We start from the raw sequence: 53,418 nt of genomic DNA on the forward strand, positions 1-53,418 counted from the left end.
GTCAGCCCCTGCTTCGCGCGCAACTCCAGCGAATCACAGCATCGCCGCCGTGGCAAATACTGATCCCTACCAAAAGAATCTCACGCTCTGAGGAGACCGCGAAGCGGTCGTCTAGAAGGACGAGGCGTTCACACGGACGGACGACACGGCCGCCCCTCCCGCTCCGAGATCAGCCTCAGCCACGCCGCCGAATGAAACGCGCTCATCAGGAGATACATCGGCACCATGCCGCCGAGCAGAGATCCCTGCCCGGCGCCGCACAGCATGTCCGCCGGGCCGCCACTGATCACGGCCGTCAGCACGGCCATGACCACGAAGGTCGGCGTGGCCGCCAGAGCCAGCCATCTGGCGAGATGGCGCGCGGCCATCACGCCATCGCCGCTGGCGGGCGCAGTTGCGCTGACGGGACTAGTCACGACCTGCCGCCGCCTCCTGGCGAAACGCCTTCTCGCCGGCGTCCGAGATCTCGACCCATTTCTTGTCCGGTGCGGCGCCTTCGGTGTAGCTGTCGTGCCAGTTCCACCATTTGTAGGTCGGCGTCTGCGGATAGCCCTTCGGGGAGTCCTCCCAGACCTCCTGGCGGCCGAGCGGGGTGATGTCGAGATAGTTCCAGGTGCCGCCCATCTGCTCGTCGCCGCGGCTCTTGACGAAATAGGTGCGGAAGATGCGGTTGCCGTCGCGGTAGAACACGTTGGTGCCGTGCCATTCGTCCACGCCGAAATCGGCATCGAAACTGTCAGTGATGGTCACCCAGGGCATGGTCCAGCCCATCCGCTTCTTCAGCCTGATGATGTCGGCCTGCGGCGCGCGCGAAGCGAACACCAGCGTGGTGTCGCGGGCGTTCAAGTGCGAGACATGAGCGACCTGGTCGGCGACCATGGAGCAGCCGCGGCAGGCATGATCGGGCCAGCCGAACACGCCCGGTTCGAAGAAGGCGCGGTAGACGATCAACTGCCGCCGGCCCTGGAACAGATCAGCCAGACTGACCTTGCCGCCGGGCCCCTCGAACGCATAGGTTTTGGCAACTTCCATCCATGGCATGCGCCGGCGCTCGGCGGCCAGGGCGTCGCGGGCACGGGTATGCGCCTTTTCCTTCACGAGCAGTTGCTGCCGGGCGGCCTCCCAGTCCTGCGGCGACACCACCGGCGGTGTGTGCATGGCGGCCTGTCCGTTGGTTCCTGCTTTTTCTGCTGATGTCATTATGACTCTCCGAAGCTCTTGCTTGATGTCCTGCCAACGATTTCTGGCACCAACCGGTTGCGCGGTGGGAGTAACAAGTGTGGCGGGATTGACATGGAGTCGCTGATCACGGCCGCCGCGCGGGCGCTGGAGGCCGGCGATCCCCTCGGCGCGCTGAACCGCGTGGCGCTGCGCAACGATGCGCCGTCGCTGGCACTGCGCGGCATCGCGATGGCGCAGCTCGGCGATCTCGCCAAGGCCAAGGCGCTGCTGCGCAGCGCTGCGCGCGCCTTCGGTCCACGCGAAGCGGTGGCGCGCGCAAGATGCGTGGTGGCCGAAGCCGAGATCGCCCTCGTCTCGCGCGATTTGGGATGGCCGCCAAATGCGCTCGCGGCCGCGCGGGCGACACTCGAAAGGCACGGCGATCTCGCCAATGCCGCGCATGCCGGTCACATCGAGGCACGACGCCTTCTCCTGCTCGGACGGCTCGACGACGCCGAGCTCACGCTGGCGGGGCTCGGCAGTGCACCGCTCCCGGCCGCCTCCCAGGTCGTCCGCGAGCTCGTGGTCGCCGGCATCGCCATCAGACGGCTCAGAACGACGGATGCGCGCGTGGCGCTCGACCGCGCAGCTCGCGCAGCGCGGCAAGCAGGAATCCCGGCGCTGATGGCCGAGGTCGACAGCGCGACCCTCATCCTCGACACGCCGGCGGCGCGCCTGATCGCCCGCGGCGAGGAGCACCCGTTGTTGCTCGGAGAGGTCGAAAGGCTGGCGAGCTCGACGGCGCTCGTCGTGGACACCTTCCATCATGTCGTGCGCAGGCAAGGCGTTGTCGTGTCGCTCGGCACGCGGCCGGTGCTGTTCGCGCTCGCGCGCCTTCTGGCGCAGGCATGGCCCGCGGATGTCGCGCGAGAGAGGTTGATATCGGGTGCGTTTCAGGCAAGGCACGTCGATGAATCGCACCGCGCGCGATTGCGCGTCGAGATCGGGCGACTCCGCACCCAGCTCGAGCCGTTGGCCGACATCAGCGCGACCAGGCAGGGTTTCGTGCTGGCGCCGCGGAAGACGCGCGACGTCCTCGTGCTGGCGCGGCCCGTGGAGGAGAAGCACGCCGCCGTGCTCGCCTTGCTTACCGACGGCGAGCCGTGGTCGAGCTCCGCCCTCGCCCTTGCGCTTGGGATCAGCCCGCGCACCGTGCAGCGGGCCCTCGATGAGCTGGCGCGGTCGAACAAGATCCAGAGCTTCGGACACGGACGCGCGCGCCGCTGGATGACGCCGCCCGTCCCGGGTTTCCCGACAGGCTTGTTACTCCCCACGCCGCTGCTGAAGACGTAAGGTGGATCACATCACAGGGATCAAGCATATGAAGCGTTCAGCTGCCGAGATCGTCAGGGAATACGGACCCTTTGCCGGCGTCGAGGCCGTGCATGGCGTCACCTATGACGGCACCCATGTCTGGTTCGCATCCGGCGACAAGCTGAATGCGGTCGATCCGTCCAGCGGCAAAATCGCGCGCTCCATCGACGTCGCCGCACATGCTGGGACGGCGTTCGACGGCCGGCACCTGTTCCAGATCGCCGAGGACCGCATTCAGAAGATCGACGCGGCCACCGGCAAGGTGATCTCCACCATCCCCGCGCCCGGCGGCGGTGGCGATTCAGGTTTGGCCTGGGCGGAGGGCTCACTCTGGGTCGGTCAATACCGGGAACGCAAGATCCATCAGATCGATCCGGCCACAGGGAAGGTTCTCCGCACCATCGAGAGCAAGCGCTTCGTCACCGGCGTCACGTGGGTCGACGGCGAGCTCTGGCATGGCACCTGGGAAGGCGAGGACAGCGACATCAGGCGAGTCGACCCTGATACGGGCAAGGTGCTGGAGCAGCTCGACCTGCCCGCAGGGACGATGGTCTCGGGCCTGGAATCCGACGGCGGCGACCGCTTCTACTGCGGCGGCGGAGATCGCGGCAATGTGAGAGCGGTCCGCCGTCCCCGGCGCGGCTAGCGCCGCAATGCGCGGCAACGGCGTCGTCGCTGCCGTTAACACATCCGCCCCAATTCCACCCCATCGGTGCGCTCTAGCGCCCTCCTCGCCCGCCCTGTAAAATCCCCACCTGGGCGGCTTGGGGGATTGATGCGACTGACGTTGAATCTGAAGACTATCCTGATCGCCGTCGCGGTGCTCGCGGCGTCCTTCTTCATCAGCCTGAAGGCGATGGACCTTCTGTCGCCGCGCGCGACGAATTCCGCGCCGCCGGTCGCGCAACTGCCGCCGCTGCCGCCGGCTTCGAAGAATTCGATCGTGATCGCGCCGGTCGCCATCGCGCTGTCGGCGATCCGCGAGCAGGCCGAGAAGGCCGCGCCGCGCAATTTCGCCGGCAAGGCCGACAACCCGATCTCGCAGATCCTGGAGAACGCCGATATCGGCTGGACCGCCGTGCGCGGACCGATGGCGGCCACCGGCGACAAGGACGTGCTGACGATCTCGACGCCGCTCACCGGCAAGCTCAACGTGACCGGCTCGCTGTCCTCGAAAGCCACCGGTGCGCTCGGTGACGCGCTCGGCGGCGTGCTCGGCGGTGATGCGGCGAAACGGATCGGCGCGGTCAACATCAAGAACCTGAATGCCAGCGCCGAGATCAAGGGCAACGTCATCGTCACCTCGCGGCCGAAGCTCGCGGCGAACTGGCATCTCGAGCCCAATCTCGGCGCCCAGGTCAATCTCGGCGACACCAACCTCAATGTCTCCGGCGCCAAGGTCAACGTGCCGGCGCAAGTGAAGCCGCTGATCGACAAGAATGTCGGCGAGCAGATCAACATCGTCTCCGAGCGCATCCGCAATGATCCCTCGCTGCGGGAGAATGCCAGGGTGCAATGGGCCAAGGCCTGCCGCTCGATCCCGCTGCAAGGCTCGGGCGCCTCGGCTTCGTTGCCGCCGCTGTGGCTGGAGATGAAGCCGATCCGCGCCATCGCAGCGCAGCCGCGCGTCGACGCGCAGGCGGTGACGCTGCTGCTCGGCCTCGAAGCCGAGACGCGCGTGACCTCGGCGCAGACCAAGCCGGAGTGCCCGTTCCCCGACAAAATCTCGATCGTGCCGCCGACCGGCACCGGCGTGAACATCGGCGTGCCGATCGACGTGCCCTTCACCGAGATCAACAAGCTGATCGCGGCGCAGATGGTCGGCCACACCTATCCCGAGGACGGCTCGGGCCCGGTCGACGTCACCGTCAAGAGCGTCAACGTGATCCCGTCGGGCGACCGGCTGCTGATCTCTCTCTTGGTGCGCGCCAAGGAAAAGAAGAGCTGGCTCGGTCTCGGCGCGGAGGCGACCGTCCACATCTGGGGCCGGCCGATGCTCGACCAGGCGCAGCAGACGCTGCGGCTCGCCGACATCCAGCTCGCGGTCGAGTCGGAAGCGGCCTTCGGCCTCCTGGGAGCGGCGGCGCGCGCGGTCGTGCCGCAAATGCAGCAGGCGCTGGTGCAGAAGGCAACGCTCGACCTGAAGCCGATCGCCGCCAACGCGCGCGAGAAAATCGCGGCCGCGATCGCCGACTACCAGAAGAGCGAGGACGGCCTCAAGGTCGACGCCAAGATCGACAGCCTGACGCTCGCCGACATCGCCTTCGACTCCAAGACGCTGCGCGTGGTCGCGGAAGCCGGCGGAACGCTCAATGTGTCCGTGACCAAGCTGTCGGGGATGTAGCGCGCCCCGCTCACCGGACCGCACACGTCCCCGTCGCTTGCGCCGCTGGCATTCTCGCCGCAGGATGCTAATCTCGCACGGCACTGTAGGGGACAACGCGAGGACAAACATGGAAGCCGGCATGGTCACAGCCGCGCCGGCGCTGGTGCGCTTTTCAGGCATACAGAAGACCTATGATGGCGAGCACCTCGTGGTGAAGAACCTCGATCTCGACATCAGGAAGGGCGAGTTCATCACCCTGCTCGGCCCGTCGGGCTCGGGCAAGACGACCACGCTGATGATGCTGGCCGGCTTCGAGGTTCCGACCCATGGCGAGATCTACCTCGCGGACCGGCCGATCAAGAACGTGCCGCCGCACAGGCGCGACATCGGCATGGTGTTCCAGAACTACGCCCTGTTTCCGCACCTGACGATCGCGGAGAATATCGCCTTCCCGCTATCCGTTCGCAAAACGAACAAGGCGGACGTGCAGGAGCGCGTCAGCGCGGCGCTGCGCATGATCAAGATGGAAACTTTTGCGCACCGGCGGCCGGGGCAGCTGTCCGGCGGTCAGCAGCAGCGCGTGGCGCTGGCCCGCGCGCTGGTCTTCAATCCACAACTCGTGCTGATGGACGAGCCCCTGGGCGCCCTGGACAAGCGCCTGCGGGAGCAGATGCAGCTGGAGATCAAGCAGTTGCACGAGACGATGGGCATCACGATCGTCTACGTCACCCACGACCAGAGTGAAGCGCTCACCATGTCGGACCGCATCGCCGTGTTCAACGACGGCATCGTGCAGCAGATCGACAGGCCCGACGCGCTGTATGAGCATCCGGTGAACAGTTTCGTCGCCCACTTCATCGGCGAGAACAATGTGCTGGCCGGTACCGTAGAGACCATCGACAAGGACTTTTGCCGCGTCGTGCTGGCCGGTGGCGGCGCCGTGACCGCACGGGCAGTCAATGTCTCGGGCGCGGGCGCATCGACCTCGCTGTCGGTGCGGCCGGAGCGTGTCGCGATTGTCCCGGAAGGCACCTCCAGCGAAGGCCCCAACCGGCTGCCGGCCAGGGTGCAGAACACCATCTATCTCGGCGACCACGCGCTGGCCGTGCTCGAGGTCGCGGGGAACGCCGAGTTCATGGTCAAGCTTCAGCCGGGGGCGCATCACAGTCTCACACCTGGCGAAGACGTGTTCATCTCATTCCGGCCCGAAGATTGCCTCGCCCTCGATCCGGTCTGATCCGAACCTGCAACGATCAACCTCTACGCACCCCAGATGAAGAAGGAACAAGGACCATGCTGAAGCGCAAGATTGGCAAGATCGCTCTGGGTTTCGCCGCGGCACTGAGCGCCAGCGCTGCGCTGGCTACGGTCGCAGAAGCGCGTGACCTCACCGTCGTGTCGTGGGGCGGCGCATATCAGGACGCCCAGAAGAAGGTGTATTTCGAGCCGTTCAAGAAGGCGTCCGGCGCTGCGATGAACGACGAATCCTGGGACGGCGGCGTCGGCGTGCTGCGCGCCAAGGTGCAGGGAGGCGCCGCGACCTGGGACGTCGTCCAGGTCGAGAGCGACGAACTCGCGGTCGGCTGCGAGGAAGGCCTGTTCGAGAAGCTGGATTATTCCAGGATCGGCGGCGAGGCCGCCTATATCCCGCCGTCGGTCAATCCCTGCGGCGTCGGCGCCATCCTCTACGATTTCGTTCTCGGCTACGACAAGGACAAGCTGAAGCAGGCCCCGAGCGGCTGGGCCGACTTCTTCGACACCAAGAAGATTCCCGGCAAGCGCGCCTTGCGCCAGGGCCCGAAGACCACGCTGGAGATCGCCCTCATGGCCGACGGCGTCGCGCCGAAGGACGTCTACAAGGTGCTGGCGACCGACGAAGGCGTCGAGCGCGCATTCAAGAAGCTCGACACCATCAAGGGCGACATCGTGTGGTGGAAGGCCGGCGCCCAGCCGCCGCAATTGCTTGCCTCCGGCGAGGTGGCGATGACCTCGGTCTACAATGGCCGCATCGACACCGCGAACAAGAACGAGAAGAAGAACTTCGGCATGGTGTGGGACGGCGCGCTCTTCACCCTCGACAGCTGGGTCATCCTGAAGGGGAGCCCGAACAAGGACGCGGCCTACAAATTCCTCGACTTCGTCGGCAAGGCGGAGAACCAGTCAAAACTGTCGGAGAACATCGCCTATGGCACCTCGAACAAGGACGCCGCCGGCCGGCTCGCGCCCGCCGTTCTGAAGGATCTGCCGACGGCGCCTGACAACATCAAGAACGCGGTCGAGATCAACGTGGCCTTCTGGCTCGAAAACATCGATCGCCTGACCGAGCGCTTCAACAAATGGGCCGCGAAGTAGCAAGCGACAGCACCGGCGTGCGACGCGCGTTGAGAGCCATTTCGTTGTGGCCATCCTTCGAGACGCCCGCTTCTGGCGGGCTCCTCAGGATGAGGACGGAGTGTGCGGCAACCACGTTACAGGCGCCGCTGTCGATTAGCCTCATCCTGAGGAGACCGCGAAGCGGGCGTCTCGAAGGACGAGGCGCTTGCTCAGGCCTCTCGTCAAAGAGGCTTACGCCATGACAACCGCATCCCCGACCGGCGCCAATGCGCAGGCCGAGGTGCCGCTCAAGCGCCGATTGAGGCGTGCGGAGCGGACGCGCCAGGTCAAGGCATTGGCGCTGGTAGCACCGCTTCTCGTCTTCCTGCTCTTCACCTTCGCCGGGCCCATCGCCGGCATGCTCTGGCGCGCGGTCGATGACAGGGAGGTGCGCCAGGTTCTGCCGCAAACCATCGCTGCTCTCGCCAATTGGGACGGCAAGGAATTGCCGGACGAGAAGGCCTACGCGGCACTGGCAAGCGATATCCTGGCGGCGCGCGCCGCCGGCACCATTGCGATTGCGGCCAAGCGGCTCAACTACGCGCTGAACGGTTTCCGCACCATCCTGACCAGCACGGCACGCAATCTGAAGGCGGCGCCGGAGCAGCGGACGGCCAGGGAGACGCTGGGCAAGATCAATCCAGCCTGGCGCGAACGCGCCACCTGGACGACGATCAAGAACGCCAGCGGCCCGATGACCGGCTTCTACCTTCTCGCCGCGCTCGACCTTGTCAGGAACGCGGACGGCGCGATCGTCGCGGCACCACCGGATCAGGCCATCTACCGCGAGATTTTCGCCCGCACCTTCCTCATCAGCCTCGGTGTCACGGCACTCTGCCTGATCCTCGGTTTTCCGGTCGCCTATCTGCTGGCGACACTGCCGCCGGGCCGGTCGAACCTGCTGATGATCTTCGTCCTGCTGCCGTTCTGGACGTCGCTTCTGGTCCGCACCTGCGCCTGGATTGTCCTGTTGCAGAGCAAAGGCGTCGTCAACGACAGCTTGCACTGGCTCGGCATCATCGACGAGCCGTTGCGCCTGATCTACAACCGCTTCGGTGTCTGCGTGGCCATGACCCACGTGCTCCTGCCGTTCATGATCTTGCCGCTGTACAGCAGCATGAAGGCGATCTCGCCCGCTTACATGCGCGCCGCCGCCTCGCTCGGCGCGCCACCCCTCACCGCTTTCCTGCGGATCTACCTGCCGCAGACCCTGCCCGGCATCGGCGCCGGAAGCCTGCTCGTCTTCATCCTGGCGCTCGGCTACTACATCACACCGGCGCTCGTCGGCGGCGCCGCCGACCAGATGATCAGCTACTTCATCGCGCTCTACACGACCGAGACGGCCAATTGGGGCCTTGCTTCGGCGCTGGGAGCGGTGCTGCTGCTGGCCACGCTTCTGCTCGCCCTCGTCTACGGCAAGCTGGTGCAGGGCCAGCAGGTCACGGGAGGGATGAAGAATTGAGCGACAATTCCTCCCTCCGCACGCCCAGCCAGCGCATCGCGTGGACCGCAACCATCGCCATCTCGACGCTGGTGTTCATCTTCCTGATCGCGCCCATCCTTGCGATCATGCCGCTGTCCTTCAGCTCGGGCTCGTACCTGACCTATCCGCTGCCGGGCCTCTCCTTGCGCTGGTACGACGACTTCATCAATTCGCCGCGCTGGATGAATTCGCTGAAGAACAGCATGATCATCGGCGTCGCCTCGACGCTGCTGTCGATGGTGCTCGGCACGCTGGCCGCGCTGGGGCTGGCGCAGTGGAAGAGCCGGTTCAAACCGCTCGTGCTGGCTTTCGTGCTGTCGCCGGTCGTCGTGCCCGGTGTCATCACTGCGGTGGGTCTGTATTTCTTCTTCGCGCCGATCGGACTGACCGGCAGCTATCTCGGCCTGATCCTGGCCCACACCGCGCTGGCGACCCCCTTCGTGGTGATCACGGTCGGCGCGACGCTGCAAAGCTTCGACACCAATCTGGCACGCGCCGCCGCCTCGCTCGGCGCCTCGCCGCTTCAAGCGTTCCGCCGCGTGATCCTGCCGCTGATCCTGCCCGGCCTCGCCTCGGGTGCGCTGTTCGCCTTCGCGACCAGCTTCGACGAGGTGATCATCGTCCTGTTCATGGCAGGTCCCGAGCAGCGCACCCTGCCGCGCGAGATGTTCAGCGGAATCCGCGAGAACATCAGCCCGACCATCACGGCAGCGGCGGTCATCCTGACGACGGTCTCGGTCGTCCTCCTCGCCACGCTGGAAGCCTTGCGCCGGCGCAACGAACGGCTCAAGGCCGGCGGGGCCTGAGAGGCCCTCACTGTCATTCCGGGGCGCGCGTAGCGCGAGCCCGGAATCCATCAGGCCGCAGCGACGGCGGATGAATGGATTCTCAGATGCGCAATTGCGCATCGTAGCTCGCGCCCAAGAGGGCACGCCCCGGAATGACGAGAGACCCCCTACTTATTTCGCAACCCTCCCCGTGCATCCCGGGCTTAGCTGCCGCGACCGATAGAAGCTAGAACAGTCCCCGCAACAACGCCCGAACAACAACACACAGGGAGAAACAACATGCAAAAACTCATCGCCGCCGTCGTGGCCGGTCTCGCGCTCGCCGCGACGCCCGGCGCCGCGCAGGCACAATTTTCCGACGATGTCGTCAAGATCGGCGTGCTCACGGACATGTCGAGCCTCTATGCGGACGCGACCGGCAAGGGTTCGCTCGCCGCCGTCGAGATGGCGGTCGCCGATTACGGCGCCAAGGTGGCGGGCAAGCCGGTCCAGGTGGTCGCCGCCGATCACCAGAACAAGCCCGACGTCGGCGTCAACATCGCCCGCAACTGGTACGACAACGACAAGGTCGACGCGATCTTCGACGTGCCGACCTCGTCGGTGGCGCTGCCGATCTCGGCGCTGACGCGCGAGAAGAACAGGATCAACATCAATTCCGGCGGCGGCTCCTCCGACATCACGGGCCCCGCCTGCTCGCCCAACACGGTGCACTGGACCTACGACACCTATGCGCTGTCGAACGTCGCCGGCAGGGCGATGGTCAAGCGCGGCGAGGATACCTGGTTCTTCGTCACCGCCGACTACGCCTTCGGCATGGCGCTGCAGCGCGACGCCGCCAACGTGGTCAAGGAAAGCGGCGGCAAGGTGCTCGGCGAGGTCCGCCATCCCCTCAACTCGTCGGACTTCTCCTCGTTCCTGCTGCAGGCCCAGGCCTCCAAGGCCAAGGTGGTCGCGCTGGCCAATGCCGGCGGCGACACCACCAACGCGCTGAAGCAGGCGGCCGAGTTTGGCCTGACCCAGGGCGGCCAGAAGATGATCGCGCTCCTGCAGGAGATCACCGACACGCACTCGCTCGGCATCAAGGCGACGCAGGGCCTGATCGTCACCGATGCGTTCTACTGGGACATGAACGAGGAGACGCGCGCCTTCTCCAAGCGCTTCAACGAGAAGGTCGGCCGCATGCCGACCATGATCCAGGCCGGCCTCTATTCGGCGACCATGCACTATCTGAAGGCGATCGAGGCCATCAAGACCGACGAGGCCCCGATGGTGATGGAGCAGATGCGCAAGATGCCGGTCAACGACTTCTTTGCGAAGAACGGCAAGATCCGCATCGACGGCCGCATGGTGCACGACATGTATCTGTTCGAAGTGAAGAAGCCCGAGGATTCCAAGGGCGAGTGGGACCTCTACAAGCTGATCGCCACCGTGCCCGGCGATGAAGCGTTCCGTCCGCTCGACAAGGGCGGCTGCCCGCTGGCGACGCATTGAGAGTCTTCTCCCTCTCCCCGCTTGCGCCGCTTGCGGGGAGAGGGAGCCCCGCTCAAGCCATAGCGTCGCAAACGAAGAAGAATGGCGGATAGCTCGCCCGCAGCGCATCCTTCGAGACGCCCGCCGATGGCAGGCCCTCAGGATGAGGGCGGAGTGCGCGGCAGCAATTTCAACAGGGCCAATGCTGCTCAGCCTCATCCTGAGGAGACCGCGAAGCGGGCGTCTCGAAGGACGAGGCGCTTGCTCAGGCCGCCACCAAGACGCCACCTGCGACAGCCCCGCCGATCAAGGGGAGAGCTGAAAGAAAAACGACACGACAGCACGCCCGGTGAAAACCAGGCGCGCTTCGTTCAGCCGACTAGAAGTCCACTACTCCGAGTACTTGAACTCGGGCATGTTCTTCAGCTCGTCCTTGCTCGCATTGAACACGGCGTGGTCCGGATACCACTTCGACGCGGACGATGTCGTGGTCGCCGCAGGCTTGTCGGTGCCGGTCGCAGCGCCCGTCGTCGTGGTCGAGGCCGGCCGACCGGGCGGGCTGGTGGCCGCTGTGCCGCTGTAGGCGACGGCCTCATTGACGAACTTCAACTTCTCGTACGGCACGGCGACCAGATGCTCGCCCATGCCGAGGAAGCCGCCGACGCCGATCACGGCGATCTTGATGGCGCCGCTCTTGTCCATCAGGAGATCGTTGATCGAGCCGATGTTCTCGTTGGCTTCGTTGTAGATCTTCAGGCCCGACATCTTCGAGGCGCGCCACTCGCCCGAGGCGGTCGTGGTTGTCGCGGTGGCGGCAGCCGGGGCCTTGTCGGTGGTGGCGGTTGGCGATTGCGCAACCGCGATGGTCGCAAGTAGTGCGGTGCCGGCGAGGCCGGCGACGATAGATTTCGTCAGCATGTTGTCCTCTCCTTCAACAAAAACTCGTGTGGAGAAAACAGCGCTGTTCACGTGCAGTTCCGTGCGCGCGGCAATTTCGTCGCGCGATGCGCGCAGCCCTGCGAAGCTTGTTCCGGGGCCACCCAGGAACATATTGCGGTGCACGGTTCCCCGCCGGCGATCGAGCGCCCTGGGTGAAGCACGATCGCGGCGGGGACCGCGCCGACCCGCGTCGCGCGAGGTCAGCTCTTGTAGTCGATCAGGAGCGCGGAGAAATTCGAGCTGCTCGATGAGCTGCCGTTGGCGCCGTAGGACGAGCTCGACGATTGCGACTGCTGCAGCGCCTGCAGGAACTGCTGGAGGATCTCGGCCGTGGTCTGGTCCGTCGAGCTGCTGCTCGTCGAGTCCGTCGACGATGCATCCGAAGAGCTGTCTTCCGGCGGCGGTCCGCCGGCATCGCCGGGACCGTTCGCGAAGGCGGACTGAAACACGTTCTTCAGCTCCTCGGCCTGGTCCGAGGTCAGCGTCCCGTTCGACACTTCGCTGGAAATGAGATCGTCGATCTTCGACTGCATGTCCTCCTTGGAGGGACGCGTGCCGCTCGACTGGTCGCTCGACCGGCTCTGCTGGAGCGCGGTGTCGATGTCGGTCAGCGCCGTCGAGAGCACGGACTGGTCCGATGACGAGATCGTGCCGGCGGAAACTTCCGATTGCAATTCCTGCTGCAGCCGCTGCAAGGGCGACTGGTAGCTGCCGGCGGATGCCGCCGAAATCGAAGTCATGATGGCTCCGTGGGTCTTGCGGGGTTTCTTTGCGTGACCGCGCCACGGTATGGTTAACCGCCTTAACGAGACCTTGCCGCTTCCCTGCCCGGGCGTGTCCCCGTGTTGCGAGAAAGGCCGCGGAAACAATCTGAAACAAAAATCTTCGCCATTTGGCCCGAATCTTGGACAAACAAAGCGCATGGCCATTTCCAATCCCAACATCCTGGTCGTCGAGGACGACCGCGAAACCCGGACGTTGATTGCGAAGTACCTGCGCAACAACGCCTGCAACGTCACCGCCGTGAGCGACGGCCGCGAGATGTCGCGCGCCATGGCCGATCACCGCGTCGACCTCATCATCCTCGACGTCATGCTGCCGGGCGAGGACGGTCTCAGCCTGTGCCGCAAGGTGCGCTCCGAGGCGCAGACGCCGATCATCATGCTGACCGCGCGCGGCGAGGACGTCGACCGCATCGTCGGCCTCGAGATGGGCGCGGACGACTATCTGCCGAAACCCTTCAACCCGCGCGAGCTGCTCGCCCGCATCAACGCGGTGCTGCGCCGCCAGGCCGCAGCGCAGGCGGCAAGCTCGATCGAGGGCGCGAGCACGCTCGCCTTCGAAGGCTGGCGCATCGATCTGCGCCTGCGCGAGCTGCGCAATCCCGAAGGTGCGCGCGTCGCGGTGACCAGTGCCGAATTCGATCTGCTCCGCACCTTCTGCGAGCGACCCGGCCGCGTGCTGTCGCGCGACAGCCTGCTCGACCTCACGCAAGGGCGCAACACCGGCTCGTTCGAGCGCTCCATCGACGTGCTGGTCAGCCGCATCCGCCGCAAGATCGAGCCCAATCCGGCCGATCCCACCATCATCAAGACGGTGCGCTCCGGCGGCTATCTGTTCACGCCGAGAACTGAACTAGCAAGCACTGAACTAGCAAGCACTGCAGCGGTCGCGCCATCCCTGAGCAGCTGAGGGAACGGCCGTCATGACGCCGTTCCGCTTCTTCCACCTCAAGAGCATCGGCGGACAGATCGCCGCGCTGGTGGTGGCCTCGATCGTCGCGCTGCATCTGATCCTCACCGTGAGCTTCCTGGTGAGCCGGCCGGATCGCGCCGATCCGCCGCCCGACAGCGCGCATCAGCTCGCGGACGCAGCCCTGCTGCTCAATGGCGCGGAGGCGAGCGAGCGGCCGCGAATCCTCGCCGATATCGCCCGTGCGTTTCCAAAGGCCGGGATCGAGCTGCTCGCGCCCGGCACGGTTGCCGCCGGCGGCGGCAGCGAGGGCCAGCAGTTGCACAATGTGCGCCGGCATCTCGGCCATCAGTACAAGGTGCTCGCGCTTGCGCCGCAGGGCGGCCTGCACCGGATCGCGGTCGAGCTGCCCGACGGCACCATGGTCGCCGGCCGCGTCGAGCCGTCGCCGCACGGACCGCGGTTCTGGGGCGGGCCGTGGATGATGACGCTGCTGTTCGTGCTGATCAGCGTCACCACGCTCGGTCTCTGGGCCGCCTACGCGCTGGCTGCGCCGCTGTCCTCCTTCGCCAGGGCAGCCGAGAATTTCAGCCTGGACGGCGAGGCCGAGCCGCTGCCCGAGCGCGGGCCGGAAGAGATCCGCTCGGTGGCGCGCGCGCTCAACCGCATGCATGAGCGGATCGCGCGGCTGATGTCGGATCGCACCCGGATGCTGGCCGCGATCAGCCATGACCTGCGCACGCCGATCACGCGGCTGCGCCTGCGCGCCGCGTTCATCGAGGACGAGGGCAACCGCAAGCGCATGCTGATGGATCTCGACCAGATGCGCTCGATGCTGGAATCGGTGCTGTCGCTCTTGCGCAACGACCGCAAGATCGAGGCCGTGACCCTGGTCGATATCGCCAGCACGCTGCAGCTCGTCGCCGACCAGTTCGGCGACATGGGCCACGTCGTGCACTATGAGGGGCCGGTATCGGCGACCGCCGCCGCGCGGCCCGACGATCTGCATCGCGGCGTCACCAATCTGGTCGAGAACGCGGTGCGCTTCGGCGCCGAGGTCACGATCCGCCTCGACATATCAGGCAGCAGGCTCGTCATCGACGTCGAGGATGATGGCCCCGGCATTTCGGATGCGCGCAAGCAGGAGATGCTGGAGCCGTTCGTGCGCGGCGACGACGCGCGCACCATGGACGAGTCCATCGGCTTCGGCCTCGGCCTGTCGATCGCGCGCGCGATCGCGATCGCCCATGGCGGCGAGCTGTCGCTGCACGACCGCGACCCGCACGGCCTGATCGTGCGGATGCAATTGCCGGTGTGGCAGGAGCCGCGGCTCGCGGCTTAGCGCATGATCCGGTTTTCCGGAGAGATCATGCGCCCTTAAGCCAGCAATTCAGGCGGCGAGCGGCGGATGCTCGATCGCGTGCTTATCGAAGATCGCGACCGCCTCGAAGCGGTAGCCGCAGGCCTGGCACTTCCAGAGATAGGAAACGCGACCTTCGCCCGGCTCGATCCAGTCCGGGAACGGGATCGGTGTGCCACATTGTGCACAAGGGTTCTGCCTGGGGATGTCGTCGATGTCTGCTGGGGTCATGGACGTCCTCCCGAGTGCTGGTTTTGATCAGCGATTTTGGGCGAATGCGCGAATGGACAGACCCGCTGTCGCGTGAGGCGCTCCACCAGCCCTAAACTTAACTTAGGTTTAAGTCGTAAAAGCGACGGGCCGGCGAAAATCGCCGCTGGTGACATTTCGCCACATCATCGCCGTGTTCCCACGGCCTAACGCGCGAGGGTGCAGGTCCGTTCTGCCGAGGAATATTTCGATGAAAATTTTGCGTATTGCCGTGCTCGCTGCGGCGGGGCTGATGATGACGCAGGCGGCGAATGCCGGCGAAGCCGAATATGCCGAGATGGTCGCGATGCATGCCCGCGCCAATGGCGTGCCGGAGGCGCTGGTGCATCGCGTCATCATGCGCGAAAGCCGCTATCAGCCCGGCCTCGTCGGCCATGGCGGCACCATCGGGCTGATGCAGATCAAGCTCGCGACCGCCCGCGGGGTCGGCTACACCGGCGATGCCGCCGGCCTGCGCGATCCCAACACCAATCTCACCTATGCGGTGAAGTACCTCGCCGGCGCCTATCGCGCCGCCAATGGCGACCACGCGCGAGCTGTGCGTTATTTCGCGGGCGGCTATTACTACGTTGCAAAGCGGCAGCGGCAGGAGGCCATGCAGGTCGCCAGTGCGGGCGAGACCTGGCTGGAGCCGAACGGAAATCCGCAGCCGATGTTTGGCACGCCGCATAAGAAGCTGGCGCTAGGCGTCCGCAACGCGCGGGCGCAGGTTCCACACTAATCACACGTCATTCCGGGGCAGTCCGCAGGACTGAACTGCGGTGCGCAATTGCGCACCTGAGAATCTCGAGATTCCGGGTTCGATCCTGCGGATCGCCCCCGGAATGACTGCCCTGTGGCTGACGCGTTGACCACCCCGCCCCACTGGCATACATTAGACGCGTTCCGAGGGGTGCTCCGAGGAGGAGCTGAGATACCGCTAAATGGGCAATTCGGCCCAGGACCGCGGTGACCCTTTGAACCTGATCCGGGTCATGCCGGCGAAGGGACAGGGATGTTGCAGACCACCAAGCGACCGGATTCACCGGTATCCATCATCGGCGCAGGCATTGCCGGCGCCTGGCAAGCCCTGCTGTTCGCGCAGGCCGGCCACACCGTGACGCTACACGAGCGCGGTGACGCCGGAATGACCGATTCCACCAGCCACTGGGCCGGCGGCATGCTCGCGCCCTATTGCGAGGCCGAGGTCGCCGAACCCATCATCTCCAGGCTGGGCCTGCGCTCGCTCGACATCTGGCGGCGCGAGCTGCCCGACACCCCCTTCAACGGCTCCCTCGTCGTCGCCCATCCGCGCGAACGCAACGATTTCGAGCGCTTTGCCCGCATGACCGAAGGCCATCGCCGGCTCGATGCAGCAAGCTTGGCCGAGCTCGAGCCGTCGCTGGAAGGCCGTTTCCGCGATGCGCTGTTCTTCCCGACCGAGGGCCATGTCGAGCCGCGCCGCGTGCTGCCGAAGCTGCACGAGCGCATCCTTGCTGCCGGCGGCACCATCAAGTTCGACAGCGACGTCACCGCGAAGGATCTCGCAAACCTTCATCCGAAAGGCATCGTGATCGACTGCCGCGGCCTCGGCGCACGCGACGAACAGCCGGAACTGCGCGGCGTCAAGGGCGAGATGATCCTGATCGAGACCAGCGAGGTGCAGCTGTCGCGCCCGGTGCGGCTGATCCATCCGCGCTGGCCGCTCTACGTGATCCCGCGCGAACAGAACCTGTTCATGCTGGGTGCGACCTCGATCGAGGCCGAGGACAGCGGCGTCAGCGTCCGCTCGGCGCTGGAGCTCCTGGGCGCCGCTTACACGGTGCACCCCGCCTTCGGCGAAGCCCGCATCCTCGAATTCGGCTCGGGCCTGCGTCCCGCTTATCCCGACAATTTGCCGCGCATCGGCATCCGCGGCGAGACCATTGCCGTCAACGGCCTCTACCGCCACGGCTTCCTGATCGCGCCGGCACTCGCCGAGCTGACGCTTGCCTATGTCCAGCGCGGCCAGATCGACAACGAGGTGATGCAATGCGCGTGATCGTCAACGGCGAGCAACGCGAGGTGAGTTCTGCAAGCGTCGACGCGCTGCTCTCCGAGCTCGACTATGAGGGCACCCATTTCGCCATCGCGCTCAACTACGACGTCGTGCCGAAAAGTCGCTGGGCCGAGACGAGCTTGAAGGCCGGCGACGAGATCGAGATCATCACGCCGCGGCAGGGAGGGTGATGGAGATGGTTCTTCATTTGTCGCGCTGGCGCGCGCCCAACACTCCGCTGTCATCGCCCGGCTTGACCGGGCGATCCAGTACGCCGCAGCTGCTCGGCTCCAGCCGCGCCGCCGCGGCGTACTGGATCCCCGCTTTCGCGGGGATGACAGCATCCACTAAGGAGACACCTCCCACATGGTGAGCTTCTACGGCAAGACCTTCCCCTCCCGCCTGCTCATCGGCAGCGCGCTCTATCCCTCGCCGGCGATCATGCAGGAGGCGATCCGCGCCTCCGGCTCGAACATCGTCACGGTGTCGCTGCGCCGCGAATCCGCCGGCGGCAAGACCGGGGACGCGTTCTGGAATCTGATCCGCGAGCTCGACGTCACCGTGCTGCCGAACACCGCCGGCTGCCGCACCGTGCGCGAGGCGGTGACGACCGCCAAGCTCGCGCGCGAGCTGTTCGGCACGAGCTGGATCAAGCTCGAAGTCATCGCCGACAACGACACGCTGCAGCCCGACGTCGTTGGCCTGGTTGAGGCCGCCGCCATCCTGATCAAGGACGGTTTTGAAGTGTTCCCCTATTGCACCGAGGATCTCTCGGTCGCGAACCGCCTGGTCGACGCCGGCTGCAAGGTGGTGATGCCGTGGGCGGCCCCCATCGGCAGCGCCAAGGGCATCACCAACCGCGATGCGCTGAAGCTGTTGCGCGAGCGCCTGCCCGACATCACGCTGGTGGTCGACGCCGGCATCGGCGCGCCCTCCCACGCGGCGCAGGCGCTCGAGCTCGGCTATGACGCCGTGCTGCTCAACACCGCCATCGCCAAGGCCGCCGATCCCGTCGCGATGGCCAACGCCTTCCGCCTCGGCTGTGATGCCGGCCGCACCGCCTACGAGGCCGGGCTGATGAACGCCCGCGACTTCGCCTCCCCCTCCACCCCTGTCGTTGGGACCCCGTTCTGGCATGCCGTATCCTGATCGCTTCTATCCCGTCGTCGACAGCCTCAAATGGGTCGAGCGACTGACCAAGCTCGGCGTCGGCAGCATCCAGCTGCGCGCAAAGGAGCTCAACGACGCCGACGCGCTGCAGATCGTCAGCGACGCGCTGGCGATCACCAAAGGCACGCAGGCCAAGCTGGTCGTGAACGACTATTGGCGCGCCGCGATCGTCGCTGGCGCGAAATATCTGCATCTCGGCCAGGAGGATCTGGCCGATGCCGACCTCAAGGCGATCCGCGAGGCGGGCCTGCTGCTCGGCATCTCCACCCATGACGACGCCGAGCTCGCGACCGCTCTCGCCGCAAAGCCGGACTACGTCGCGCTGGGCCCGATCTTCTTCACCACGCTGAAGTCGATGCGCTTCGAGCCGCAGGGCATTCCAAAGATCACGGAATGGAAGCAGCGCATCGGCACCATCCCGCTGGTCGCGATCGGCGGCATCAAGTTCGAGCACGCCGCGGAGATTTTCGCGGCAGGCGCGGATTCCATCGCTGTCGTCAGCGACGTCACCCAGAACGCCGACCCCGATGCCCGCGTGCGGCAGTGGCTCGGCGAGTCGAAGGAGGCGGCGTGATGCATGTCCCGCTCTTACCCCACCGTCATTGCGAGGAGCCCTTGCGACGAAGCAATCCAGACTGTCTCCGCAGAGAGATTCTGGATTGCTTCGCTGCGTTCGCAATGACGGAGCCACACTCTTCATCCCGTCACCCTGAGGTGGCCGCTTCTTCAGCGGCCCTCGAAGGGCGACGGCCCGGCTCGTTCATCCTTCGAGGCTCGCCCAGCGGTGCACTGCACCGCACGGCGAGCACCTTCAGCGACGAGCGCTTCGCGCTCGCGCGGAGATGACGAGAACGAACACCGCAAACACGAATTAACCGGAGGATCCCATGAACATCCGCTCCAACCCCGAAAAAACCGTCCCCGCCGTCACCACCGGCCCGCTGCCCTCCTCGCGAAAAATCTTCGCCTCGCCCGACGCCGCGCCCGATCTGCGCGTGCCGCTGCGCGAGATCATCCTCTCCGAAGGCGCGGGCGAGCCGAACCTGCCGGTGTACGACACCTCCGGCCCCTATACCGACCCATCCGTCACCATCGACGTCAACGCCGGCCTTGCCCGCAACCGCAAGCAATGGGTGCTGGAGCGCGGCGGCGTCGAGGAATATGAGGGCCGGCAGATCAAGCCGGAGGACAATGGCAGCGTCTCCACCGACAAGGCCGCGCGCGCGTTCAGCGCCTATCACAAGCCTCTGCGCGGCCTCGACGGCCACAAGATCACCCAGCTCGAATTCGCCCGCGCCGGCATCGTCACCAAGGAGATGATCTACGTCGCCGCCCGCGAAAATCTCGGCCGAAAGGCACAGCTCGAGCGCGCGGAAGCCGCCCTCGCCGACGGCGAGAGCTTTGGCGCCTCGGTGCCCGCCTTCATCACGCCGGAGTTCGTGCGCGACGAGATCGCGCGCGGCCGCGCCATCATCCCCTCCAACATCAACCACTCCGAGCTCGAGCCGATGATCATCGGCCGCAACTTCCTGACCAAGATCAACGCCAATATCGGCAACTCGGCGGTGACCTCGTCGGTCGAGGAAGAGGTCGAGAAGATGGTGTGGGCGATCCGCTGGGGCGCCGACACCGTGATGGACCTCTCGACGGGCCGCAACATCCACACCACGCGCGAATGGATTTTGCGCAACTCGCCGGTGCCGATCGGCACCGTGCCGATCTACCAGGCGCTGGAGAAGTGCAACGGCGATCCGGTGGCGCTGACCTGGGAGCTCTACAAGGACACGCTGATCGAGCAGTGCGAGCAGGGCGTCGACTACTTCACCATCCACGCCGGCGTGCGCCTGCAATACATCCACCTCACCGCCAACCGCGTCACCGGCATCGTCAGCCGCGGCGGCTCGATCATGGCGAAGTGGTGCCTCGCGCATCACAAGGAGAGCTTCCTCTACACGCATTTCGACGAGATCTGCGACCTCATGCGCAAGTATGACGTCTCGTTCTCGCTCGGCGACGGCCTGCGTCCGGGCTCGATCGCCGACGCCAACGACCGCGCGCAGTTCGCGGAGCTCGAGACGCTCGGCGAGCTGACGAAGATTGCGTGGGACAAGGGCTGCCAGGTCATGATCGAAGGCCCCGGCCACGTGCCGATGCACAAGATCAAGATCAACATGGACAAGCAGCTCAAGGAGTGCGGCGAGGCGCCGTTCTACACGCTTGGACCGCTGACCACCGACATCGCGCCGGGCTATGACCACATCACCTCGGGCATTGGCGCTGCCATGATCGGCTGGTTCGGCTGCGCCATGCTCTGCTACGTCACGCCGAAGGAGCATCTCGGCCTGCCCGATCGCAACGACGTCAAGACCGGCGTCATCACCTACAAGATCGCCGCCCACGCCGCCGACCTCGCCAAGGGCCACCCCGCCGCGCAACTGCGCGACGACGCGCTCTCCCGCGCCCGGTTCGAATTCCGCTGGACCGACCAGTTCAACCTCGGCCTCGATCCGGACACGGCAAAGAGCTTCCACGACGAGACCCTGCCGAAGGAAGCCCACAAGGTCGCCCATTTCTGCTCGATGTGCGGCCCGAAATTCTGCTCGATGAAGATCACGCAGGACGTGCGGGACTACGCCGCGACGCTGAACGATCCGAACAGCGTGGGGATGTCTATCAGCGGCACGGCCGAGGACGGGATGGCCAGGATGAGCGCGAAGTTCAAGGAGATGGGGAGCAGCGTTTATCTGGATGCGGAGAAGGTGAAGGAGAGCAATCGGGTGTTGTGAGCATTCTCGCCCATCGCATTAAGCCTAGGAGAGCCGAGCGAGTTGCTCGGCTCTTCTAAATGTGTCTCATTACCGCGTGTAGGCGGCGCAGTTCACGGGCATGGAACAATCAGGTTTCGAAACTTAGCCCAGCCGTAGATGAACTCCTTAAGTTCGCGAACTCGGCTGGTCGGAGGATCGCTTTTCCCGGAACGAACGGCCAGCGTTGCTTCGCTGTTAAATAGGAGGCGGTTCGCAATCCCAAGATAGTCGGAGTATTGTCGGTCAGGCTCGCTATAGCCCGGATTGAGCCATTGGACATAGATCCAGAAGTCTTTGTCTTCCACATACTTGATGGTGTCGAACACGGCGTCCGTGTATTGCATCGAGCAAAGAATGATCCGGGCCTGCTGACCGTCTAGTACGTCGCCGGCATATTGTTGACGCTCTTCGTTCGAGCCACTGATGAGAAAGACCTCGACGCATTCTCCTTGCCGCAGTTCCAACATGCGCGGGTGCTTTCCGGTATGCACCGTGGCCCCGAACAGATCATTCCAAGTGCGGCTTTTGCCCGAGTTGCGATGCCCGAGCACACTTACGAAAAGTCGATCCGCCATAAATTACCCCCATCAATTTTTGATGCAATTTTGGATATATATTGCAATACTCCGCAACCGACAACGTTCTTACAAGTCGCAAGTGAAGCTGGCATGCGCCCAGCAAGCGTAGCCCGGATGAGCGAAGTGACATCCGGGATTGACAGTTGTCCCGCATGTCGCTGGCGCTCATGCGGGCTACAATTCTGCGGACACTAGATTTGCCTACCCCCCTCCATCGCCTCCCCGACCAGCTCTGTCCCAATCTCCGCCTCGTCTTCGTCGGCACCGCCGCCTCGACGCGCTCGGCTGAGCTCGGGCACTACTACGCCCATCCCGGCAATCGCTTCTGGCGCGCGATCCATGAGGCCGGGATCACGCCGCGGCGCTATCAGCCGGGCGAGTTCGCGGCGCTGATTGAGCTCGGGATCGGCTTCACCGATCTCTCCAAGACGGGCGCGGGGATGGATCACCAGATCGCGGCGGAGACGATCGACGTGCCGGGGTTCAGGGCGAAGATCGAGACGTACCGGCCGCGGACAATTGCGTTCACGAGTAAGAAGGCGGCGAGCCTGTTTTACGGCAGGCCGTCGCGCGGGATTGCGCTGGGGCGGCAGGCGCGGGATGGGACTTGGCCGGAGATATTCGTGCTGCCTTCACCGTCAGGTGCTGCGTCGGGGAGTTGGACGCTGGAGCCGTGGCGGGAGTTGGCGGCGTGGATCGCTGCGTAGGGTGGGTTGGCGACAGCGCTCCAAGCTCAGCCGTCGTCCTGGCGAAAGCCAGGACCCATTACCCCAGGGAAAAGTTTGGCGAAGACTGGTGGTCCGGTACTTCAATCGTCTGCAACCGATAGATTCCGCGGTATGGGTCCTGGCTTTCGCCAGGACGACACCGGTGGAGTGGCTGGCAGCTCGTAGCCCGGATGAGCGAAGCGATATCCGGGGCCGCCAGTTGACCCGCATGTCGCTTCGCTCATGCGGGCTACAGGCCCTACGAAGTCGTTGTCGGAATCCGCACCCGCCGTTCGTCCTCTGGACACAACCCGCGACCATCCCGGAGCCTCCCCATGCCTCCCACCATCACCGCCTTCGAAAACTCCCCCGACCGCGGCCGCGGGCAGGCGCGCGACATGCGCGTGCGCTGGGCGCTGGAGGAGGTCGGCCAGCCCTATGACGTTCGCCTCGTCTCGTTCGCGGCGATGAAGCAGCCGGCGCATCTTGCGCTCAATCCGTTCGGGCAGATTCCGACCTATGAGGACGGCGACCTCGCTTTGTTCGAAACCGGCGCGATCGTGCTTCACATCGCCGAGCGCCATGGCGGACTGCTGCCGACGGACGCGAATGCGAGAAGCCGCGCGATCGCGTGGATGTTTGCCGCACTGAACACGATGGAGCCGCCGATCGTCGAGCTCGGCATGGCCATGCTGTTCGAGCGCGACAAAAGCTGGTACGCGGAGCGGCTGCCGATGCTGCAGGATCGCGTCCGCACCAGGCTCGGCGAATTGTCCCGCCGCCTTGGCGGCGCCGACTGGCTCGATGGCGCGTTCAGCGCCGGCGATCTCATGATGGTGACGGTGCTGCGCCGGCTGAACACATCCGGCCTGCTGGACGAATACCCTGACGTCGCCGCCTATGTCGCCCGCGGCGAAGCGCGGCCGGCGTTCAGGCGTGCGTTCGATGCGCAGTTGGCGGTGTTTCAGGCGGCCTCGCGTTCGTAGATTCCGTAGCCCGGATGAGCGAAGCGACATCCGGGGCCGCTGTTCCCGCATGTCGCTTCGCTCATGCGGGCTACGAGGCCATCATTGCCTCCGCCACCGCGCCCCTGCATGCTGCCTCCGCCACCCCGGAGGAGCCGCCCCATGCTGACCCTCTACTCCTACCCACAACTCTTCGGCGTCGCCGACAACAACGGCTACGGTCTCAAGGTCTACGCCTTCCTCAAGCTCGCGGGCGTGCCGTTCGTGCACGAGCACATCTTCGATGCCTCCGCCGCGCCGCGCGGGCAGCTGCCTTATGTCGTCGACGACGGCGAGACCATCGGCGACAGCGAGACCATCATCGCGCATGCGATTGCGAAATATCGCCTGACCATCGATGCGGCGCTGTCAGCCGGGCAGCGCCGCACCAATCATCTCGTCACGCGCATGCTGGACGATCTCTACTGGGTGATGTCGTACTCACGCTGGAAGGACGAGCGCTTCTATCCGGCGTTCCGCGACGGTTTTATCGCGCAGCATCCTCAAGTGAGCGCCGAAGGGTTCGAGAAGGCGAAGGCGTACAACGCGCAGCGCTATCATTACCAGGGCATCGGCCGCTACACGCCCGAAGGGGCCTACGCACGGGGGCTCGCCGATCTGCAGGTGCTGGCCGAGATCGTTCCGGCCGCAGGCTTCGTCCATGGCGCGGCGCCGACCAGTATCGATGCCGGCATCTACGGTTTTGTCGCCAACATCTATTACTTCCCGATCCCGACGCCGCTGAAGGCGTTCGTCGATGCGCACGAAAACCTCGTCGCGCATTGCGGGCGGATTCATGCGATGGTGAGTGGAAGGTAGCTCTTTCCGTCATTGCGAGCGTAGCGAAGCAATCCAGAATCTTCCCGCGACAACGGTCTGGATTGCTTCGTCGCAAGTGCTCCTCGCAATGACGATGTGGAGGCACCTTCCCCTACCGCATCGTGATCGCGAGGCCGCTGAGATCCGCATTCGCCATCAGGCCGACCTGCGTGCCGGTCAGCTCCAGCACCGCGCCCTTCTGGTTGGTGAGCACGATGGCGCGGGCGCCGCGGCCAACCGCGAGGCCCGCACCGGCGGCGCCATAGACGCCGGCGACGTCGGAGGGACGGTTGATGTTGGAGACGCGGCCGCGCAGCACGGTCTTGGATCCCCCGAACACGAGGCCGTAGTCGAGCCCGCCGGTGGAGAGCGCATAGGAGCGGCCGTGGAAGTTCAGCACGCCGCTCCCGCCCGAGCCGCCGATGATCCAGCCCGCCTTGTAGATCGTTAGCACCACGGTGCCGCCGTCGGCCCGTGCGGCGGTCGAGAGGCCGGCGAGCGTGGCAATGGCGACCAGCGCGGCGCGGAACATGGATGCGATCTTCATGGAACGTCTCCGAGGGCTATTTTTCAGGGAGGGAAACGAATCAGACGCGGTCAATCTATCCGATCGATCGCGGCGGCAACATGATGGGGGGCCGCGAGGCGCGAGATGTAACAACGCATTCAACTGTCATCGCCCGGCTTGACCGGGCGATCCAGTACTCCGAGACGGCAGTGAGATTCGGAAAGGCCGCGGCGTACTGGATGCCCCGGTCAAGCCGGGGCATGACGGCGGAGTTTGGGGCCGCGGCACGGGCCGATCGCATCATCCCATTCTGCCCCTGTTTTGCCCGACGGAGCAAGCGATTCATTCGGCCTTCCCGAAATCAAAAAAAGCCCAATGATTTCGGTTCGATTTCTACTGTGCATGGGGTTGTTTTCGCATTTTTGTTTTTGCCCCTCTCCCAATGCCGATTGCAACTCCCCCGCATCCCGCTACGCTCATGCTCCCGACACGCCCTGAGAGGTGATGCCATGCCGATCCAGCATTTCGCGGCCCCGCCGCACGTCAAGGCGCCGCCGCTGTCCTTTGCGACGCGCGTCGGCGAGTTGCTGTTCGTCTCGGGCATTCCCGGCTTCGACACCCATGGCGCGCTGCCCGACGGCTTCGAGGCGCAGTTCGCCAATGTCGTCGTCAACATCCGCCGCGTGCTGGACGAAGCCGGGGCGACCTTCCGCGACCTCGCCAAGGTCAACGTGCTCCTGACCCGCGCCTCGGACGTTGCCGCCATGAACGCGCTCTATGCCGGCGCCTTCGGCCCGCCGCCCTACCCCGCGCGCACCACATGCGTGGTGCACGCGCTGCCCGATCCGAAGATGCTGATAGAAATCGAGGCGGTCGCCTCGCTTGCGAAGTGAGCACGTGTGGCTTGCCGGGCACGCAGGCAAACCAAGTGCCCTGCAGCGCCTGACATGTCCGTGAAACGGCACCTCCCCGGCTTGCCAAGGACCGGCTTTTACCGCACGAATTTTCGGATCACACTTCCTCACAAGGAGATATTTCATGCGTCGCGTTCTCGCCCTCTGTGCCGTTGCCGGCATCGCTAGTTCCGTCTTCGCCGTGCCCGCCTCGGCGGCAGTCGGCTATTACGTGATCCGCTGGGACAACACCGGCATCTGCCAGGTCTGGAACGAGGACCTGAAGTACAAGCCGTTCCAGTGGGGCGTGTCGACCTACAAGGTCGTCAGCAAGCCGCTCCCGACCTTCCAGGCAGCTTCCGACGTTCAGATCAAGATGCGCGCCGAGCGCCGCTGCACGCTCTAGGCTTGACGCGACAGATCGGATTCAAAGGGCGGGTTGCACGAAGCGATCCGCCCTTGCTCTTTTTGGCGGATCCGCTGGCAGGACACCGGCTTCTGCCAGATCTGGGACGAGAGCATCCCGACCGCGCCGTGGCCGGCCGGCTATCACCGCGCCAGCGCGACCGTGCCGACCTTCCTCGATGCGCTCGTGATGAAAGACAATGCGCTGAAGGCCGGCCACTGCAGCTGGTAAGATTCGATCGGCGGACGACAAGGGCCGGGCAAGGATGCGATGCTAGCATCCTTGCCCGTTCGCGTTTCCATACGGTTCCTGCGGGATCAATCGATGCGCACGCTCACCACGACGGCAGCCATCTTCGCCTTGGCGCTCGCGTTCGTCTCTGCCCGATCGTGTCAGGGGAAGCCGCACCCTATCCGAGTTGCGTGAACAAGGGCTGAGGCGATCGGCGCAGCTTCCGTAGCCCGGATGAGCGAAGCGACATCCGGGACCTCCGCCCATCCAAAGTCAGTCTCCCTCTGCTCGCTCTCCGAAAGCATCTCCACTTCCGCCGGCGTCGCCCGCCCAATCCTCCGGGAACACTCCCAACCGGACGTACCGGTGAAATGACGAATGCGCCCAATCGCGGACGCTTCGAACGTAACCATGCTTGACCGGATTGAAGTGAACGTAATCGACATGACGAGCGAAATCATCTTCGTCACGAATCGTGTGTTCCCAGTAGCGCCGCTGCCATAACGCCAGTTCTCCATTGGAATGACGTGCCAGATTGACACCGGCCTGAAGCAGTGCACTGCTGAAGTGGCCTTTGATCCGGCGCCACCGTCCCGCGAAGTCAGCATCATCCAGCGAGAGTTTCATGACGACATGCAGATGATCCGGAAGGATCACGATCGCATCGATCTCGAACGGGCGCTCCTTCCGAACAACCCTAAAGGCATCACGCAGGACGTCGACGTTCTCAATCAGGAGGCTCGACCGGCGGTCGAAAAGCGTCACCGTGAAAAAATAGGTGCCGCCCGGAAGAAAATTTCTTCGGTAGAGAACCATCGGCTAGACCTGTCCCGGATGTCGCTTCGCTCATCCGGGCTACAGGATAGCACATGTGTCGCTCCCTACGCGTCCTTGTGCGCGCCGGGATGGATCAGGACGTCGCGCGCGGCGGCGAGGTCGATGAAGGCTTGCGCGGTGCCGCCGTGGTCGGGATGCATGCCCTTGGCGGCGCGGCGGTAGGCCTGGTTGATGTCGTCGCAGGTGAGCTGCACCGCGAGCGGCAGGCCCAGCATCTTGCGGGCGCGATCCTCGCTGGAAAGCTTCTTCGGCATTGCGTTGCGGCGGCCGAAGCGCGGCGCGGCGAGATCATGAACGACATCGAGCACCACACCGAGGCGGCGCTGGGCCGCCAGCGTGACGCTGTGATCGTCATTGACCACGGCCTGGCGCAGTACCGGAAGCGCCTGCTCGGCGGCCTGCCGCAGCGTGGCATCCGTGCTCATCCGCACGATCTCGGCCACGACCCGGCCGGCCTCGGCCCAGTCGGCCGGCTGTGCCGACCGCAGGCGTTCGAGACCGAGTTTCCAGGATTCAAGCCGTTCCATCATGCGCGCAACGTTTAGCAATCGGGATCAGTATGCCAAGGCCGCCGTTTCCGACCCCTTAATTTCGAGTTAGCCTTTCATGAAACTTCGAAAAGAAATCGGGAGGAAATTGTCATGGCATTGCTCGCAAACCACATCGCCGTCGTCACGGGCGCCGGTTCCGGCATCGGCCGGGCGATCGCGGCCGGCTATGCCCGCGAGGGCGCGCAAGTGGTGTTGCTCGACGTCAACGCCGACACGATCGCGGAGGCGGCCCAGGAGATCCGAAAATCGGGCGGCAAGGCCGAGAGCTTCGCGCTCGACGTGACCAGACGTGATGATTGCTTTGCACTCGCAAAACAGGTCGCGGGCAAGGTCGGGCAGGTCTCGATCCTCGTCAACAATGCCGGCATCACCCGCCGCAACGCCTTCACCGCGGACACCGAGACAGTCGCGAAGGACTGGAACGACATCATCTCGCTCAACCTCAACGGCGTCTTCAACATGACGCAGGCCTTCCTCGCGCCCTTGCGCGCGAGCAAAGGCCGCATCGTCAATATCGGCTCGATCCAGTCCTTCGTGCATCTGCGCACGCCGAGCTCGGCGGCGTATACGACCTCGAAACACGGCGTGCTCGGCTTCACCAAGGCGCTCGCGGTCGAGCTCGGCAAGGAAGGCGTGCGCGTCAATGCGATCGGGCCGGGCTTCATCGAGACCAACATCAACGTCCATGTCCGCGCGACGAATCCGGCGCTGGTGCAGGCCTTCGTCGATCACACCCCGCTGGCGCGCACCGGCAAGCCCGAGGACATCGTGGGCCCCGCGATCTTCCTCGCCTCGGATATGTCGGCCTACGTCACCGGAACGATCGTGATGGTGGACGGCGGGTATCGCACGGTGTGAGGGGGCGCTCTCACGACCTTCTCAGTGTCATCGTCCGCGCAGGCGGACGATCCAGTATTCCAGATCGGTTGTGGGGTACGGAGAGGCCGCGGCGTACTGGATGCCCCGCCTTCGCGGGGCATGACAGCGGAGAGTGCGGCGGCGGGCACGGCGCTGTGTTTGTCGCGCGAGATAGGTCCGCATCACCATGCATCTTCTGCCAATCGCGGCCGCTTCGCGGCATTCCTGAGGTCAATTGGTTGCGATCGCCCGCAATTAACCTTTCATTAACCAAACCCGCCCACCGTGGTTCTACGGCCTGGGGGTCGTTTGTTCTCGATCCGCTTCCAGCGAAGGAAGCGGGCGTTGATCGGGGTGTGTTGATGACCACTGTTCATGTCGCGGCGCCGCAGGACGCACAATTCCTCGCTCCGAACCAGATCGTTCCACTGCTGATCGGCGCAACCGTCGACGAGGTCGAGCGCGAGCTCGTGCTCCAGACGCTCGCGCGCTGCGACGGCAACCGCACACGCGCATCGCGCGTGCTCGGCCTGTCGGTACGCACGCTGCGCAACAAGATCAGGCTCTATGCCGCCTCCGGCATCGAGGTGCCGACCTGTCAGGAGTAGTGCGCAACTGCGTGCGGACGATCAGTCCGCCTGCGTGGCCGTGCCGCCAGACAAGCGGCGCAGCCCGCGCCGCGCACACATGCCGACCAGCATCACAAGTGCGATGACAGCAACCGCCGCCGTCATCAGCTCGATGGCGCGAAGGACGAAAGCCGTCATGACAGCCCATGCCGGCTGCGGCTCCTCGGCGAAGGCAATCGGCACGATGTCAGGCACGAGCAGCTGGGCGATGACGATGGCCGCGGCAAGGATCGCGGCGGACAGGCAAAAGATTTTCCATGCTGCGCGCATCGATCGCTCCTCGCGATGATCATGGCCCTGCGCAGCTCAATGGCACGGCGCCTCGCCCCCTCGATTGATGTTGATCAAGCGCAGCATGATGCGCGGGCGGAATTGCTGCTGTCGTCAAACGCCGCTAAGTAGCTTGCTTCCGGTCAAGGGAGCAGTGGCGTGGCAGACGATCAGGGACGGCAGGGACCTCCGGGTCCGCGTGGGCGGCAGGGCGAACCGGGACGGCCGGGACCGCAGGGTCATCCGGGCAAGCGGGGCCCCGACGGCGCACGCGGCAAGCCGGGGCCGCAGGGCAAGCCCGGGCCGGTCGGAAAGGCAGGCCCCCAGGGCAAGGCCGGGCCGCAAGGCAAGCCGGGCGAGGCCGGCCCGCGTGGCACTGCCGGAGCGCAAGGACCGGTCGGACCGCAGGGGCCGGCGGGACCGCAAGGCCCGCGTGGCGAGCAAGGTCCGCCCGGCCAGTTGCCGTCGATCGAACAGGTGCTGCCGTGGCTCGACCAGCTCTTCGACGCCTGGGACGAGCGCCGCCGCCAGCGCGAGCGTGAAGCCGCCGAGCGCGCGGCGATCGAGGCTGCCGTTCAGGAGGCCGGTGAGCCAATCGCCGATGACGAGAGCGACGACGGCGAAGCCGACGATCACAAGAAAAAGAAGAAAAAGAAGAAGCACGGCAACAAGAACTGACGGCGTGCTCGCGCCCGGACGCAGCAATCAAGATGGCCGGGAGGAATCATCCCGGCGCGGCAGCATGCCCATGCGCTCGAACTGCCAGCGCATGGCGCGGTACCAGAGATAGCCGACCGCTGCGCCGCACAGGGCCAGGATCACGACGCTCGCGCTCGAGAACGAGCCGCTCCACCACATCATCCACGCGGTCCATAGCAGCGTGAAGATGATGGCACCTGCTTTCAGGGGAAGAAGGGGGCGGCTCATGGTCGTGCTCCGGGCTGTCAAAACCCCGGCAGGCATCATTGCAAGTCGAGGCGCCCCATACCGTGAGCCAGGTCACGGAAGAGATCCCTGGAGCCTCTAGCCGAACCGCAACCGCGAACGCTCCTTCGCCTTCTCCGCCTCGACCTCGCGGTCGCGCGCGGGAGCATGGGTGTGCAGCGAGGTCAGTAGCTTTCGCGCGGCGACCGAGACCTCTGCCACGGCGCGATCGAAGGCGGCCTCATTGGCCTGCGACGGCTTGTTGAAACCGGACAGCTTTCGCACGAACTGGAGCGCACTGGCGTGGATCTCGTCCTCCGTCGCCGGCGGCTCGAAGTTGAACAGCGTCTTGATGTTGCGGCACATGCGGTCTCTCTCTCTCTCTCTCTCTCTCTCTCTCTCTCTCTCTCTCTCTCTCTCTCTCTCTCTCTCTCCCGGGGTTTCCATAAGGACGATCGGCGGAGGCGAAATCCTACATACATCCTTCCCTGCACTTCTGCTAAGTTCCGCCCAACGCGGCCGACGACCATGAGCCGCTCGGGGAGAGAGACATGAAGGCTTCTTGCGCAGCATTGGCGGGCGTTCTGCTGTCCGTTTCGACGTGGGCGATGGCTGCCGATTATCCCGCGCCTAGGCAAGGCGACTGGATCGCCAGGGAGTTCAAGTTCCACACCGGCGAAACCATGCCGGAGCTGAAGCTGCACTACACCACAATCGGCGAGCCAACCGGCCAGCCCGTGCTGGTGCTGCATGGAACGGGCGGCTCGGGCGCGAGCATGCTGTCGCCCTCCTTTGCCGGCGAGTTGTTCGGCGCCGGGCAGTCACTCGACGCGACCAAGTACTACATCATCCTTCCCGACAGCATCGGCCATGGCAAATCGTCAAAGCCGTCCGACGGCATGAAGACGAGCTTCCCGAAATACGATTACGACGACATGGTCGAGGCGCAGTATCGCCTGGTGACGGAAGGCCTCGGCATCAAGCATCTGCGGCTCGTCATCGGCAATTCGATGGGCGGCATGCACACCTGGCTGTGGGGCGAGAAATATCCGAAGGCGATGGACGCGCTGATTCCGATGGCCTCGCAGCCGACCGAGATGGCATCGCGCAACTGGATGCTGCGGCGGATCATGCTCGACACCATCCGCAACGATCCCGACTACAACGGCGGCAACTACACCACCCAACCGCACATGATGAAATACGCCATCACGGCCTACGGTATCGCCAGCATCGGCGGCACGTTGGCCTATCAATCGCAGGCGCCGACGGCAGCGAAGGCCGACAAGATCGTCGACGAACGGCTCGCCGCACCGATCACGGCGGATACCAACGACTTCGTCTATCAGTGGGAATCCTCGCACGACTACAATGCGAGCGAAAAGCTGGAGGCGATCGAAGCCTCGCTGCTGCTGATCAATTCCGCCGACGACGAGCGCAACCCGCCCGAGACCGGCATCACGGACGCTGCGACGAAGCGCATCAAGAACGGCCGCCTCTACCTGATCCCCGCCAGCACCGAGACGCGCGGCCACGGCACCACCAGCAATGCAAAGTTCTACAGCGAGCAAATCAGGCAAGTGCTGCAAACCGCGCCGCAACGGACGATGTAGGACAGCGTAAATCCTCATATCGCAATGCATCATATGCGGCGCATCAGTGCCGCATATTATTTGAGCATGCAATGCGCCGGCAGCTCGGGCTTAATCGCGTCAACGATACGAATCGATGCGCGCGACAGTCGCGCGCCAATGAACGATGCGCGAGGAGGAGGATCGCATGCACAGGCTCGCACTGTGCGTCTGGCTGGCCGCGCTGACGAGCGCCGCGTTCGCGTTCGACAACGGGCAATATGATCACGTCCCGCCCGACATCCGCGCCTGGTTCAAGAGCGTGATCGCGCCGAACGGCGTGCCCTGCTGCGACATTTCCGACGGCCATCGCACCGAATACGACGTGCGCGGCAGCACCTATTGGGTGCCGATCGAGGGGCAGTGGATGGCGGTGCCCGAGCGCGCCATCATCCGCGATCGCGGCAATCCGGTCGGTCAGGCCGTGGTCTGGTACGTCCACCATCGTGGCACCATCATCATCAGCTGCTTCGTGCCCGCCGATGCAGTGTAGCGCGTCGTGGTGGATTTCATTGGCTGGAGGCAACTCGATCGGGTAGCTTGACGCCGAACTGATGCGGAGGCACCCGTTGACCGATCTTTGCGCCGAAGACCTCGCCACCATCTATGCCAAGCCGACCCCGCGCGTGATCGCGAAGGCACGGCCCGCAATCGATGTGCATGCGAAGAAGTTCATCGAGATGTCGCCGTTCTGCGTGCTCGCAACGTCGGGCGCCGACGGGAGCGTCGACGCCTCACCGCGCGGCGGCGGCATCGGCTTCGTCCGCGTCGCCGGTCCCAACCAGTTGCTGATGCCCGATCGCTCCGGCAACAATCGGATCGACAGTTTTCGCAACGTCGTCGAAGGCTCGGGTTTCGTGCACCTGTTGTTCTTCGTCCCCGGCATCGACGAGACGCTGCGCGTCGGCGGACGCGGCACGCTGTCGGCCGATCCGGACCTGCTCGCCTCCATGGTGGAATTCGGCAAGCCGCCGCGCGCGGTGCTGAACGTTGCGGTAAGCGAAGTCTATTTCCACTGCGGCAAGGCGCTGATGCGCTCGAAGCTGTGGTCGGCGGACAAGGTGCAGCGCTCGGTGATGCCGAGCATCACCGAGGTCATTCACGAGCAGACCGGTCTGGGCGAGCCGGAGAGCCAGGCGATGACGGAAGAGCGCTACAAGGCGCAGCTGTAGACGCGGCGCGTTCGGTGTCGTCCCGGACAAGCGCAGATTCCGATAACGCGTAGCGTCGCCGGGAGCGGACTCCGCAGCAATAGTCTTGCGAAGATTCGGAGTGACCAGCTCGCGCAGTAACGCAATTCGGTGGTTATGGGTCCCGGCATTCGCCGGGACAACACGGAGTGGCAGCGCTAGCGTACTCGCTTAATGCCCCTCGCCCTCGAGCCCGCCGACGTGCTTCTGGGTGTAGAGCTCGAGGCCGATGCGGCCGATCAGGTCGAGCTGGGTCTCGAGGAAGTCGATGTGATGCTCCTCGTCGCTCATCAGCTTCTCGAACAGGTCACGCGTGACGTAGTCCTTGACGCTGTGGCAGTAGGTGGCCGCTTCCTGATAGAGCGCCCGCGCGCTCATCTCGGCGGCGAGATCGCACTCGATGATCTCCTTGACGTTCTGGCCGATGCGCAGCGGATCGAGCACCTGCATGTTCGGGAAGCCGTCGAAGAACAGGATGCGCGCGGTCAGCTTGTCGGCGTGCTCCATCTCCTCGATGGACTCCTTGCGCCAGACCTTGGCCATGTCGAGGAGGCCCCAATTGTCGAGGAAGCGGTAGTGCAGCCAATACTGGTTGATCGCAGTCAGCTCGTGACGCAGTGCCTTGTTGAGATAGTCGATGACTTTTGGGTCACCCTGCATGGTTCACTCCAGCTGTTGCAGTCCAAATCGGTCCTAAACTAAGTTTAGAACGCTTCTAAATCACTTTACAATTGGGGGCAACCGGCTACGGGAACGCAGCCGGGGAAAAGCTCAGCCGGGGTTGCGGAAGTTTTCAGCAGGCCGCGAGGGCGAAATCGGCGAGCTCGGCGGTCTCGTCGTTGGCGGCCACGGTGTGGGTATGCGGACAGCCGGCACAGCAGGATTTGGCGCAGGGCCCAAGTGCTTCGTCGATGATGGTCTTGATCGTCCGCGCGCAGCGACCGCATTCGGCGCTGCAGCCGAGGCATCCATAGACCTGCTTGGCATGACGCACGGCGTCGTCGGACTCGGCGACGGCAGCGCGGATATCGTTATCGCTCAGCACGTTACAGGAACAGACGATCATGGAAGCGGCAGGCCCTTCGGTGATGCGCCATCATCGATATTTAAGGGGCCGGCCGGATGCAAAGGGAAAAACCGGTATTTGAAGCTATTCCAAACTGGCCCGGGTACAGCCTAGAACGGCTCTAAAATAGGGTATTGCGGTGGATCAAGGTTGCGCGCCTAGTCGCCGCCACCGCCTCCCCCACCGTCACCGCCGCCCCCGCAATCTCCGCCGCTGCTTCCGCCGTCACTGCTGGAGCAGCTGCCACCGTCGGTCGGGCTGCCCGAACTGTCGTTGGAAAACCAGCTGCCCAGCGAGAAGCCGTCGCTGGTCCCCGAATAGCTGTCGCCCCCATCGCCATCACCGCCTGCCCCTGCGCGCGAGCGCCGCTGGCCACGGTTCTGGAGGTGGGTGATCCAGCCGTAGCCGATCGCAAAGACGACCCCGGCAGCAATCAATGCATTGATCATCGCGTTGCCCATCATCGTCTCCCTGGCGGAGGCTGCGGTCCATACCAATTGGTCGCCCCCGGCAAAGGTGCCGTTCATTGATCATTCAAACGAAGTATGGAACTCTATTCCCAAAGAGTTCCCGCGTGCTTATGCGAAAGGTCCAACCGATGAAGAAGTCGCTCCTGGCAGCCGTTGCCATCGCCACTGTGGCCCTGACGGTCGGAACGCCGGCCCATGCCCAGCGCGGCGTCGCAGCCGGCGTGGCGGCGGGCATCATCGGCGGCGCCATCGTCGGCGGCGCGCTGGCATCTCCGTATTATTACGGACCAGGCCCGGGCTACTATGAACCGGGCTACTACCCGCCGCGCTACTACGCGCCGGGCCCGGGTTATGTTGCCGACGACTATTACGGCGGCTGCGTCTGGCAGAAGCAGCGCTTCTGGGACGGCTACGCCTGGCGCGTCCGCCGCGTCCGGGTTTGCGGCTGAGACCCGCCGGAGCCGGCGCGTTTGCAGCGCTTGCCTGGACCGGTTCACTACGGATATGCCATTCATCTTGGGGCCTGAAAAAGACCGCTTTTTCTCGTCACAGCTCCGTGTGCGTTTACCGTGGATTGACCATTTGCGCGCTTCCTAGCTGCAAGGCCAATTCCATCAGAGTGTGCGTGAACCTTTGAACCCCGGGCGCCTCTAACAAGAGGAACCCATCTCCCAGGAGAGCCAAGAGCATGAAGAAGACTTTAGTTGCCGCCCTCACGGTCGCGACGGTCGCCGGTTCGCTGGTGACCGCTGCTCCGTCCGCGAAGGCCCATGACGGCGTCGGCGCCGGCATCGCAGCCGGCCTGATCGGCGGCGCCATCGTCGGCGGCGCCATCGCGTCGAGCCGCCCCGCCTATGGCGGTCCCGTTTACGTCGCCGAGCCCCCGCCGCCCGCGCCCTGCTACTGGCGTCGTGAGCGCTATTGGGACGGCTACGGCTGGGTCAGCCGCCCGGTTCGCGTCTGCTACTGATCTGATCGCGCGGCGCTTCTGAGCGCCACGATCGAAGCCCGGCCGAGAGCATCGGCCGGGCTTTTTCTTTTGGCCTCGCGCTATCGCGCCGCCTGGATCGAACGCAGTACCTCTTCACTCGGCCAGCAATCGACCTTGAGGCCTGCCGACTTCTGATAGGCGCCCAGCGCGGCGCGCGTCTGCATGCCGGCCTTGCCGTCGATCTTGTCCTTGTAGAGCCCGACGCGCGTCAGCCCGCGCTGCATGGTCTCGACGTCCCTGGTGCGCAATTGCTTCGAGGCCGACCAGGGCGTTGCAAACGACAGCGGGCTCGTCATGCGATCGCTGAGATGGCCGACGAACAGCACGTAGAGGTCGGAGAAATTGTATTCCTTGATGACGAAATAGTTCTTCGTCGTGAGGAATGACGGACCATAGATGCCTTCGGGCTGAAGCAGCGAGGCCGGCTGCGCCTGCTCGGCCGCGCTGAGCCTCGCGCCGCGCACCGGTACAAAGCCTTCGCGCAGCCATTGACCGATCGGCTTCGTCACCTCCGGCACACCGGTGGTGCAATCGACCTTCGCCGGCGCCTGCACCTCGTAAGCCCAGCGCACGCCGCTCTGCCAGCCCTTGTTGACGAGCTGCTGCGCGGCGGAGGCCAGCGCATCCGGCACCGAATGCCAGATGTCGATGCGGCCATCGCCGTCGAAGTCGACGCCGTGCTTGTAATATTCGGATGGCAGGAATTGCGTGAGACCGGTCGCTCCGGCCCAGGACGAGCGCATGTCCTTGCGCGTCACCACGCCTTCGCCGAGGATTTTCAGCGAGAGGATGAACTCGTTGCGATAGGTGTCCTTGCGCCGTCCGACATAGGCCTGCGTCGCGAGCACACGAACCAGATCATAGGGCAGCGTGTAGCGGCCGTAGTCGGTCTCGCGTCCCCAGATCGCCAGCATGACGGTCGCGGGCACGCCGGAGCTCTTCTCGATCTCGGTCAGCGCCGGCCGATATCTTTGCAGCAACCGCTGCCCCTCGCCCGCAAGGCGCGCGATCGAGGCGTCCTTGACGTAGTCGGCAGGCACCTGCACGAACTCGGCCTGCGACGGCGCACCGGTCGCGGGCCGTCCCGGCAGGATCAGATCGGGCAGCTTGTAGTCGGGCTCGAGCCCGCGCGTCTGCTCGTCGAACGTGGAGCGTGACACGCCGGCCGCCTGCGCCTCCGGCCAGAGCGAGGCGATGAACTGCGTGAAGGCCGCATCGGCGGCGCGAGCGGGCGACCAGCCGCAGGTGATGACGATCACCGCAGCGATGAGCGCCCGCCGCATCATGCCGCCATCACCGCGTCAGCTTCTTGTACTTCACGCGGTGCGGGATGATGCTGTCCTGGCCGAGCCGGCGCATCTTGTCCTTCTCGTAGTCCTGGAAGTTGCCCTCGAACCATTCGACATGGCTGTCGCCCTCGAAGGAGAGGATGTGGGTTGCGATGCGGTCGAGGAACCAGCGATCGTGGCTGATGATGACGGCGCAGCCGGCAAAGTCCTCCAGCGCCTCTTCCAGCGCGCGCAGCGTATCGACGTCGAGGTCGTTGGTCGGTTCGTCGAGCAGCAGCACGTTGGCGCCGGACTTCAGCATCTTGGCGAGATGCACGCGGTTGCGTTCACCGCCGGAGAGCGCGCCGACCTTCTTCTGCTGGTCGGCGCCCTTGAAGTTGAACGACGAGCAATAGCCGCGCGAGTTGACCTCCTTCTTGCCGAGCAGGATCAGCTCGTTGCCGCCGGAGATCTCCTCCCACACGGTCTTCTTGCCGTCGAGCGCGTCGCGCGACTGGTCGACATAGCCGAGATGCACGGTCTCGCCGACCGTGATCGTGCCTGAGTCCGGCTTCTCCTGGCCCGTGATCATCCTGAACAACGTGGTCTTGCCAGCGCCGTTGGGGCCGATCACGCCGACGATGCCGCCGGGCGGCAGCTTGAAAGTGAGGTTGTCGATCAGCAGGCGATCGCCAAAGCCTTTGCTGAGGCCTTCGAAATCGACCACGTTGGCGCCGAGCCGCTCGGCAACGGGAATGATGATCTGTGCGGCCTGAGTCTGCTTCTCGCTCGCTTTCTTGAGCAGCTCCTCATAGCGCTGGTAGCGCGCTTTGGACTTGGCCTGGCGCGCCTTCGGCGAGGACGCAACCCATTCCTGCTCGCGGGCGAGCGTCTTCTGGTGCGCGGCGTCCTCGCGGCCTTCCTGCTCGAGGCGCTTCTGCTTCTGCACTAGCCAGGACGAGTAGTTGCCCTCATAGGGGATGCCGCGGCCGCGATCGAGCTCGAGGATCCAGCCGGTGACGTTGTCGAGGAAGTAGCGGTCGTGGGTGACGATCAGGATCGCACCGGGATAGTTGCGCAGATGCCCTTCCAGCCACGACACGGATTCGGCGTCGAGATGGTTGGTCGGCTCGTCCAGCAGCAGCAGTTCGGGCTGGTCGAGCAGCAGCCGGCACAGCGCCACGCGGCGGCGTTCACCGCCCGAGAGTTTTGTCACATCGGCATCGTCGGGCGGACAGCGCAGCGCGTCCATGGCTTGGTCGACCTTGCTGTCGAGATCCCAGAGGCCCTGGGCCTCGATCTCGTCCTGCAGCTTGGTCATCTCGTCGGCGGTCTCGTCCGAATAGTTGACCGCGAGCTCGTTGTAGCGGTCGAGGATCGCCTTCTGCTTGGCGACGCCCTGCATGACATTCTCGCGCACGGACAGCGCAGGATCCAGGTGGGGCTCCTGCTCGAGATAGCCGACGCGGGCGCCCTCGGCGACCCAGGCCTCGCCGGTATATTCCTTGTCGAGCCCGGCCATGATCTTGAGCAGGGTCGACTTACCCGAGCCGTTGACGCCGAGCACGCCGATCTTGGCGTCCGGGTAGAACGACAAATGGATGTTATCGAGCACCTTCCGGGTCGGATAGCTCTTGGTCAGGCCCTGCATGAAATAGATGAACTGGCGCGCCATCGGTCCCGTGAAACCTTCGATTTGAGGAAATTTGCTTGCCGCCGATGTAACGATCCCGCCCCCAAAGGGCAACGTTTTCCCTCCGTTCACCACGGATGAATACGGGACGGACACCATCCGGACGCAGATCCGGACAATTGAAACCATTTTTTAATAAAGCAGGCCAAAGCTCGGTTTCGCGCGGAAACAGCGCCGCCCGTCAGAACGAACGGGGAGCACAGCGAGGCCGCATCATGGCTCTGATCGAGACCAATTCTCTTCCTGTTCCGGCAGGAGCCGGGCACGTCTCCGGGTTCGTCTCGGAGATCAAGGCCTTCTGGAAGCGCTTCTTCACCACCGCCTTCAATCCCTACCGGCCCGAACTGCACTACATGCGCGGCCCCGGCCCCGCCTGGCGCGCCAAGCATGGCCTGGATGCGCCGATCCGGCTGAAGCCCCGCGACCTCTGAGCGACGACCTCCTATCGGATTTTTGAAGACGCAGGCTGCTTGCGCGCGAGGCTGATTGCGCGCAACCATGGCCCGGTTCCGACGATGGCGCCTCCCGCCCAGCGCCGTCACCTCTCGCCATGGATCAATGCTGATGAGCCGGCTGCGCTGCGCAATTCTCGACGACTATTTCAACCTCGCCCTCGACGTCGCCGATTGGCCGAAATTGTCCGACCGCGTCGACGTCACCGTGTTCAGCCATCCCTTCGCCTCGCAGCAGGCCGCGGCGGGCGCGCTGGCCGACTTCGAGATCATCTGCGCGATGCGCGAGCGCACGGCGTTTCCCAAGAGCCTGTTCGATTGCTTGCCGAAGCTGAAGCTGCTGCTCACCTCCGGCATGCGCAACGCCTCGATCGACATGGAGGCGGCAAAGGCGAAGGGCATTGCGATCGGCGGCACGCAATATTCGCGCGATCCCACGGCACCACTCACCATGGGGCTGATCCTGGAGCTGACCCGCGGCATCGGCCGCGAGAACGCGCGCATGCATGCGGGCGAACCGTGGCAGACCTTTGCCGGTGTCGAGATCGAGGGGATGACGCTCGGCATCATCGGGCTCGGCAAGCTCGGCAGCAAGATGGCGAGCATTGCGAAGGCGTTCGGCATGAACGTGATCGCCTGGAGTCCCAACCTCACGCCTGAGAAGTGCGCGGCGGCCGGCGTCGGCTATGCCAGCAAGGAGGAGTTGTTCGCCAAGGCCGATATCGTCACCATCCATGTGGTGCTGAGCGAGCGCTCGCGTGGCCTCGTCGGCCGCGCCGATCTCGCACGGATGAAGCCGACGGCTTTCCTCGTCAACACCGCGCGCGGGCCGATCGTGGACGAGCAGGCTCTACTCGAGGCGTTGCAGCAGAAGAAGATCGCGGGCGCTGGCTTAGATGTGTTCTCGGTCGAGCCGCTGCCGGTCGACCATCCCTTCCGCAAGCTCGACAATCTCGTGCTGACACCGCATCTCGGCTACGCGACCAAGGACGGGTTGCGCATCCATTACGGCCAGATGGTCGAGGCGATCGACGCCTTCACTGAGGGTAGCGAGCTGCCGCGCAAGCTGGCCTGAAACGAAAAGGGCGTGCCGACGGCACGCCCTTTTTGCAATCTGGGTATCGGCGAAGCTCTTAGCGAACGGTGACCGGCGCGGGCAGCGGCGGCACGACCGTCGGCTGCGTGCCGGCGACCGGGCCGGCCTGGGCGGACATCGGAGCCGGCGCTGGCGCTGCGGATGCGGTCGCCGTTCCCGGCGCCGGGCCGCCCGGCATCACCACCACGCGGGTGCCGACCTTGACCCGGTCGAACAGGTCCGAGACGTCCTCGTTCAGCATGCCGATACAGCCGGAGGAGACGAACTTGCCGATCGTCGAAGGCTGGTTGGTGCCGTGGATGCGGTAGACGGTCGAGCCGAGATACATCGCGCGGGCACCGAGCGGATTGCCGGGACCGCCGGCCATGAAGCGCGGCAGATAGGGCTGGCGCTCGATCATCTCGGTCGGCGGATGCCAATCCGGCCACTCCGCCTTGCGGGTGATCTTCTGCACACCGGTCCAGGTGAAGCCGTCGCGGCCGACGCGGACGCCGTAGCGGATCGCGCGGCCGTTACCGAGGACGTAATAGAGGTAAGTGTTGGGCGTATCGACCACGAGGGTGCCGGCCGGCTCCTTGGTCTGGAACGAGACTTCCTGGCGGCGCAGGTTCGGCGGCAGCTGTGCCGGCGCAGCATCGGGCTGCTCCTCGGGCGGCAGCGAGGCAATCGTCATCGGCCGGCCATCGGCGCCGACAGGCGGTTGGGCAGCCTGGACCGTTCCGGTCGCGGCGGGACCACCGACCGCTTCCGGCGGACGCAAGCCGTCATTGGCAGGCGCCTGCTGGCCCGGACGATTGGCGTAGATCACCGGCGGCGGGCCGGCGGGGCGCCCATAGCGGGGATCGTCGGGCGACATCACGGGGCCCTGCGGCGGAGCCGCCGAATAGACCGGCGGGGCGCCAGCCGGACGGCCATAACGGGGATCATCCGGCGACATCACCGGCCCCTGCGGCGGAGCGGCGGAGTACACCGGCGGGCCGGCCGGGCGGCCGTAACGCGGATCATCGACCGGGCCGGGCGGCGGCAGCGAAGCCTGCGGCACCGCGTCGTCTTCGTCATCCAGCGCGTCGAAACTCGGCGTGCGGTCGCCGGGCCGATATTCGGCCGGCGCGCCATAGCTCGGCGCCTGCTGGACCGGATAGCTCTGAGCCTGTGCGAGCGAGGTTCCCGCCGCAGCGACTGTTGCGGCAGCGCATATCGTCAGAAAATGTTTGATCATCATCGCTCTTGTATAGACCCCGGGCCCGTCCAGACCGTTAACGGCCAGATGACCGAAGATAGCGGCACATTCAAGACATATCAGGCCGATTTGCGCTGGATTTGCCGATTTGTGATCCGCAAAACGACCGTTGCCCCGTTGCATCACGGGGCGGAAATCGCATTGCACCCTTAATTGCCGGAGCTTCGGCCCCGATTTTAGCGGAACGGGTCGGAATCGTTGCGGTATGTTCGAATCAGCCTGATTCGCCACCGCTTTGAGCTCCGACCCCCGCGTGGCGAACGCGGCAAGCAGTACCGTCACCGCGTTCAGATGGCTCTTGGGTCCCGGCCACCACCCGCCGGGGCGGAAATTCGTAACCCGTCCGATGCTTCCCGGCTTTCGCTTCCTGTTTGCCGCGATCCTGCTGTCAACCTCCATCCTGGTGTTCGGCCTAGGGGCCGCCGCGCTGCTGCGGGCGACCCATGAGCAGTATGTCAGCAACCCCTCCTGGCGGAACGGCCCGCAGGAGCAGGTGTTCGCGCAAGCCCCCGAGCCGGCCCAACCGGTGCTCGCGGCCTTGCGCGCGGAGCCGGAGCCGGCCGAGCCCGCGCCGACGCTGCGCGACCAGGTGCCGACCATCGGATTGCCGGCCCAGGAGCCTGAGCAGACGGCCCCGGTAGCAAGCGAGGCCGACGCGGCGCCGCAGGTCGCCGCATCAGCGGCTGATACCCCGGCCGCCGAGCCGGCCAGGGACGAGACCACGGCGGAAGCCGCAGCCCCCGCCGCGACAGACACACTCACTGCCGCCGACACCACGGCGCCGCTTCCCGAGGCGAAGCCTGCCGCGACCGCCAGCGCGCCGGCACCGGCTGATCCCAGTGTCGCCCTGGCCTCCTCAGCGCTCGACGTCGCCTCGGCCAAGCTGGCCGCACTGAACGATCCCGCGACCACGGCCTCGAAGGATCCGCCGGCGAAGGCCAAGTCTGACGTGAAGACCGACGCCAGCAAGCCGGACAGCAAGGCGACCAAGCGCGCGGCGAAGAAGCGGCACCGCGTGGTGCGGCGCCCGCCGCCTCAGCAGTTGCAGCAGCAGCTCGATCCGTTCGGGCAGCCGCAACAGACGTTTGCGACGACCGCGAGGACGCGCTGATCTTCACCTCTCCCCGCTTGCGGGGAGAGGTCGGATCGCTCTTGCGATCCGGGTGAGGGGGTACAGGTCTCGCGGCAGTCTCACGCGGGGAGAGAGGCCCCTCACCCCAACCCTCTCCCCGTAAGAACGGGGCGAGGGAGTGGACCGCCGCTGCGGCGACGAGGTTACGCCGGCCCGGTCGCGATCGGCGGGCCTTTTTCCTGGCCCCATTCCGACCAGGAGCCGTCATACAGCGCGGTGTCGGTGACGCCGAGGCGATAGAGCGCGAGCGTGAGCACGCCTGCGGACACACCGGAGCCGCAGCTCGTCACGATCGGCGCATCCAGCCTGACGCCGGCGCCGGTGAAGGCGGCGCGGAGATCATCGAGCGGCTTCATCTCGCCGGACGCAGCATCGAACAGCTGATTGTAGGGCACGTTGCGGGCGCCCGGGATGTGGCCGGAGCGAATGCCCGCGCGCGGCTCGGGCGCGCGGCCCTCGAAACGATCGGCGGCGCGCGCATCGATCACCTGCTCGGCGCGGCTCTCCACGTTGGCAATGAGCTGCTGAATGCTGCGCACGCGTTTTGAATCGTAGCTCGCCTTGAAGGTTTGCGGCTTTGGCTTCACCTCGCCGCTCTCGATCGCGCGGCCTTCGGCGCGCCACTTCTTCAGGCCGCCATTGAGGATGCGCACATTGCTATGGCCGAAGGCCAGGAACATCCACCACGCGCGCGGCGCGGCGACCCAGCCGCCGGCATCGTAGATCACGACGGTGTCGCTGTTTCCGATGCCGAGATTGCCGATGTCGCGGCCGAACTGCTCGGCGGTCGGATACATGTGCGGCAGCGGGTTGGAATGATCCGACACCGCATCGACGTCGAAGAACACAGCACCGGGCAGATGCGCGGCAAGGTAGTCGTCCTTCGGCAGCGGCAGCACGCCCGGCAGCTTGAAGCTGGCGTCGAGTATCTTGACGTTGGCGTCGCCCATGTGAGCGGCGAGCCATTCGGTGGAGACGAGGGGGTCGGTGGTCATGCGTTATTCCTTGTGATCATTCCGGGGCGTGCGCAGCACGAGCGAGGTTGAAGCCGTGCGCGACAAACTCCGCTGTCATCGCCCGGCTTGATCGGGCGATCCAGTATTCCAGAGGCGGGTGTGATTGAGCCGAGAGGCTGCGGCGTACTGGATTCCCCGCCTTCGCGGGGAATGACAGCGGAGATTGGCGCGACAGCGCGGCACTTCTTAGCCCTTCTTCTTCGGCTCCCACTGCTCGGTCGGCCCGCCCGCATCGCGCCAGGCGGCGTAGCCGCCGGCGATGTGGGCGACGGGCTTGAGACCCATGTCCTGCGCGGTCTTGGCGGCGAGCGCGGAGCGCAAGCCGCCTGCGCAGTGGAACACGAACTTCTTGTCCTCCTGGAAGATCGGTTTTGCATATGGGCTCTGCGGATCGATCCAGAATTCGAGCATGCCGCGGGTGCAGGCGAACGCGCCGGGGATGCGGCCGTCGCGCTCGATCTCGCGGGGATCGCGGATGTCGACGATGACGACATCGCCGTTCTTGGAGATCTCGATGGCATCCTTGGCGGTGAGCGTCTCGATCTCGGCATTGGCCTCGTCGATCAGCGCCTTGATGCCGCGGGTGATGGTCTGGGGCATTTTGTATCTCCCTCTTCTCGTCATTCCGGGGCGCGCGTAGCGCGAGCCCGGAATCCATTTCTCTACACGCGCTGCGGCCCGATGGATTCCGGGCTCGATGCTTCGCATCGCCCCGGAATGACGGCGGGAGCTAGTGCGTCAATTCCTTCATCGCACCCTCGAGCCCTTCGATCGTGATCGGGTACATGCGGTTCGCAAAAATGCGTTTGATGATGGTGGTGGATTCCGAATAGTCCCAGTGCTTCTGAGCGACCGGATTGAGCCACACCGCGTGCGGATAGGTGCGGATGATGCGGTCGAGCCAGACCGAGCCGGGCTCCTCGTTGACGTGCTCGACCGAGCCGCCGGGCACCATGATCTCGTAAGGCGACATCGAGGCGTCGCCGACGAACACGACCTTGTAGTCGTGCGGGTATTTGTGCAGCACGTCCCAGGTCGGCGTGCGGTCGGTGAAGCGGCGCTTGTTCTGCTTCCACACGCCTTCATAGAGGCAGTTGTGGAAGTAGAAATACTCCATGTGCTTGAACTCGCTCTTCGCCGCCGAGAACAGCTCCTCGACCTGCTCGATATGCGCATCCATCGAGCCGCCGATGTCGAAGAACACCAGCAGCTTCACCGCGTTGCGCCGCTCGGGGCGCATGTGCACGTCGAGATAGCCGTGATTGGCGGTCTCGCGAATGGTGGTGTCGAGATCGAGCTCGTCGGGCGCGCCGGTGCGGGCGAACTTGCGCAGGCGCCGCAGCGCCACCTTGATGTTGCGGATGCCGAGCTCGACATTGCCGTCGAGATCCTTGAACTCGCGCTTGTCCCACACCTTCACGGCGCGGTTGTTGCGGTTCTTCTCCTGGCCGATGCGCACGCCCTCGGGATTGTAGCCGTGGGCGCCGAACGGCGAGGTGCCGGCGGTGCCGATCCACTTCGAGCCGCCCTGGTGGCGGCCCTTCTGCTCCTCGAGGCGCTTCTTCAAGGTCTCCATGAGCTTGTCCCAGCCCATGGCCTCGATCTGCTTCTTCTCTTCTTCCGTCAGGTACTTTTCGGCGAGCTTCTTCAGCCACTCCTCGGGGATCTCCGCCTTCTCCATGGCATCGAGCAGGCTCTCCAGCCCCTTGAACACCGTGCCGAAGACGCGGTCGAACTTGTCGAGGTTGCGCTCGTCCTTCACCAGGGAAGCGCGCGACAGGTAGTAGAAATTCTCGACCGTATAGTCCGCAAGGTCAGCGTCGAGCGCCTCCATCAGCGTGAGGTATTCGCGCAGCGTCACGGGGACCTGCGCGTCGCGCAGAGAGGTGAAGAATTGCAGGAACATGGGTGACAGATTGCCCGTCAGGTGGCGAACGTCAAGGGGCGGAGACGATCGCTCTGCGCTGGACCGGGAGGGTTTTTGCTCTAGAATTGACCGCCTCAAGGGGTTGTTTTGGGGACGTTTGCAATGGGAATTCTCGCAGCGCTCATCATCGGCGCGATCGCAGGCTGGCTCGCGGGCAAGATTGTCCACGGGGCGGGATTTGGGCTGGTCGGCAACATCGTGGTCGGCATCATCGGCGCGCTGGTGGCGAGCTGGGTGCTGCCACAGCTGCATATCGGGCTTGCCACCGGCACGTTAGGTGCCATCGTCGACGCCACCATCGGCGCGGTGATTGTGCTGGTCATCCTTTCGCTGATAAAACGGGTCTGAAAGCCTGACCGAACCAGGAACGGCCGCCGCGAGCGGCCGTTCGCTTGTCGTGACCGAGGCCATGATACTGGCAATGCCTCGCGACGACGACCAACAAGGACGCGCAATGAAATTTACCGGCACCAAGGACTATGTTGCGACCGACGATCTCAAGGTTGCCGTCAACGCCTCGATCGTGCTCGAGCGCCCGCTCCTGGTGAAGGGCGAGCCCGGCACCGGCAAGACGGTGCTGGCCGAGGAAGTGGCCAAGGCGTTGAACGCACCGCTTCTGACCTGGCACATCAAGTCCACCACCAAGGCGCAGCAGGGCCTCTACGAATACGACGCGGTGTCGCGCCTGCGCGACAGCCAGCTCGGCGATGCCAGGGTGTCGGACATCAAGAACTACATCAAGCGCGGCAAGCTGTGGGAAGCCTTCACCGCCGAGCAGCGCCCGGTGCTGCTGATCGACGAGATCGACAAGGCCGACATCGAATTCCCCAACGATTTGCTGCTCGAGCTCGACCGCATGGAATTCCATGTCTACGAGACCGGCGAGACGATCAAGGCCCAGCAGCGCCCGATCATGATGATCACCTCCAACAACGAGAAGGAGCTGCCGGACGCTTTTCTCCGCCGCTGCTTCTTCCACTATATCAAGTTCCCCGACGCCGACACGATGGGCCGCATCGTCGACGTCCACTTCCCCGGCATCAAGAAGCGCCTGGTCGAGGAGGCACTGCGCATCTTCTTCGAGGTGCGCGAGGTCCCGGGGCTGAAGAAGAAGCCGTCCACCTCGGAGCTTTTGGACTGGCTCAAGCTGCTGCTCAACGAGGACATGAGCGTCGAGCAACTGCGGGAACGCGACCCGCGCAAACTGATCCCGCCGCTGCACGGCGCGCTGCTGAAGAACGAGCAGGACGTGCATCTGTTCGAGCGGCTGGCGTTTTTGAGCCGAAGGGAAGTGTAAGCGCGAGTTCGCCTGTGATAGCTCGGCTGCATCCCCACCACCGGTGTCATGCCCCGGCTTGACCGGGGCATCCAGTACGCCGCAGCTTCTCGGCTCAATCACAACCGCCTCTGGAATACTGGATCGCCCGCCTTCGCGGGCGATGACAGCGAGTGCGTAGCCGCAGACGCACCTTCGCAATCTCGCGGCTCATCTCGCCCGAGCTTTGCTTCATTCCGTCGCCCCAAGAAAGAGGGCGCAGGGAAGGCCGGGTGCCAGCGGCACCCGCGGTCTGCTGTGCGCGTGTAGCGCAGAGAAACCGCACAACAGCATACAGGTGAAGCCCAACACACGGCCTTCCCTGCGCGATGGTCGGACAGCTTATGCCGTGCTCTCCCGGGAGCCGAATTCCCTCTGGCCTCCCTCGCCCCGCGAATTGACGATGCCGTCTACCCGGTTGGGCTCGCGCGCATCTTCGCGAAAGGCTTGACCGTAGCAACGACGGCCAGGACCACACGGTTTTGCCGTACGCAGCTCATCCGGCTTCGCCAAGAGGCTTCGCCGGACTTCAGCGCCGCTCGTCCGCACGAAGCCTCGGGCTCACAGGGACTACCCGCCCTGCCCGCGCCTCTCGCGCACGACGCTGCCGCGTCCACCGCAACCCGGCCCGCGTTTCGAACGACTCGCGAACCGCCCCTCTTCGTCGGGCCGGGCTGTTTCGACTTATGCAGCAATTCCGAATTTCGGTAAAGTGGAATATTTTCGCGGGAGGGGGTTGACGGGGTACGAGGTGTTTTGCCCGACGGGATAGACGGGCAACACTTCATGAGCCGCTCGCTAAGGCAGAGCTTGTAGGATTGGTAGAGCGCAGCGAAACCCATCTTGCTTCAGCGAGCGCTGCACGATGATGGGTTTCGCTGCGCTCTACCTATCCTGCGGACTATCGCGTCAACTCCGTTCTCCAAAGTCACCACCGCTCTCAAACTTTGAGAGATCACCAGCCCAATCTACCGGATAAACGCCAAGCTCCACATGACGATGGAACGACGACGGAGCCCAATCGAGCACTCGTTTGACGAGGCCGTGCTTCACGGGATTGATGTGCACATAGTCGATATGTCGGGCATAATCGTCCGCATCCCGAATCGTGTGCTCCCAATAACGGCGCTGCCAGATGCCGCGCTCCCCTCTGGCGGCGCGGCTAGGTGAAACCATCTCGTCAGGTGCAAGGTTGCGGGAGAAGGCCGATTTGATCTGCCGCCAGCGTGTCGCGAAATCGGCATCGCCATCCGGCATCGTCCAGACCGTGTGAAGATGCTCCGGCAGCACCACGATCGCGTCGATCGTGAAAGGATGCCGCTTGCGTGTTTCGCGAAATGCTGCGCGCAAGGGGTCGATATGCGCCGTCAGCAACGACAGGCTTCGGTCCGCCAGATTGACGGTAAAGAAGAAACTTCCACCTGGAATGAAGTTGCGGCGATAGGAGGTCATGCCGCATCATAACACAACCCTGGATAGAATTTATAGTTCTTGTAGGATGGGTAGAGCGCAGCGAAACCCATCTTGGTTCAGCGAGCGCTGCACGATGATGGGTTTCGCTTCGCTCTACCCATCCTACGAAGTTCACCTCACGCCACCGCGGCATCCGGAATGCGCGCGGCTTCCATCGGCTGCTTGCCGCGGATGAGATCCGAGGCGCGGTCGGCGATCATCATCGTTGACGCATTCAAATTCGCCGAGATCATGCGCGGCATGACCGAGGCGTCGATGACGCGGAGGCCTTCGAGGCCGTGGACGCGGAGCTGGTCGTCGACCACCGCCCAGGTGCTATCGGCGGGGCCCATGCGGCAGGTGCAGCCGGGATGGAAGGTGGTGGTGCCGCGCTCGGTGGCGGCGTGCAAAAATTCGTCGTCGGTGTTGACGTTGGGGCCGGGGAAATCCTCGTAGGCGTAATAGGGCGACAGCGGCGCACTCTTCAGAAGCCGCCGCGCGAGCTTCATGCCGCCGACGATGACGCGGCGGTCGAGCTCGGCGTCGAGATAGTTGGTCTGGATGATCGGCGGCGCGAACGGATCGCTCGAGCGGATGCGGACATAGCCGCGGCTCTCGGGCCGCTGCTGCCAGGAGGCGACGGTCATGCCGGGCTCGTCCTCGAGCTGGCCCTGCACGCCTTCCTTGTAGGAGGCCGGCGTGAAGGTGAGCTGCAGATCGGAGCTCTCCGCGCTCTCGCCGGAGTGCCAGAAGCAATAGACCATGGTCGGCGACAGCGACAGCAGGCCTTTGCGTGCGGTGGCCCATTTCAAGGCCTCGACCCAGAGATGCCAGCCGCGGCGGAGCTCGTTGATGGTCTTGATGTCTTTGACGCGCGCCACCGTGCGCGGGGCGTAATGGTCCTGAAGGCCCTCGCCGACTGGCAGCGCGTGGCGCACCGCAATGCCGTGCTGCTGCAACAGATCGGGCGAACCGATGCCGGAGAGCTGCAACAGCTGCGGCGAGTTATAGGTGCCGCCGGAGAGGATCACCTCCTTGTTGGCGCGCACTTCGACAGGCTGGCCGCCGCGGCCGCCCTTGGTGTAGCGCACGCCAACCGCGCGCTTGCCCTCGAAGATGATCTCGGTCGCGTGCGCATGCGTGTGCACATGCACGTTCGGCCGCTTCATCGCGGGCTTGAGGAACGCGGTCGAGCCGGAGACGCGCAGGCCCTTGTCGATGGTGCGCTGGCAGTAGGAGACGCCTTCCTGGGTCTTGCCGTTGTAATCGGGATTGCGAGGAATGCCGAGCGAGACCGCGCCTTCCATGAAGGCCTCGCAGAGCGGATCGCGCCAGTCCATCGTCGTGACGATGAGCTTGCCGTCGCGGCCGCGATAGGTGTCCTCGCCCTCGCCGACCCGCTTCTCCAGCCGCCGGAAGTACGGCAGCACGTCGGCATAGCCCCAGCCGCGATTGCCCATCTGCGCCCAGGTGTCGAAGTCCATGCGCTGGCCGCGGTTGTAGATGTGGCCGTTGATCGAGGACGAGCCGCCGAGTGTCTTGCCGCGCGGCGCGTAGATGCTGCGGCCGCCGGTGTAAGGGCCGGGCTCCTGCTGGTAGGCCCAGTTGATGCTCTTCATGTGGAAGGTCTTGATGAACCCCGCCGGCAGATGGATGTACGGGTGCCAGTCGGACGGGCCCGCCTCGAGCACGCAGACGCTGATATCAGGATCTTCACTGAGCCGGCTGGCGAGCACGCAACCGGCGGAGCCCGCACCGACGATCACATAATCAAATCTATCCATGGTCCCTCGGCCGCCCCTAGCGCGGCTTGTCGTTGAGTTGAAATTCCAGATGCGCCTGCACCGTCGGCCATTCGGCGGCGGTAATGCTGTAGACAACAGTATCGCGCAACGTGCCGTTCGGCGCGATTTGATGGCTGCGCAAAATGCCGTCTTGCTTGGCCCCGAGGCGCTCAATGGCGCGGCGGCTCTGGTGGTTGAAGAAATGCGTGCGGAACTCGACCGCGATGCAGTTCAGCGTCTCGAAGGCGTGCCGGAGCAGGAGCAGCTTGCACTGCGTGTTGAGCGGGCCGCGCTGCGCGCTCTTGCCGTACCAGGTCGAGCCGATCTCGACGCGGCGATTGGCGGCATCGATGTTCATGTAGGTGGTCATGCCGACGATGTTGCCGCCGGCGTCGAACACGGTGAAGGGCAGCATCGAGCCCGCAGCCTGCAGGCCGAGGCGGCGGTCGATCTCCTTGCCCATGTTCTCCGGCAGCGGAATCGCGGTGTACCAGAGTTTTGACAGCTCGCCGTCCTTGACGGCCTCGACCAACCCCTCGCGATGCTGATGCGACAGCGGCTCGAGACGGGCGTGCTGTCCACGCAGGGTGATGGGATCAGGCCAGGGCATATCTCACTCCATAATGACTGCCGTCGTTCCGGGGCGCGACGAAGTTGCGAGCCCGGAATCCATTCAACCACAAACTCTGAGGCCCGATGGATTCCGGGCCTGCGTGCTGGCGCACGCATCCCGGAATGACGACGGATGTAACGGCACAGATACATTCACTTGTTCAAAAAGTTCAACGGCAAACCGCCGCGCGGCCAGTCCATGGCAATCAGCTCGCCCTTGCCCGACAGCGTAATGTAGGCGGTCTTCAGCTCGGGGCCGCCGAAGGCGATGTTGGTGGTGACGCGGTCGCCGGTCGGGACCTGCTCGACCAGGGTGCCATCGGGCGCGATCACCGAGATGCAGCCGGAGACGAGGGTGGCGACGCAGACATTGCCATTCGCCTCCACCGCGAGCGAGTCGAACATCTGGTAGCCGCCGAGGCCGCAGATCGGCTTGCCGCGCTCGCCGCGATAGATCGCGTCGCGCGGCTTCAGCGTGCCGGGCGCGGAGAGCTCATAGGCCCAGAGGCGGCCGGTCGGCGTCTCCGCGATGTAGACGGTGCTCTCGTCCGGCGACAGCCCGATGCCGTTGGCCGGCAGCACGCCGTGTACGATTTCGACGAGCTCGGTCATGCCGGGCTTGAGGTAGTACATGCCGCCGACGTCCATCTCGCGCGCGCGGCGCTTGCCGAGATCGGAGAACCAGAGGCCGCCCTGCCTGTCGAACACGAGATCATTCGGCCCGCGCAGATCGTGCTCGCCGCATTTCGTGACGACGGTCTCGACCTTGCCGGATTGCAGGTCGATGCGCTGGATCGAGCCGCCGAGATAATCGTCCGGCTGCGGGCCGGGCATGATCATGTTGCGGGTCGGGATCCAGGAGAAGCCGCCATTGTTGCAGATGTAGATCTTGCCGTCGGGCCCGAGCGCGGCGCCATTCGGGCCACCCGGAATTTTCGCGACGATCTCCTTGCGGCCGTCAGGGTGGACGCGGGTCAGACGCTGGCCGCGGATCTCCACCAGCACCACCGAACCATCCGGCATCACGACCGGCCCTTCGGGAAATTCAAGGTCGGTGGCGAGAACGCGGACGTTGGGCGTGGCAGTGGACATTGGGGACCCTCCCGGCTGCTTGTTATGGCTTGCACGGGATGTCCGGCACGGGCCCCACACGCAAGATTTGCCTGCGGTTATGACAAAGTCACCCGGGCTTGCCAAGCAAGCGGGACGGTATGCCAGCCTTGCGCTGCAAAGCGCGATGAGGGTCATCGCGCCTTGCGTTATTTTTTCAGCATGATCTTTTCGGAAAACCGCTTCGCACTTTTCCGGATCATGCTACTCCCGCACTGGCACCCAGATCTCGAAGCCGCCATTGCCAGTGGCCGGATCAAATTTCTCGTCATAGCGCTCGAAATTCGGCGCGTCCGCGGCCTTCAGCCCCGAGGCGGGCAGCCACTGATTCCAGATCGTATTCACCGTGCGGCGGATCGAGGCGACGTGCTCGGAATGCGTGAACACCGCATAGCGCTGCTCGGGGATGCGGATGCGACCGAAGCGGCGCGGCAGGTCCGAGAAGTCGGCGACCTCGACGCCGGCGATGTAATCGAAATTGCCGGCATCATCGCCGTTGCAGCAGACGCCATAGGCGACGCGACCGACCCGCGCCGGAATATCGGCGACCTCCTGATGGAAGCGGTGCCACAGGCTCGGAATGATGGCGCCATTGTCGCAGGAGATGCGTTCGGTGGGACCGGCGACGAGGAAGGCCTTCGCGGCTTCGAAACGCGGTGCAGCAAGGTTGTTGGATAGGGTGGAGTCCATGAGGATCGGCTCCTGTAGCTTGAGTTGGCCGGTGCTGGTCGCGGCCCGCACTGCTTCGGGCGTGGTGCCGAACTGCTCGCGGAACGCGCGGGTGAATGCCTCGTGCGAGCCGTAGTCCGCCTCCAGCGCGATGCTGAGGATGTCCGGCGCGCCGTTCGCCAGGCCGCGCGCGGCCTCCGTCAGCCGCCGCGCACGCACGTAGCGCATCGCCGGCAGGCCGGTGGCTGCGGCAAACGCCCGCACCAGGTGGAACCGCGACACGCCTGATACCGCGGCGATCTCGTCGAGCGTCATCGGCTCGGCCAGATGGCTCTCGATGTACCAGAGCGCGCGCTGGGCTGGGTTCATGAGTTGCGACTCTCGTTCGAGGCAAGGTGATGATGCGCCCCGCCGCGGCAGCCCGCTTGATCGGGATTGCTCTCGTGCCCTGGGCGCTGCCTTCGTAGGGTGGATTAGCCGAAGGCGTAATCCACCAACTTTCTCCCGCATTCGCTGAAGCATGGTGGGTTTCGCCCAGCGGACCGCACTTCGCGCAGCCGCGGGGCTAACCCGCCCTACTTGTCCTTCGCGTCCTTTGGCGGCGGCGCGTCCTGCTTCTTCTTCAGATCCTCGGCCGTCTTCGCCTGCGCGGCCTGGAGATCACTGATCGTCTTCTGCAGGCCGGCGACGCCTGTCTTCAGCGTGTCGATCTGGCGACCCGCCGCATCCAGCTTCTGCTGGTGGTCGAGGTTGAGCTTGGTGATCGTCTTCTGGAGGAAGTCGACATTGCTCTGGAGACAGCTGGTGCGGCGCTCCATGGTCTTCTCGACGGTGCAGATCTCGATGCCCGGCACGTCCT

63 protein-coding genes and 1 riboswitch (1 of these 64 only partly in view) are annotated in these 53,418 nt (G+C 64.8%); of the genes, 35 read left to right on the forward strand and 28 right to left on the reverse strand.

From position 1 onward, the window contains the following. Window positions 1–128: 128 nt before the first annotated feature. A complete protein-coding gene (locus tag GGD63_RS19255; RefSeq protein WP_183244749.1) occupies window positions 129–416 on the reverse strand; it encodes a hypothetical protein in 288 nt (95 codons plus the stop codon). Beyond that, a complete protein-coding gene (locus tag GGD63_RS19260) occupies window positions 409–1,203 on the reverse strand; it encodes a DUF899 domain-containing protein (protein ID WP_409334082.1) in 795 nt (264 codons plus the stop codon). The genes GGD63_RS19255 and GGD63_RS19260 overlap by 8 nt, the downstream gene beginning before the upstream one ends. Before the next feature lie 90 nt (window positions 1,204–1,293). Here GGD63_RS19260 and GGD63_RS19265 point away from each other — a divergent pair, with 90 nt between their 5' ends. The 8 genes from GGD63_RS19265 (at window position 1,294) to GGD63_RS19300 (ending at window position 10,996) form a co-directional block, all read left to right on the forward strand. Then, window positions 1,294–2,514 (forward strand): helix-turn-helix domain-containing protein, encoded by a 1,221-nt coding sequence (locus GGD63_RS19265; RefSeq protein ID WP_183244751.1) that lies wholly within the window; start codon window positions 1,294–1,296, stop codon window positions 2,512–2,514. 28 nt (window positions 2,515–2,542) lie between these two features. Next, entirely contained in the window at window positions 2,543–3,181 is a 639-nt protein-coding gene (locus tag GGD63_RS19270; protein WP_183244752.1) for a PQQ-binding-like beta-propeller repeat protein, read from the forward strand. Between the two features lie 129 nt (window positions 3,182–3,310). Next, window positions 3,311–4,879 carry a DUF4403 family protein gene (locus GGD63_RS19275; RefSeq protein WP_183244753.1) on the forward strand — a complete coding sequence of 523 codons (1,569 nt, stop codon included), beginning with the start codon at window positions 3,311–3,313 and terminating at the stop codon, window positions 4,877–4,879. A gap of 109 nt (window positions 4,880–4,988) precedes the next feature. Continuing rightward, window positions 4,989–6,098 (forward strand): ABC transporter ATP-binding protein, encoded by a 1,110-nt coding sequence (locus GGD63_RS19280; protein WP_183244754.1) that lies wholly within the window; start codon window positions 4,989–4,991, stop codon window positions 6,096–6,098. A gap of 56 nt (window positions 6,099–6,154) precedes the next feature. Then, entirely contained in the window at window positions 6,155–7,213 is a 1,059-nt protein-coding gene (locus tag GGD63_RS19285) for an ABC transporter substrate-binding protein (protein WP_183244755.1), read from the forward strand. Between the two features lie 220 nt (window positions 7,214–7,433). Beyond that, entirely contained in the window at window positions 7,434–8,696 is a 1,263-nt protein-coding gene (locus GGD63_RS19290) for an ABC transporter permease (RefSeq protein ID WP_183244756.1), read from the forward strand. Then, on the forward strand, window positions 8,693–9,523 hold the full coding sequence (locus GGD63_RS19295) for an ABC transporter permease (protein ID WP_183244757.1): 831 nt from the start codon (window positions 8,693–8,695) through the stop codon (window positions 9,521–9,523). Before GGD63_RS19290 ends, GGD63_RS19295 begins: the two co-directional genes overlap by 4 nt. 261 nt (window positions 9,524–9,784) lie before the next feature. Next, window positions 9,785–10,996, forward strand: coding sequence for an ABC transporter substrate-binding protein (locus GGD63_RS19300; RefSeq protein ID WP_183244758.1), 1,212 nt, complete (start codon window positions 9,785–9,787; stop codon window positions 10,994–10,996). A gap of 369 nt (window positions 10,997–11,365) precedes the next feature. On the opposite strand, the gene GGD63_RS19305 is transcribed toward GGD63_RS19300, so the two are convergent. Together GGD63_RS19305 and GGD63_RS19310 are read right to left on the reverse strand one after the other, a co-directional pair. Continuing rightward, the gene (locus tag GGD63_RS19305; protein WP_183244759.1) at window positions 11,366–11,893 is read right to left on the reverse strand and encodes a PRC-barrel domain-containing protein; all 528 of its coding nucleotides are present in this window, start codon (window positions 11,891–11,893) and stop codon (window positions 11,366–11,368) included. 221 nt (window positions 11,894–12,114) lie between these two features. After that, entirely contained in the window at window positions 12,115–12,654 is a 540-nt protein-coding gene (locus GGD63_RS19310; RefSeq protein WP_183244760.1) for a hypothetical protein, read from the reverse strand. 181 nt (window positions 12,655–12,835) lie between these two features. Here GGD63_RS19310 and GGD63_RS19315 point away from each other — a divergent pair, with 181 nt between their 5' ends. Continuing rightward, window positions 12,836–13,606, forward strand: a complete 771-nt coding sequence (locus GGD63_RS19315) for a response regulator (protein ID WP_183244761.1) — start codon at window positions 12,836–12,838, stop codon at window positions 13,604–13,606. Between the two features lie 13 nt (window positions 13,607–13,619). Further along, window positions 13,620–14,948 (forward strand): ATP-binding protein, encoded by a 1,329-nt coding sequence (locus GGD63_RS19320; RefSeq protein WP_183244762.1) that lies wholly within the window; start codon window positions 13,620–13,622, stop codon window positions 14,946–14,948. A 48-nt stretch (window positions 14,949–14,996) separates the two neighbouring features. On the opposite strand, the gene GGD63_RS19325 is transcribed toward GGD63_RS19320, so the two are convergent. Then, complete coding sequence (locus GGD63_RS19325; protein ID WP_183244763.1) at window positions 14,997–15,197, reverse strand: hypothetical protein; 201 nt, start codon at window positions 15,195–15,197, stop codon at window positions 14,997–14,999. A gap of 229 nt (window positions 15,198–15,426) precedes the next feature. Here GGD63_RS19325 and GGD63_RS19330 point away from each other — a divergent pair, with 229 nt between their 5' ends. From GGD63_RS19330 to thiS, 3 genes are all read left to right on the forward strand, one after another. Next, window positions 15,427–15,957 carry a lytic transglycosylase domain-containing protein gene (locus GGD63_RS19330; protein WP_183244764.1) on the forward strand — a complete coding sequence of 177 codons (531 nt, stop codon included), beginning with the start codon at window positions 15,427–15,429 and terminating at the stop codon, window positions 15,955–15,957. A 157-nt stretch (window positions 15,958–16,114) separates the two neighbouring features. Continuing rightward, a riboswitch (TPP riboswitch) is annotated at window positions 16,115–16,243 on the forward strand. Beyond that, the gene (locus GGD63_RS19335; protein WP_183244765.1) at window positions 16,231–17,256 is read left to right on the forward strand and encodes an FAD-dependent oxidoreductase; all 1,026 of its coding nucleotides are present in this window, start codon (window positions 16,231–16,233) and stop codon (window positions 17,254–17,256) included. It overlaps the preceding riboswitch by 13 nt. Then, window positions 17,247–17,444, forward strand: a complete 198-nt coding sequence (gene thiS, locus GGD63_RS19340) for a sulfur carrier protein ThiS (protein WP_015684205.1) — start codon at window positions 17,247–17,249, stop codon at window positions 17,442–17,444. The genes GGD63_RS19335 and thiS overlap by 10 nt, the downstream gene beginning before the upstream one ends. Window positions 17,445–17,457: 13 nt before the next feature. Here thiS and GGD63_RS19345 read toward each other — a convergent pair whose 3' ends face one another. Then, window positions 17,458–17,601, reverse strand: a complete 144-nt coding sequence (locus GGD63_RS19345; protein ID WP_183244766.1) for a hypothetical protein — start codon at window positions 17,599–17,601, stop codon at window positions 17,458–17,460. Window positions 17,602–17,619: 18 nt separating this feature from the next. Here GGD63_RS19345 and GGD63_RS19350 point away from each other — a divergent pair, with 18 nt between their 5' ends. From GGD63_RS19350 to thiC, 3 genes are all read left to right on the forward strand, one after another. Then, complete coding sequence (locus GGD63_RS19350) at window positions 17,620–18,402, forward strand: thiazole synthase (protein WP_183244767.1); 783 nt, start codon at window positions 17,620–17,622, stop codon at window positions 18,400–18,402. Beyond that, window positions 18,389–18,997, forward strand: coding sequence for a thiamine phosphate synthase (locus GGD63_RS19355; protein ID WP_183244768.1), 609 nt, complete (start codon window positions 18,389–18,391; stop codon window positions 18,995–18,997). The genes GGD63_RS19350 and GGD63_RS19355 overlap by 14 nt, the downstream gene beginning before the upstream one ends. A gap of 313 nt (window positions 18,998–19,310) precedes the next feature. After that, entirely contained in the window at window positions 19,311–21,209 is a 1,899-nt protein-coding gene (gene thiC, locus GGD63_RS19360; RefSeq protein WP_183244769.1) for a phosphomethylpyrimidine synthase ThiC, read from the forward strand. A gap of 92 nt (window positions 21,210–21,301) precedes the next feature. On the opposite strand, the gene GGD63_RS19365 is transcribed toward thiC, so the two are convergent. Continuing rightward, complete coding sequence (locus GGD63_RS19365; RefSeq protein ID WP_183244770.1) at window positions 21,302–21,805, reverse strand: hypothetical protein; 504 nt, start codon at window positions 21,803–21,805, stop codon at window positions 21,302–21,304. A 155-nt stretch (window positions 21,806–21,960) separates the two neighbouring features. Between GGD63_RS19365 and GGD63_RS19370 the strand changes: the two genes are divergently transcribed. The 3 genes from GGD63_RS19370 (at window position 21,961) to GGD63_RS19380 (ending at window position 24,338) form a co-directional block, all read left to right on the forward strand. After that, the gene (locus GGD63_RS19370) at window positions 21,961–22,515 is read left to right on the forward strand and encodes a mismatch-specific DNA-glycosylase (RefSeq protein WP_183244771.1); all 555 of its coding nucleotides are present in this window, start codon (window positions 21,961–21,963) and stop codon (window positions 22,513–22,515) included. A 335-nt stretch (window positions 22,516–22,850) separates the two neighbouring features. Beyond that, window positions 22,851–23,501 carry a glutathione S-transferase family protein gene (locus tag GGD63_RS19375; RefSeq protein ID WP_183244772.1) on the forward strand — a complete coding sequence of 217 codons (651 nt, stop codon included), beginning with the start codon at window positions 22,851–22,853 and terminating at the stop codon, window positions 23,499–23,501. Window positions 23,502–23,642: 141 nt separating this feature from the next. Continuing rightward, window positions 23,643–24,338, forward strand: coding sequence for a glutathione S-transferase family protein (locus tag GGD63_RS19380; protein WP_183244773.1), 696 nt, complete (start codon window positions 23,643–23,645; stop codon window positions 24,336–24,338). 112 nt (window positions 24,339–24,450) lie between these two features. Here the strand turns inward: GGD63_RS19380 and GGD63_RS19385 are convergent, their stop codons facing one another. Continuing rightward, window positions 24,451–24,885, reverse strand: coding sequence for a hypothetical protein (locus GGD63_RS19385; protein WP_183244774.1), 435 nt, complete (start codon window positions 24,883–24,885; stop codon window positions 24,451–24,453). A gap of 470 nt (window positions 24,886–25,355) precedes the next feature. Between GGD63_RS19385 and GGD63_RS19390 the strand changes: the two genes are divergently transcribed. The 3 genes from GGD63_RS19390 to GGD63_RS19400 all read left to right on the forward strand — a co-directional run bounded on the left by GGD63_RS19390 (window position 25,356) and on the right by GGD63_RS19400 (window position 26,376). Continuing rightward, window positions 25,356–25,739, forward strand: a complete 384-nt coding sequence (locus GGD63_RS19390) for a RidA family protein (protein WP_183244775.1) — start codon at window positions 25,356–25,358, stop codon at window positions 25,737–25,739. Between the two features lie 145 nt (window positions 25,740–25,884). Further along, on the forward strand, window positions 25,885–26,145 hold the full coding sequence (locus tag GGD63_RS19395) for a hypothetical protein (protein WP_183244776.1): 261 nt from the start codon (window positions 25,885–25,887) through the stop codon (window positions 26,143–26,145). 33 nt (window positions 26,146–26,178) lie between these two features. After that, on the forward strand, window positions 26,179–26,376 hold the full coding sequence (locus tag GGD63_RS19400) for a hypothetical protein (RefSeq protein WP_183245010.1): 198 nt from the start codon (window positions 26,179–26,181) through the stop codon (window positions 26,374–26,376). Between the two features lie 273 nt (window positions 26,377–26,649). Here the strand turns inward: GGD63_RS19400 and GGD63_RS19405 are convergent, their stop codons facing one another. Both GGD63_RS19405 and GGD63_RS19410 read right to left on the reverse strand, forming a co-directional pair. Continuing rightward, window positions 26,650–27,192 carry an REP-associated tyrosine transposase gene (locus GGD63_RS19405; protein WP_183244777.1) on the reverse strand — a complete coding sequence of 181 codons (543 nt, stop codon included), beginning with the start codon at window positions 27,190–27,192 and terminating at the stop codon, window positions 26,650–26,652. Between the two features lie 65 nt (window positions 27,193–27,257). Beyond that, entirely contained in the window at window positions 27,258–27,743 is a 486-nt protein-coding gene (locus GGD63_RS19410; protein WP_183244778.1) for a J domain-containing protein, read from the reverse strand. A gap of 111 nt (window positions 27,744–27,854) precedes the next feature. Here GGD63_RS19410 and GGD63_RS19415 point away from each other — a divergent pair, with 111 nt between their 5' ends. Both GGD63_RS19415 and GGD63_RS19420 read left to right on the forward strand, forming a co-directional pair. Continuing rightward, window positions 27,855–28,622 carry an SDR family NAD(P)-dependent oxidoreductase gene (locus GGD63_RS19415; protein ID WP_183244779.1) on the forward strand — a complete coding sequence of 256 codons (768 nt, stop codon included), beginning with the start codon at window positions 27,855–27,857 and terminating at the stop codon, window positions 28,620–28,622. A gap of 362 nt (window positions 28,623–28,984) precedes the next feature. Continuing rightward, complete coding sequence (locus GGD63_RS19420; RefSeq protein ID WP_018641007.1) at window positions 28,985–29,230, forward strand: helix-turn-helix domain-containing protein; 246 nt, start codon at window positions 28,985–28,987, stop codon at window positions 29,228–29,230. A gap of 21 nt (window positions 29,231–29,251) precedes the next feature. On the opposite strand, the gene GGD63_RS19425 is transcribed toward GGD63_RS19420, so the two are convergent. Beyond that, a complete protein-coding gene (locus tag GGD63_RS19425; protein WP_183244780.1) occupies window positions 29,252–29,521 on the reverse strand; it encodes a hypothetical protein in 270 nt (89 codons plus the stop codon). Between the two features lie 159 nt (window positions 29,522–29,680). On the opposite strand from GGD63_RS19425, the gene GGD63_RS19430 reads away from it, so the two are divergent. After that, a complete protein-coding gene (locus tag GGD63_RS19430; RefSeq protein ID WP_183244781.1) occupies window positions 29,681–30,199 on the forward strand; it encodes a collagen-like protein in 519 nt (172 codons plus the stop codon). A 27-nt stretch (window positions 30,200–30,226) separates the two neighbouring features. Here the strand turns inward: GGD63_RS19430 and GGD63_RS19435 are convergent, their stop codons facing one another. After that, window positions 30,227–30,448: a hypothetical protein gene (locus tag GGD63_RS19435; protein ID WP_183244782.1), complete on the reverse strand. Its 222-nt coding sequence runs from the start codon at window positions 30,446–30,448 to the stop codon at window positions 30,227–30,229. Between the two features lie 96 nt (window positions 30,449–30,544). Then, window positions 30,545–30,811 carry a DUF2277 domain-containing protein gene (locus GGD63_RS19440; RefSeq protein ID WP_183244783.1) on the reverse strand — a complete coding sequence of 89 codons (267 nt, stop codon included), beginning with the start codon at window positions 30,809–30,811 and terminating at the stop codon, window positions 30,545–30,547. A gap of 185 nt (window positions 30,812–30,996) precedes the next feature. Between GGD63_RS19440 and GGD63_RS19445 the strand changes: the two genes are divergently transcribed. The 3 genes from GGD63_RS19445 (at window position 30,997) to GGD63_RS19455 (ending at window position 33,248) form a co-directional block, all read left to right on the forward strand. Beyond that, window positions 30,997–32,058 carry an alpha/beta fold hydrolase gene (locus tag GGD63_RS19445; protein ID WP_183244784.1) on the forward strand — a complete coding sequence of 354 codons (1,062 nt, stop codon included), beginning with the start codon at window positions 30,997–30,999 and terminating at the stop codon, window positions 32,056–32,058. Window positions 32,059–32,224: 166 nt separating this feature from the next. After that, window positions 32,225–32,569 carry a hypothetical protein gene (locus GGD63_RS19450; RefSeq protein WP_183244785.1) on the forward strand — a complete coding sequence of 115 codons (345 nt, stop codon included), beginning with the start codon at window positions 32,225–32,227 and terminating at the stop codon, window positions 32,567–32,569. A 76-nt stretch (window positions 32,570–32,645) separates the two neighbouring features. Continuing rightward, entirely contained in the window at window positions 32,646–33,248 is a 603-nt protein-coding gene (locus GGD63_RS19455; protein WP_183244786.1) for an MSMEG_1061 family FMN-dependent PPOX-type flavoprotein, read from the forward strand. A gap of 189 nt (window positions 33,249–33,437) precedes the next feature. Here the strand turns inward: GGD63_RS19455 and bfr are convergent, their stop codons facing one another. The 3 genes from bfr to GGD63_RS19470 all read right to left on the reverse strand — a co-directional run bounded on the left by bfr (window position 33,438) and on the right by GGD63_RS19470 (window position 34,796). Next, window positions 33,438–33,926, reverse strand: coding sequence for a bacterioferritin (bfr, locus tag GGD63_RS19460; protein WP_183244787.1), 489 nt, complete (start codon window positions 33,924–33,926; stop codon window positions 33,438–33,440). Window positions 33,927–34,059: 133 nt separating this feature from the next. Then, window positions 34,060–34,332, reverse strand: a complete 273-nt coding sequence (locus GGD63_RS19465) for a bacterioferritin-associated ferredoxin (protein WP_183244788.1) — start codon at window positions 34,330–34,332, stop codon at window positions 34,060–34,062. Between the two features lie 158 nt (window positions 34,333–34,490). After that, window positions 34,491–34,796, reverse strand: a complete 306-nt coding sequence (locus GGD63_RS19470) for a hypothetical protein (protein ID WP_183244999.1) — start codon at window positions 34,794–34,796, stop codon at window positions 34,491–34,493. A gap of 134 nt (window positions 34,797–34,930) precedes the next feature. Here GGD63_RS19470 and GGD63_RS19475 point away from each other — a divergent pair, with 134 nt between their 5' ends. Beyond that, window positions 34,931–35,251: a hypothetical protein gene (locus GGD63_RS19475; protein WP_183244789.1), complete on the forward strand. Its 321-nt coding sequence runs from the start codon at window positions 34,931–34,933 to the stop codon at window positions 35,249–35,251. A gap of 239 nt (window positions 35,252–35,490) precedes the next feature. Beyond that, entirely contained in the window at window positions 35,491–35,772 is a 282-nt protein-coding gene (locus GGD63_RS19480) for a hypothetical protein (RefSeq protein WP_130365097.1), read from the forward strand. 80 nt (window positions 35,773–35,852) lie between these two features. On the opposite strand, the gene GGD63_RS19485 is transcribed toward GGD63_RS19480, so the two are convergent. Then, window positions 35,853–37,079, reverse strand: a complete 1,227-nt coding sequence (locus GGD63_RS19485) for a lytic murein transglycosylase (protein WP_183244790.1) — start codon at window positions 37,077–37,079, stop codon at window positions 35,853–35,855. Window positions 37,080–37,086: 7 nt separating this feature from the next. Continuing rightward, a complete protein-coding gene (ettA, locus tag GGD63_RS19490; protein WP_183244791.1) occupies window positions 37,087–38,736 on the reverse strand; it encodes an energy-dependent translational throttle protein EttA in 1,650 nt (549 codons plus the stop codon). 233 nt (window positions 38,737–38,969) lie between these two features. Between ettA and GGD63_RS19495 the strand changes: the two genes are divergently transcribed. Further along, window positions 38,970–39,185 carry a hypothetical protein gene (locus tag GGD63_RS19495; protein ID WP_183244792.1) on the forward strand — a complete coding sequence of 72 codons (216 nt, stop codon included), beginning with the start codon at window positions 38,970–38,972 and terminating at the stop codon, window positions 39,183–39,185. A 133-nt stretch (window positions 39,186–39,318) separates the two neighbouring features. Beyond that, window positions 39,319–40,281, forward strand: coding sequence for a D-2-hydroxyacid dehydrogenase family protein (locus GGD63_RS19500; RefSeq protein WP_183244793.1), 963 nt, complete (start codon window positions 39,319–39,321; stop codon window positions 40,279–40,281). Between the two features lie 58 nt (window positions 40,282–40,339). Here the strand turns inward: GGD63_RS19500 and GGD63_RS19505 are convergent, their stop codons facing one another. After that, on the reverse strand, window positions 40,340–41,521 hold the full coding sequence (locus GGD63_RS19505; RefSeq protein WP_183244794.1) for a L,D-transpeptidase: 1,182 nt from the start codon (window positions 41,519–41,521) through the stop codon (window positions 40,340–40,342). Between the two features lie 367 nt (window positions 41,522–41,888). Between GGD63_RS19505 and GGD63_RS19510 the strand changes: the two genes are divergently transcribed. Next, window positions 41,889–42,653 (forward strand): hypothetical protein, encoded by a 765-nt coding sequence (locus GGD63_RS19510; RefSeq protein ID WP_183244795.1) that lies wholly within the window; start codon window positions 41,889–41,891, stop codon window positions 42,651–42,653. Window positions 42,654–42,817: 164 nt separating this feature from the next. On the opposite strand, the gene sseA is transcribed toward GGD63_RS19510, so the two are convergent. The 3 genes from sseA to GGD63_RS19525 all read right to left on the reverse strand — a co-directional run bounded on the left by sseA (window position 42,818) and on the right by GGD63_RS19525 (window position 45,596). Then, complete coding sequence (sseA, locus tag GGD63_RS19515) at window positions 42,818–43,669, reverse strand: 3-mercaptopyruvate sulfurtransferase (RefSeq protein WP_183244796.1); 852 nt, start codon at window positions 43,667–43,669, stop codon at window positions 42,818–42,820. A 207-nt stretch (window positions 43,670–43,876) separates the two neighbouring features. After that, a complete protein-coding gene (locus GGD63_RS19520; RefSeq protein WP_018641027.1) occupies window positions 43,877–44,290 on the reverse strand; it encodes a rhodanese-like domain-containing protein in 414 nt (137 codons plus the stop codon). Between the two features lie 130 nt (window positions 44,291–44,420). Further along, window positions 44,421–45,596 (reverse strand): VWA domain-containing protein, encoded by a 1,176-nt coding sequence (locus GGD63_RS19525; RefSeq protein WP_183244797.1) that lies wholly within the window; start codon window positions 45,594–45,596, stop codon window positions 44,421–44,423. A 123-nt stretch (window positions 45,597–45,719) separates the two neighbouring features. On the opposite strand from GGD63_RS19525, the gene GGD63_RS19530 reads away from it, so the two are divergent. Then, entirely contained in the window at window positions 45,720–45,965 is a 246-nt protein-coding gene (locus GGD63_RS19530; protein ID WP_183244798.1) for a GlsB/YeaQ/YmgE family stress response membrane protein, read from the forward strand. A 106-nt stretch (window positions 45,966–46,071) separates the two neighbouring features. Next, window positions 46,072–46,914 carry a MoxR family ATPase gene (locus GGD63_RS19535; protein WP_183244799.1) on the forward strand — a complete coding sequence of 281 codons (843 nt, stop codon included), beginning with the start codon at window positions 46,072–46,074 and terminating at the stop codon, window positions 46,912–46,914. Between the two features lie 927 nt (window positions 46,915–47,841). Here GGD63_RS19535 and GGD63_RS19540 read toward each other — a convergent pair. The 6 genes from GGD63_RS19540 to GGD63_RS19565 form a co-directional block, all read right to left on the reverse strand. Continuing rightward, window positions 47,842–48,384 (reverse strand): REP-associated tyrosine transposase, encoded by a 543-nt coding sequence (locus GGD63_RS19540; protein WP_183244800.1) that lies wholly within the window; start codon window positions 48,382–48,384, stop codon window positions 47,842–47,844. A 137-nt stretch (window positions 48,385–48,521) separates the two neighbouring features. Beyond that, a complete protein-coding gene (locus GGD63_RS19545) occupies window positions 48,522–50,168 on the reverse strand; it encodes a GMC family oxidoreductase (RefSeq protein ID WP_183244801.1) in 1,647 nt (548 codons plus the stop codon). Window positions 50,169–50,184: 16 nt separating this feature from the next. After that, window positions 50,185–50,778 (reverse strand): GNAT family N-acetyltransferase, encoded by a 594-nt coding sequence (locus GGD63_RS19550; RefSeq protein ID WP_183244802.1) that lies wholly within the window; start codon window positions 50,776–50,778, stop codon window positions 50,185–50,187. A 155-nt stretch (window positions 50,779–50,933) separates the two neighbouring features. Next, window positions 50,934–51,872: an SMP-30/gluconolactonase/LRE family protein gene (locus GGD63_RS19555; RefSeq protein ID WP_183244803.1), complete on the reverse strand. Its 939-nt coding sequence runs from the start codon at window positions 51,870–51,872 to the stop codon at window positions 50,934–50,936. A gap of 222 nt (window positions 51,873–52,094) precedes the next feature. Further along, entirely contained in the window at window positions 52,095–52,928 is an 834-nt protein-coding gene (locus tag GGD63_RS19560) for an AraC family transcriptional regulator (RefSeq protein ID WP_183244804.1), read from the reverse strand. A 206-nt stretch (window positions 52,929–53,134) separates the two neighbouring features. Further along, window positions 53,135–53,418, reverse strand: partial view of a hypothetical protein gene (locus GGD63_RS19565; RefSeq protein ID WP_183244805.1) — the 3' portion only. Its footprint extends 76 nt past the window's final position; the window shows 284 of its 360 coding nt (coding positions 77–360); the start codon falls outside the window, past its right edge; it ends in the stop codon at window positions 53,135–53,137.

The organism is Bradyrhizobium sp. cir1 (assembly GCF_014198245.1).
GTDB lineage: Bacteria > Pseudomonadota > Alphaproteobacteria > Rhizobiales > Xanthobacteraceae > Bradyrhizobium.

Coding starts and splice junctions, on each gene's coding strand:
- GGD63_RS19410 (WP_183244778.1), bottom strand. CDS start 27,743: ATGATGGAACGGCTTGAATCCTGGAAACTCGGTCTCGAACGCCTGCGG.
- GGD63_RS19365 (WP_183244770.1), bottom strand. CDS start 21,805: ATGGCGGATCGACTTTTCGTAAGTGTGCTCGGGCATCGCAACTCGGGC.
- GGD63_RS19540 (WP_183244800.1), bottom strand. CDS start 48,384: ATGACCTCCTATCGCCGCAACTTCATTCCAGGTGGAAGTTTCTTCTTT.
- GGD63_RS19350 (WP_183244767.1), top strand. CDS start 17,620: ATGGTGAGCTTCTACGGCAAGACCTTCCCCTCCCGCCTGCTCATCGGC.
- GGD63_RS19450 (WP_183244785.1), top strand. CDS start 32,225: ATGCACAGGCTCGCACTGTGCGTCTGGCTGGCCGCGCTGACGAGCGCC.
- GGD63_RS19550 (WP_183244802.1), bottom strand. CDS start 50,778: ATGCCCTGGCCTGATCCCATCACCCTGCGTGGACAGCACGCCCGTCTC.
- GGD63_RS19310 (WP_183244760.1), bottom strand. CDS start 12,654: ATGACTTCGATTTCGGCGGCATCCGCCGGCAGCTACCAGTCGCCCTTG.
- bfr (WP_183244787.1), bottom strand. CDS start 33,926: ATGCAGGGTGACCCAAAAGTCATCGACTATCTCAACAAGGCACTGCGT.
- GGD63_RS19440 (WP_183244783.1), bottom strand. CDS start 30,811: ATGTGCCGCAACATCAAGACGCTGTTCAACTTCGAGCCGCCGGCGACG.
- GGD63_RS19355 (WP_183244768.1), top strand. CDS start 18,389: ATGCCGTATCCTGATCGCTTCTATCCCGTCGTCGACAGCCTCAAATGG.
- GGD63_RS19475 (WP_183244789.1), top strand. CDS start 34,931: ATGAAGAAGTCGCTCCTGGCAGCCGTTGCCATCGCCACTGTGGCCCTG.
- GGD63_RS19370 (WP_183244771.1), top strand. CDS start 21,961: ATGTCGCTGGCGCTCATGCGGGCTACAATTCTGCGGACACTAGATTTG.
- GGD63_RS19545 (WP_183244801.1), bottom strand. CDS start 50,168: ATGGATAGATTTGATTATGTGATCGTCGGTGCGGGCTCCGCCGGTTGC.
- GGD63_RS19385 (WP_183244774.1), bottom strand. CDS start 24,885: ATGAAGATCGCATCCATGTTCCGCGCCGCGCTGGTCGCCATTGCCACG.
- GGD63_RS19320 (WP_183244762.1), top strand. CDS start 13,620: ATGACGCCGTTCCGCTTCTTCCACCTCAAGAGCATCGGCGGACAGATC.
- ettA (WP_183244791.1), bottom strand. CDS start 38,736: ATGGCGCGCCAGTTCATCTATTTCATGCAGGGCCTGACCAAGAGCTAT.
- GGD63_RS19510 (WP_183244795.1), top strand. CDS start 41,889: ATGCTTCCCGGCTTTCGCTTCCTGTTTGCCGCGATCCTGCTGTCAACC.
- GGD63_RS19505 (WP_183244794.1), bottom strand. CDS start 41,521: ATGATCAAACATTTTCTGACGATATGCGCTGCCGCAACAGTCGCTGCG.
- GGD63_RS19270 (WP_183244752.1), top strand. CDS start 2,543: ATGAAGCGTTCAGCTGCCGAGATCGTCAGGGAATACGGACCCTTTGCC.
- GGD63_RS19280 (WP_183244754.1), top strand. CDS start 4,989: ATGGAAGCCGGCATGGTCACAGCCGCGCCGGCGCTGGTGCGCTTTTCA.
- GGD63_RS19335 (WP_183244765.1), top strand. CDS start 16,231: ATGTTGCAGACCACCAAGCGACCGGATTCACCGGTATCCATCATCGGC.
- thiS (WP_015684205.1), top strand. CDS start 17,247: ATGCGCGTGATCGTCAACGGCGAGCAACGCGAGGTGAGTTCTGCAAGC.
- GGD63_RS19560 (WP_183244804.1), bottom strand. CDS start 52,928: ATGAACCCAGCCCAGCGCGCGCTCTGGTACATCGAGAGCCATCTGGCC.
- GGD63_RS19555 (WP_183244803.1), bottom strand. CDS start 51,872: ATGTCCACTGCCACGCCCAACGTCCGCGTTCTCGCCACCGACCTTGAA.
- GGD63_RS19395 (WP_183244776.1), top strand. CDS start 25,885: ATGCGTCGCGTTCTCGCCCTCTGTGCCGTTGCCGGCATCGCTAGTTCC.
- GGD63_RS19485 (WP_183244790.1), bottom strand. CDS start 37,079: ATGATGCGGCGGGCGCTCATCGCTGCGGTGATCGTCATCACCTGCGGC.
- GGD63_RS19425 (WP_183244780.1), bottom strand. CDS start 29,521: ATGCGCGCAGCATGGAAAATCTTTTGCCTGTCCGCCGCGATCCTTGCC.
- GGD63_RS19315 (WP_183244761.1), top strand. CDS start 12,836: ATGGCCATTTCCAATCCCAACATCCTGGTCGTCGAGGACGACCGCGAA.
- GGD63_RS19380 (WP_183244773.1), top strand. CDS start 23,643: ATGCTGACCCTCTACTCCTACCCACAACTCTTCGGCGTCGCCGACAAC.
- GGD63_RS19390 (WP_183244775.1), top strand. CDS start 25,356: ATGCCGATCCAGCATTTCGCGGCCCCGCCGCACGTCAAGGCGCCGCCG.
- GGD63_RS19305 (WP_183244759.1), bottom strand. CDS start 11,893: ATGCTGACGAAATCTATCGTCGCCGGCCTCGCCGGCACCGCACTACTT.
- GGD63_RS19420 (WP_018641007.1), top strand. CDS start 28,985: ATGACCACTGTTCATGTCGCGGCGCCGCAGGACGCACAATTCCTCGCT.
- GGD63_RS19520 (WP_018641027.1), bottom strand. CDS start 44,290: ATGCCCCAGACCATCACCCGCGGCATCAAGGCGCTGATCGACGAGGCC.
- GGD63_RS19375 (WP_183244772.1), top strand. CDS start 22,851: ATGCCTCCCACCATCACCGCCTTCGAAAACTCCCCCGACCGCGGCCGC.
- GGD63_RS19275 (WP_183244753.1), top strand. CDS start 3,311: ATGCGACTGACGTTGAATCTGAAGACTATCCTGATCGCCGTCGCGGTG.
- GGD63_RS19300 (WP_183244758.1), top strand. CDS start 9,785: ATGCAAAAACTCATCGCCGCCGTCGTGGCCGGTCTCGCGCTCGCCGCG.
- GGD63_RS19470 (WP_183244999.1), bottom strand. CDS start 34,796: ATGATGGGCAACGCGATGATCAATGCATTGATTGCTGCCGGGGTCGTC.
- GGD63_RS19285 (WP_183244755.1), top strand. CDS start 6,155: ATGCTGAAGCGCAAGATTGGCAAGATCGCTCTGGGTTTCGCCGCGGCA.
- GGD63_RS19435 (WP_183244782.1), bottom strand. CDS start 30,448: ATGAGCCGCCCCCTTCTTCCCCTGAAAGCAGGTGCCATCATCTTCACG.
- GGD63_RS19265 (WP_183244751.1), top strand. CDS start 1,294: ATGGAGTCGCTGATCACGGCCGCCGCGCGGGCGCTGGAGGCCGGCGAT.
- sseA (WP_183244796.1), bottom strand. CDS start 43,669: ATGACCACCGACCCCCTCGTCTCCACCGAATGGCTCGCCGCTCACATG.
- GGD63_RS19500 (WP_183244793.1), top strand. CDS start 39,319: ATGAGCCGGCTGCGCTGCGCAATTCTCGACGACTATTTCAACCTCGCC.
- GGD63_RS19525 (WP_183244797.1), bottom strand. CDS start 45,596: ATGTTCCTGCAATTCTTCACCTCTCTGCGCGACGCGCAGGTCCCCGTG.
- GGD63_RS19480 (WP_130365097.1), top strand. CDS start 35,491: ATGAAGAAGACTTTAGTTGCCGCCCTCACGGTCGCGACGGTCGCCGGT.
- GGD63_RS19465 (WP_183244788.1), bottom strand. CDS start 34,332: ATGATCGTCTGTTCCTGTAACGTGCTGAGCGATAACGATATCCGCGCT.
- GGD63_RS19495 (WP_183244792.1), top strand. CDS start 38,970: ATGGCTCTGATCGAGACCAATTCTCTTCCTGTTCCGGCAGGAGCCGGG.
- GGD63_RS19445 (WP_183244784.1), top strand. CDS start 30,997: ATGAAGGCTTCTTGCGCAGCATTGGCGGGCGTTCTGCTGTCCGTTTCG.
- GGD63_RS19535 (WP_183244799.1), top strand. CDS start 46,072: ATGAAATTTACCGGCACCAAGGACTATGTTGCGACCGACGATCTCAAG.
- GGD63_RS19415 (WP_183244779.1), top strand. CDS start 27,855: ATGGCATTGCTCGCAAACCACATCGCCGTCGTCACGGGCGCCGGTTCC.
- GGD63_RS19330 (WP_183244764.1), top strand. CDS start 15,427: ATGAAAATTTTGCGTATTGCCGTGCTCGCTGCGGCGGGGCTGATGATG.
- GGD63_RS19530 (WP_183244798.1), top strand. CDS start 45,720: ATGGGAATTCTCGCAGCGCTCATCATCGGCGCGATCGCAGGCTGGCTC.
- GGD63_RS19290 (WP_183244756.1), top strand. CDS start 7,434: ATGACAACCGCATCCCCGACCGGCGCCAATGCGCAGGCCGAGGTGCCG.
- GGD63_RS19405 (WP_183244777.1), bottom strand. CDS start 27,192: ATGGTTCTCTACCGAAGAAATTTTCTTCCGGGCGGCACCTATTTTTTC.
- thiC (WP_183244769.1), top strand. CDS start 19,311: ATGAACATCCGCTCCAACCCCGAAAAAACCGTCCCCGCCGTCACCACC.
- GGD63_RS19325 (WP_183244763.1), bottom strand. CDS start 15,197: ATGACCCCAGCAGACATCGACGACATCCCCAGGCAGAACCCTTGTGCA.